At 63.6% G+C, this 57,671-nt stretch carries 44 protein-coding genes and 1 pseudogene; 22 read left to right on the top strand and 23 right to left on the bottom strand.

Annotated features, from left to right (window positions below):
- Positions 1–123 precede the first annotated feature (123 nt).
- From K0F85_RS03635 to K0F85_RS03600, 8 genes and pseudogenes are all read right to left on the bottom strand, one after another.
- Complete coding sequence (locus K0F85_RS03635) at positions 124–1,752, bottom strand: methyl-accepting chemotaxis protein (protein WP_219114604.1); 1,629 nt, start codon at positions 1,750–1,752, stop codon at positions 124–126.
- Between the two features lie 226 nt (positions 1,753–1,978).
- Positions 1,979–3,454, bottom strand: a complete 1,476-nt coding sequence (gene xylB / locus K0F85_RS03630) for a xylulokinase (protein WP_219114603.1) — start codon at positions 3,452–3,454, stop codon at positions 1,979–1,981.
- Positions 3,455–3,491: 37 nt separating this feature from the next.
- Positions 3,492–4,370 (bottom strand): AraC family transcriptional regulator, encoded by an 879-nt coding sequence (locus K0F85_RS03625; protein ID WP_219114602.1) that lies wholly within the window; start codon positions 4,368–4,370, stop codon positions 3,492–3,494.
- 71 nt (positions 4,371–4,441) lie between these two features.
- Positions 4,442–5,542 (bottom strand): annotated as a pseudogene (locus tag K0F85_RS03620) (ABC transporter ATP-binding protein); the annotation flags it as partial.
- 31 nt (positions 5,543–5,573) lie between these two features.
- Positions 5,574–6,608 carry an NAD(P)-dependent alcohol dehydrogenase gene (locus K0F85_RS03615; RefSeq protein WP_219114600.1) on the bottom strand — a complete coding sequence of 345 codons (1,035 nt, stop codon included), beginning with the start codon at positions 6,606–6,608 and terminating at the stop codon, positions 5,574–5,576.
- Between the two features lie 11 nt (positions 6,609–6,619).
- Positions 6,620–7,447: a carbohydrate ABC transporter permease gene (locus tag K0F85_RS03610; protein ID WP_219114599.1), complete on the bottom strand. Its 828-nt coding sequence runs from the start codon at positions 7,445–7,447 to the stop codon at positions 6,620–6,622.
- Positions 7,435–8,325 (bottom strand): carbohydrate ABC transporter permease, encoded by an 891-nt coding sequence (locus K0F85_RS03605; protein ID WP_219114598.1) that lies wholly within the window; start codon positions 8,323–8,325, stop codon positions 7,435–7,437. The genes K0F85_RS03610 and K0F85_RS03605 overlap by 13 nt, the downstream gene beginning before the upstream one ends.
- An 81-nt stretch (positions 8,326–8,406) precedes the next feature.
- On the bottom strand, positions 8,407–9,678 hold the full coding sequence (locus tag K0F85_RS03600; RefSeq protein ID WP_219114597.1) for a sugar ABC transporter substrate-binding protein: 1,272 nt from the start codon (positions 9,676–9,678) through the stop codon (positions 8,407–8,409).
- Positions 9,679–10,331: 653 nt separating this feature from the next.
- Between K0F85_RS03600 and K0F85_RS03595 the strand changes: the two genes are divergently transcribed.
- Complete coding sequence (locus tag K0F85_RS03595) at positions 10,332–11,558, top strand: DNA cytosine methyltransferase (protein ID WP_219114596.1); 1,227 nt, start codon at positions 10,332–10,334, stop codon at positions 11,556–11,558.
- Between the two features lie 100 nt (positions 11,559–11,658).
- On the opposite strand, the gene K0F85_RS03590 is transcribed toward K0F85_RS03595, so the two are convergent.
- Genes K0F85_RS03590 through K0F85_RS03575 form a run of 4 tightly spaced genes read right to left on the bottom strand, consistent with a single transcriptional unit; the run spans position 11,659 to position 14,983 of the window.
- Positions 11,659–12,576, bottom strand: coding sequence for an Eco29kI family restriction endonuclease (locus tag K0F85_RS03590; RefSeq protein ID WP_219114595.1), 918 nt, complete (start codon positions 12,574–12,576; stop codon positions 11,659–11,661).
- A 35-nt stretch (positions 12,577–12,611) separates the two neighbouring features.
- Entirely contained in the window at positions 12,612–13,145 is a 534-nt protein-coding gene (locus tag K0F85_RS03585) for a GNAT family N-acetyltransferase (protein WP_257572505.1), read from the bottom strand.
- An 8-nt stretch (positions 13,146–13,153) separates the two neighbouring features.
- The gene (locus K0F85_RS03580; protein WP_219114593.1) at positions 13,154–13,672 is read right to left on the bottom strand and encodes a GNAT family N-acetyltransferase; all 519 of its coding nucleotides are present in this window, start codon (positions 13,670–13,672) and stop codon (positions 13,154–13,156) included.
- Between the two features lie 36 nt (positions 13,673–13,708).
- The gene (locus K0F85_RS03575) at positions 13,709–14,983 is read right to left on the bottom strand and encodes an amidohydrolase family protein (RefSeq protein ID WP_219114592.1); all 1,275 of its coding nucleotides are present in this window, start codon (positions 14,981–14,983) and stop codon (positions 13,709–13,711) included.
- A gap of 385 nt (positions 14,984–15,368) precedes the next feature.
- On the opposite strand from K0F85_RS03575, the gene K0F85_RS03570 reads away from it, so the two are divergent.
- The 5 genes from K0F85_RS03570 to K0F85_RS03550 all read left to right on the top strand — a co-directional run bounded on the left by K0F85_RS03570 (position 15,369) and on the right by K0F85_RS03550 (position 24,007).
- Positions 15,369–16,208, top strand: a complete 840-nt coding sequence (locus K0F85_RS03570) for a phasin family protein (RefSeq protein WP_219114591.1) — start codon at positions 15,369–15,371, stop codon at positions 16,206–16,208.
- A 165-nt stretch (positions 16,209–16,373) separates the two neighbouring features.
- Positions 16,374–18,125 (top strand): ABC transporter ATP-binding protein, encoded by a 1,752-nt coding sequence (locus K0F85_RS03565; RefSeq protein ID WP_219114590.1) that lies wholly within the window; start codon positions 16,374–16,376, stop codon positions 18,123–18,125.
- Positions 18,115–19,932: an ABC transporter ATP-binding protein gene (locus K0F85_RS03560; protein ID WP_219114589.1), complete on the top strand. Its 1,818-nt coding sequence runs from the start codon at positions 18,115–18,117 to the stop codon at positions 19,930–19,932. Before K0F85_RS03565 ends, K0F85_RS03560 begins: the two co-directional genes overlap by 11 nt.
- A 125-nt stretch (positions 19,933–20,057) precedes the next feature.
- Positions 20,058–21,758, top strand: coding sequence for a methyl-accepting chemotaxis protein (locus K0F85_RS03555; RefSeq protein ID WP_219114588.1), 1,701 nt, complete (start codon positions 20,058–20,060; stop codon positions 21,756–21,758).
- A 170-nt stretch (positions 21,759–21,928) separates the two neighbouring features.
- A complete protein-coding gene (locus K0F85_RS03550) occupies positions 21,929–24,007 on the top strand; it encodes a tetratricopeptide repeat-containing diguanylate cyclase (RefSeq protein WP_257572504.1) in 2,079 nt (692 codons plus the stop codon).
- A gap of 45 nt (positions 24,008–24,052) precedes the next feature.
- On the opposite strand, the gene K0F85_RS03545 is transcribed toward K0F85_RS03550, so the two are convergent.
- Positions 24,053–24,382: a hypothetical protein gene (locus tag K0F85_RS03545; RefSeq protein WP_219114587.1), complete on the bottom strand. Its 330-nt coding sequence runs from the start codon at positions 24,380–24,382 to the stop codon at positions 24,053–24,055.
- Positions 24,383–24,521: 139 nt separating this feature from the next.
- Positions 24,522–25,799 carry a cytochrome c peroxidase gene (locus tag K0F85_RS03540; RefSeq protein WP_374198637.1) on the bottom strand — a complete coding sequence of 426 codons (1,278 nt, stop codon included), beginning with the start codon at positions 25,797–25,799 and terminating at the stop codon, positions 24,522–24,524.
- A 163-nt stretch (positions 25,800–25,962) separates the two neighbouring features.
- Between K0F85_RS03540 and acpA the strand changes: the two genes are divergently transcribed.
- The gene (acpA, locus tag K0F85_RS03535) at positions 25,963–28,083 is read left to right on the top strand and encodes an acid phosphatase (protein ID WP_219114586.1); all 2,121 of its coding nucleotides are present in this window, start codon (positions 25,963–25,965) and stop codon (positions 28,081–28,083) included.
- Positions 28,084–28,149: 66 nt separating this feature from the next.
- On the opposite strand, the gene K0F85_RS03530 is transcribed toward acpA, so the two are convergent.
- Together K0F85_RS03530 and K0F85_RS03525 are read right to left on the bottom strand one after the other, a co-directional pair.
- Positions 28,150–29,085 carry a hypothetical protein gene (locus K0F85_RS03530; protein ID WP_219114585.1) on the bottom strand — a complete coding sequence of 312 codons (936 nt, stop codon included), beginning with the start codon at positions 29,083–29,085 and terminating at the stop codon, positions 28,150–28,152.
- A 238-nt stretch (positions 29,086–29,323) separates the two neighbouring features.
- Positions 29,324–29,743, bottom strand: a complete 420-nt coding sequence (locus K0F85_RS03525; protein WP_219114985.1) for a hypothetical protein — start codon at positions 29,741–29,743, stop codon at positions 29,324–29,326.
- Positions 29,744–30,042: 299 nt separating this feature from the next.
- Between K0F85_RS03525 and K0F85_RS03520 the strand changes: the two genes are divergently transcribed.
- Complete coding sequence (locus K0F85_RS03520) at positions 30,043–31,113, top strand: hypothetical protein (RefSeq protein ID WP_219114984.1); 1,071 nt, start codon at positions 30,043–30,045, stop codon at positions 31,111–31,113.
- On the opposite strand, the gene K0F85_RS03515 is transcribed toward K0F85_RS03520, so the two are convergent.
- On the bottom strand, positions 31,106–32,065 hold the full coding sequence (locus K0F85_RS03515) for a LysR family transcriptional regulator (RefSeq protein WP_257572502.1): 960 nt from the start codon (positions 32,063–32,065) through the stop codon (positions 31,106–31,108). The genes K0F85_RS03520 and K0F85_RS03515 overlap by 8 nt on opposite strands.
- A 109-nt stretch (positions 32,066–32,174) precedes the next feature.
- Here K0F85_RS03515 and K0F85_RS03510 point away from each other — a divergent pair, with 109 nt between their 5' ends.
- The gene (locus K0F85_RS03510) at positions 32,175–33,014 is read left to right on the top strand and encodes a phytanoyl-CoA dioxygenase family protein (protein WP_219114584.1); all 840 of its coding nucleotides are present in this window, start codon (positions 32,175–32,177) and stop codon (positions 33,012–33,014) included.
- Positions 33,014–33,835: a sugar phosphate isomerase/epimerase gene (locus K0F85_RS03505; RefSeq protein WP_219114583.1), complete on the top strand. Its 822-nt coding sequence runs from the start codon at positions 33,014–33,016 to the stop codon at positions 33,833–33,835. Before K0F85_RS03510 ends, K0F85_RS03505 begins: the two co-directional genes overlap by 1 nt.
- A gap of 23 nt (positions 33,836–33,858) precedes the next feature.
- Here the strand turns inward: K0F85_RS03505 and K0F85_RS03500 are convergent, their stop codons facing one another.
- Positions 33,859–34,767, bottom strand: a complete 909-nt coding sequence (locus K0F85_RS03500) for a LysR family transcriptional regulator (protein ID WP_257572501.1) — start codon at positions 34,765–34,767, stop codon at positions 33,859–33,861.
- A 130-nt stretch (positions 34,768–34,897) separates the two neighbouring features.
- Here K0F85_RS03500 and K0F85_RS03495 point away from each other — a divergent pair, with 130 nt between their 5' ends.
- The 12 genes from K0F85_RS03495 (at position 34,898) to K0F85_RS03440 (ending at position 51,499) form a co-directional block, all read left to right on the top strand.
- Positions 34,898–35,764: an aldo/keto reductase family oxidoreductase gene (locus K0F85_RS03495; RefSeq protein WP_219114582.1), complete on the top strand. Its 867-nt coding sequence runs from the start codon at positions 34,898–34,900 to the stop codon at positions 35,762–35,764.
- Positions 35,765–35,820: 56 nt separating this feature from the next.
- Positions 35,821–36,282, top strand: a complete 462-nt coding sequence (locus tag K0F85_RS03490; protein ID WP_219114581.1) for a MarR family winged helix-turn-helix transcriptional regulator — start codon at positions 35,821–35,823, stop codon at positions 36,280–36,282.
- Positions 36,283–36,447: 165 nt separating this feature from the next.
- Positions 36,448–38,823 carry a M1 family metallopeptidase gene (locus tag K0F85_RS03485; protein ID WP_219114580.1) on the top strand — a complete coding sequence of 792 codons (2,376 nt, stop codon included), beginning with the start codon at positions 36,448–36,450 and terminating at the stop codon, positions 38,821–38,823.
- Positions 38,820–39,308 carry a DUF6702 family protein gene (locus tag K0F85_RS03480; protein ID WP_219114579.1) on the top strand — a complete coding sequence of 163 codons (489 nt, stop codon included), beginning with the start codon at positions 38,820–38,822 and terminating at the stop codon, positions 39,306–39,308. Before K0F85_RS03485 ends, K0F85_RS03480 begins: the two co-directional genes overlap by 4 nt.
- 22 nt (positions 39,309–39,330) lie before the next feature.
- Positions 39,331–41,367, top strand: a complete 2,037-nt coding sequence (locus K0F85_RS03475; RefSeq protein ID WP_219114578.1) for a TonB-dependent receptor — start codon at positions 39,331–39,333, stop codon at positions 41,365–41,367.
- A 103-nt stretch (positions 41,368–41,470) separates the two neighbouring features.
- A complete protein-coding gene (locus K0F85_RS03470) occupies positions 41,471–42,205 on the top strand; it encodes a 2OG-Fe dioxygenase family protein (RefSeq protein WP_219114577.1) in 735 nt (244 codons plus the stop codon).
- Positions 42,206–42,347: 142 nt separating this feature from the next.
- On the top strand, positions 42,348–43,709 hold the full coding sequence (locus K0F85_RS03465; RefSeq protein ID WP_219114576.1) for a hybrid sensor histidine kinase/response regulator: 1,362 nt from the start codon (positions 42,348–42,350) through the stop codon (positions 43,707–43,709).
- Between the two features lie 264 nt (positions 43,710–43,973).
- Positions 43,974–44,702, top strand: a complete 729-nt coding sequence (locus K0F85_RS03460) for a CerR family C-terminal domain-containing protein (RefSeq protein WP_219114575.1) — start codon at positions 43,974–43,976, stop codon at positions 44,700–44,702.
- The gene (locus K0F85_RS03455) at positions 44,699–46,114 is read left to right on the top strand and encodes an efflux transporter outer membrane subunit (protein WP_257572500.1); all 1,416 of its coding nucleotides are present in this window, start codon (positions 44,699–44,701) and stop codon (positions 46,112–46,114) included. Before K0F85_RS03460 ends, K0F85_RS03455 begins: the two co-directional genes overlap by 4 nt.
- Before the next feature lie 13 nt (positions 46,115–46,127).
- Positions 46,128–47,270: an efflux RND transporter periplasmic adaptor subunit gene (locus tag K0F85_RS03450; protein ID WP_219114574.1), complete on the top strand. Its 1,143-nt coding sequence runs from the start codon at positions 46,128–46,130 to the stop codon at positions 47,268–47,270.
- Positions 47,271–47,279: 9 nt separating this feature from the next.
- Entirely contained in the window at positions 47,280–50,396 is a 3,117-nt protein-coding gene (locus K0F85_RS03445; protein WP_219114573.1) for an efflux RND transporter permease subunit, read from the top strand.
- A 131-nt stretch (positions 50,397–50,527) separates the two neighbouring features.
- Positions 50,528–51,499 (top strand): hypothetical protein, encoded by a 972-nt coding sequence (locus tag K0F85_RS03440; protein ID WP_219114572.1) that lies wholly within the window; start codon positions 50,528–50,530, stop codon positions 51,497–51,499.
- A 19-nt stretch (positions 51,500–51,518) separates the two neighbouring features.
- Here the strand turns inward: K0F85_RS03440 and K0F85_RS03435 are convergent, their stop codons facing one another.
- The 5 genes from K0F85_RS03435 to K0F85_RS28550 all read right to left on the bottom strand — a co-directional run.
- The gene (locus tag K0F85_RS03435) at positions 51,519–52,259 is read right to left on the bottom strand and encodes a tetratricopeptide repeat protein (RefSeq protein WP_219114571.1); all 741 of its coding nucleotides are present in this window, start codon (positions 52,257–52,259) and stop codon (positions 51,519–51,521) included.
- 108 nt (positions 52,260–52,367) lie between these two features.
- Positions 52,368–53,765, bottom strand: coding sequence for an efflux transporter outer membrane subunit (locus tag K0F85_RS03430; RefSeq protein ID WP_219114570.1), 1,398 nt, complete (start codon positions 53,763–53,765; stop codon positions 52,368–52,370).
- Complete coding sequence (locus K0F85_RS03425) at positions 53,762–54,970, bottom strand: HlyD family secretion protein (protein ID WP_257572499.1); 1,209 nt, start codon at positions 54,968–54,970, stop codon at positions 53,762–53,764. Before K0F85_RS03425 ends, K0F85_RS03430 begins: the two co-directional genes overlap by 4 nt.
- The gene (locus tag K0F85_RS03420) at positions 54,957–56,651 is read right to left on the bottom strand and encodes an MFS transporter (RefSeq protein ID WP_219114569.1); all 1,695 of its coding nucleotides are present in this window, start codon (positions 56,649–56,651) and stop codon (positions 54,957–54,959) included. The genes K0F85_RS03425 and K0F85_RS03420 overlap by 14 nt, the downstream gene beginning before the upstream one ends.
- Before the next feature lie 196 nt (positions 56,652–56,847).
- The coding region (locus tag K0F85_RS28550) for a catalase-related domain-containing protein (RefSeq protein WP_257572498.1) at positions 56,848–57,671 on the bottom strand (824 nt) is incomplete at its 5' end.

The raw sequence follows: 57,671 nt of genomic DNA, 5'->3' as shown, positions 1-57,671 counted from the left end.
AACGCGCGCCATGCGGCCGGGCGCAGATACATGCGGAAAGGAAATAGTATAAGAATTTCGGCGCGATGTTTGCCTGATCGGGCGCCGCTTGACTGGTGTCAAGCGGCGCGTTCCAAGCCTGCTTCAGGCCAGCGACAGCGTCCGCGCCAGCGCGGCCTCTACCGGTACGGCCGCGCCGGGCGCCCCGTGCAGCTTGAAGATGCTGACGGCGTCGGCCAGGCTGGCCGCCTGCTGCTGCAGTGCATCTGCGGCGGCGGCAGCCTGCTCCACCAGGGCCGCGTTCTGCTGCGTCACGCCATCCATCTGGCTGATGGCGATGCTGATCTGCTCGATGCCGTCGCGCTGCTCCACGCTGGCCACGGCAATCTCGCCGATGATGGCGTTGACGCGCTGCACGCTGCTCACCACCTCATCCATCGTGCGCCCTGCCTGGCCGGCCAGCACGCTGCCCTCTTCCACCGTGCGCACGGATTCCCCGATCAGCTGCTTGATTTCCATGGCCGCTGCGGCGGAGCGGTGCGCCAGGCTGCGCACCTCGGTTGCCACGACGGCAAAACCGCGTCCCTGCTCGCCCGCGCGCGCCGCTTCCACGGCCGCATTCAGGGCCAGGATATTCGTCTGGAAGGCGATGCCGTCGATGACGGCGATGATGTCGACGATGCGCTTCGACGATGCATTGATATGGCTCATGGTCTGCACCACCTGCGCCACGGCTGCACCGCCCCGCTGCGCCACGTCGGACGCGCCGCCGGCCAGCTGGCGCGCCTGGTCGGCGTTCTCGTTATTCTGCCGCACGGTGGACGTCAGCTCGATCATCGAGGCGGCCGTTTCTTCCAGCGAGCTGGCCTGCTCTTCCGTGCGCGAAGACAGGTCCATGTTGCCGCTGGCAATTTCACCGGACGCCGTGGCGATGGCGTCCGTGCCGGCGCGCACCCGTCCCACGATGGCGGCCAGATTGCCGCTCATCGCTTTTAAAGCGCGCAGCAGATCGCCGATTTCATCGCGGCTGCTGTCGGCCACCACGGCGCGCAAGTCGCCTGCCGCCACCTGCTGGGCGATGCCGACGGCCGCGCCCAGCGGCACGGTGATGCTGCGGCTCAGCCACCATACGGTGGCGCTGCCGACGACCAGGGTCAGCAGCACGGTGGCCAGCATGGCGATGCTGGCGCTGCGGTGCGCGGCCGCGTCCTGCTCCTTCATCTGCGCCATCAGTCCGTGCGACTGCTTGCCGATGATGGCTACGATGGCGTCGATCTGGCGCGTCGGTTCGCGGTCCATGCCCTTGACCAGCGCATCGACGGTCTGGGCGCTGTCGGCGCGCGCGCCATCATACTTTTGCAGCGCCGCCAGGTAGCTCACGCCCAGTGCATCGTGCGCCCGCAGCGCCTGCTCCACAGGCGCCGGGTCGAGCTTCAGCGCCCCCATCATAGACTGCAGGCATTGCAATTCCTTGCGCGTCTGCGCGCCGCTGGTGACGAAGGCTTCGCGGTAGCGCTGGAAAGCGGCCGCATCGCCGCCGCGCAGCAGGATGTTTTTCCATTCCTGCACCTGAATCTTGAATTCAACCTGCGCGCTGCGCGCCGCATCCACCGCTTCCGTCAGGGCCACGGCGCGTTGCATGGCGTCCGTGCTGCGCGCACTGGCCGCGTCGAGCGCGCTCCAGCCGCGCGCGCCAACGAACACCAGCGCAAGAAAAAAGAAGGCGCCCAACAGACCCAGTCGGACGGAGATTTTCAGATTCGCGAGTTGCATGTATTTCTCCCTGCGGTAAGAACAGGATGGCAACAAAGGCGCCGCCAAAACTATCCAATTCTCACCAAATGGAGAAATCATGCAGCGCGCCCCGTGAAAAACCAAGCAGCACTTTCTATAGCGAAACACTTTCAACATAGAAACAACAAATTACACGAAAAGATTGACTTCCTGGCCATACTGCGGCGCCCGCAGCATGATCAGGCAGGCAATCTTGCCGGTGGCGTCAGCGCGCCGCCGCAGCAGCACCCGCGAACTCTTCGCGCAGCAGCGGATACAAACGCCGATAGCGCGCCAGGCGCTCATCGAGCACGCCGGACGCTTGCGGCGCCACCGTTTCCTGCACGGGCGGGCGGGTACACAGCTGCGCGGGCGGCAAGCCCGTCACCGCCATCTGTGCCAGGCGCGCCGCGCCCAAGGTGCCGCCTGCCACGCCATGGTCGTGGCGCAGCACGTTCAAGCCCGACGCATTCGCGCACAGCTGCGCCCAGAAGCGGCTGCGCGAGCCGCCGCCCACGAACGACGCTTCTTCCAGCCGCGTGCCGGCGCTGCGCAGGGCAGCATTGCCGTCGGCCATGGCAAAGGCCACGCCCTCCATCACGCTGTAGGCCAGTTCCGCGTGACCGTGTTCCGTCGACAGGCCGAAGAACACGCCGCGTGCCGTGGCGTCGTTGTGCGGCGTGCGCTCGCCGCTCAGGTAAGGCAGGAACAGCGGCGCCGTGCGCGCCTCGACACCTTCGGCCAGCGCTACCAATGCGCCGATATCGTGGGACTGCGTCAGCCGCGCCACCCAACTGAGGCTGGACGCGGCGCTGAGGATCACGCTCATCTGGTGCCAGCGCCCGGGCAGGCAATGGCAGAACGCATGCACGCCCTGGCCCGGATTGGGCGCGTAGCCATCGCTGCCGGCGAACAGCACGCCCGAAGTTCCCAGCGATAGCAGGCCGGCACCCGGCTCCACCACGCCCAGGCCCACGGCGGCGGCCGCGTTATCCCCCGCGCCGCCTGCCAGCAGCACCGCATGCGCGATACCCCATTCCTGGCACAGCGCCGGGCGCACCTGCGCGGCCGCGTGGCTGCCTTCAACCAGGCGCGGCATATGCTCGCGTCCCAGCCCCGTGGCGGCCAGCATGCGCTCGGACCAGTCGCGTTTCGCCACGTCCAGCCACAAGGTGCCGGACGCGTCGGACATGTCGGAAACACAGTCGCCCGTCAGGCGCAGCGCCACGTAATCCTTGGGCAGCAAGACCTTGCTAATGGCGCGGAACAGCGACGGCTCGTACTTTTGCAGCCACAGCAGCTTGGGCGCCGTGAAACCGGGCATGGCCAGGTTGCCCGTGATGGCGCGCGACTCTGGCACCAGCGCTTCGAGTTCCACGCATTCGGCAAACGCGCGCGTATCGTTCCACAGGATGGCCGCGCGCAGCACGTGCTGCTGCTTGTCGAGCAGGGTCGCGCCATGCATCTGGCCCGACAAGGCGATGCCGCGCAAGCCGGAAAACGCCACCGGCTGGGCGCTGCGGATGGCCGCGATCACGTCCAGGGTGGCATGCCACCAGTCTTCGGGATTCTGCTCGGACCAGCCGGGATGGGGGCTGGCCACGCGCAGGCTCACGCCGCTGCTGGCGAGGATGGTTTGCGCGTCATCGGTGAGGATGGCCTTGACTTCGGAGGTGCCGATATCGATACCGAGATATGTCACGATAATTCCATGTATGAAAAGTGGTTGAAGCCGACCGTCAGGGGAACGACTCGGGCATGTTCAGGTGCAGGCAGGAGCGGAACTTCGACGGCGACATCTGCTTGTGCGCCAGGAACTGGCGGTTGAAATTGGAGAGATTGTTAAAGCCCGTGCGGTAGCAGATGTCGGTCACCTTCATGTCCGTGTTCATCAGCAGGTCGCAGGCGAGCGCGATGCGTTCCTGGTTGACGTAATGAATGAAGGAGGTGCCCGTGTGCTTGCGGAAGAAGCGCGTGAATTTCAAGGTATTCATTTCCGCCACGTCGGCCACGTCCTGCTCGCAGAAATCGAGGGTGATGTTTTGCTTGATGTAGGCCAGCACCAGGTTGATGGTCGACGACATGTAGCGCCCCGCCTGCGCCAGGTACGTCACGCTGGCCAGCGGGCGCCGCTCGCGGCAGTCACACAGCTCGCCGAACAGCCGCGCGAACAGTTCCACGCGGCGCGGCCCCTGCGCCGTCGTCAGCTCGGCCATCAGCGGCGCCAGGCGCAGGCCCAGCGCATCGGGAAACTGCAAGCCCCTGCCGGCTTCGCCCAGCAGGTTTTTCAGGGGCGCCATCTCCGGGAACAGCAGCGCGCAGCGGTCGATGAAGTCGCTGGAAAATTGCAGCACCAGGTCGCGTGCGGGCAAGCTCACGCCTTCGGCCAGCTCGCTGACCCAGTTGTGCGGCAAATTCGGCCCCGTCAGCACCAGGTTGCCCGGCGCGTAGCTGCCGATATGGTCGCCGACAAAGAACTTCCCTGTCGACGTGGTGATGATGTGCAGCTCGTACTCGGGATGAAAATGCCATTTCGCCACCGCGTGCGGATAGCCGTGCGCCCACGCGCGAAACGATTCGTGTATCGGTTTGTGGATCAGTTCCAGGTCAGGCGTCACGGCAATTCCCTTGCACGGTCTCGGTGCTAGCTATTCTAACCACTTGGCTAGGCACTTGCCGCCAGGGCCAGGCCGCTGTCGGCATCGAACAGGTGCATGTGCTCCTCGTCGAAGGCCAGCGCCAGCGTCTGCCCCACCTGCGCCGCGCTGTTGGCCGCATTCGCCGGCAGCAGGGCCGACAGGCTCAAGGCGCCGCACTGGAAACTGATCAGCGCTTCCGCACCCAGCAGCTCCACCAGGTCGATCACGCACGCCAGGCCGTGGATACCTGCCTGCGGCTCCCGCTGCTCCTGCGGCGTGGCCGCGCGCAAGTGGTTCGGACGCAGGCCGAAGACCACGCGCGCGCCTGCCGGCAAGCCTGTAAAACGGGGCGAAACCAGTGGCCAGCGGTAGCCGGCGCAGGCCAGCAAGGTTTGCCCGTCCGCTTTCTCGATGACGCCATCGATGAAGTTCATGGCCGGCGTGCCGATGAAACCGGCCGCGAACAGGGTGCGCGGATGGTTGTACAGTTCGGCCGGTGTGCCGATCTGCTCGATATGCCCTCCCTTCATCAGCACCACCCGGTCGGCCAGGGTCATCGCCTCGAGCTGGTCGTGCGTCACGTACAGGGTGGTGGTGCGCAGGCGCCGGTGCAAGCGCTTGATGTCGGCGCGCAGCTGCGCGCGCAGCTTGGCGTCCAGGTTCGACAGCGGTTCGTCGAACAGGAACACCTGCGGCGTCTTGATCATGGCGCGCGCGATGGCGGTGCGCTGCTGCTGGCCGCCCGACATGGCGCGCGGCTTGCGCTCAAGCAGGCTGTCCAGACTGAGGATGGCCGCCACTTCGCGCACGCGGCGTTCGATCTCGTCCTGCGGCACCTTCAGGCGGCGCAGGCCAAAGGCGATATTGTCGTACACCGTCATGTGCGGGTACAGCGCATAGTTCTGGAACACCATCGCCACGTTGCGCGCGCGCGGCGGCAAGTCGTTGACGACGGCGCCGCCGATCAGCAGCTCGCCGCCGCTGATGTCTTCCAGTCCCGCGATCATGCGCAGCAGGGTGGACTTGCCGCAGCCCGATGGTCCCAGCAGGACGATGAATTCGCCGTCGTCTATCTCCAGGTCGAACGGCTGCAGCACGGCCGTCTTCTGGTCATAGGTCTTGTGCAGCTGCCTGCAAGCGATATTTGCCATGGTCTTGTCTCCGGTTTTCGTGATGGCCGGCTCAAGCCAGCTCGATCTGAATCTTGACGTCGCGCGGGTGGCCCTGGGCCGCTTCCTCGAACGCCTGCACGCCGTCGGCAAAGCCGAAGGTGCGCGAAATGAAGGGCTTGACGTCGATCTTTCCCGAGGCCAGCAAGGCGATGGCGCGCGGGAAGATGTTCGCATAGCGGAAGACCGATTCGATGCGCACTTCCTTGGCCTGGATGGCGACGATGTCAAAAGGGACGTTCTCGGGCGGCATGCCGACCAGTACCAGGCAGCCGTTAGGGCACAGCAAGTCGATGATGTTGTCGTAGGCGCGCATGCTGCCGCTGGCTTCGAAGACGATGTCGGCGCCCCAGCCATCGGTCAGTTCGCGCACGGTATCAAGCAAATTCGCCTGACGTATATTAACCGTGGTGACGGCCGGATTGGCGGCGAACAGGGCCAGCTTTTCCGGCACCAGGTCGGCCAGGATGACGCGCGAGCAGCCGCCCGCCAGCGCTGCCAGCGCATTCATGGCGCCGATGGTGCCGGCGCCGATCACCACGGCCACGTCGCCCGGCTTGATGGCCGCCTTCTTGGCCGCCTGCAGGCCGATGGCCAGCGGCTCGACGATGGCACCTTCGCCGAAGCTGACATTGTCCGGCAGCTTGAAGGTGAACGAAGCCGGGTGCACCACGTAGGGCGTGAGGCAGCCGTGGATGGGCGGCGTGGCCCAGAAGCGCACGGCCGGGTCCAGGTTGTACAGGCCGCGCATGGTGGCGGGCGAATCGAACTGCGGCACGCCAGGCTCCATGCAGACACGGTCACCCACCTGCAGGTGCGTGACTTCGGCGCCCACTTCAGCCACCACGCCGGAAGCCTCGTGGCCCAGCACCATCGGTGCTTCGACGGCGAAAGAGCCGATCTTGCCGTGTTTGAAATAGTGCACATCGCTGCCGCAGATGCCCACCGTGTGAATCTTGATCTTCACGTCGCGCGGGCCGACGACGAGTGGCATGTCGATATCGCGCAAGGTGATGGAATGCGCTTGTTCCAGTACGAGAGCTTGCATGAGAGTCTTCCTTATTTATGTTTAAGCATGGAGTTGAGCAGGCGTCCCAGGATGCCGACGAAGAGCAGCGGCGGCAGTGCCAGCAGCACGGTGGACGCGTTCACCACGCCCCACGGCACTTCCTGGCCCATCGATGTAAATGCTGACGCCACCACGGGCAGGGTCATGCTTTTCGACGAGGTGAGCGCCAGCGCGATCATCAGTTCATTCCAGACCAGCACGAAGCTGAAGACGATGCCGCCCATCAGGGTCTTCGAGGCTACTGGCAGGGCCACGTGCCAGAACACCTGGTAGGGGCCGTAACCGTCCAGCGCGGCCGCCTCCTCGATCTCCTTCGGGATGCGGGCAAACGCGGGGATCGACAGCCAGATGATGGTCGACAGGGTCACCAGCAGATACGTCACCACCATCGACAGGCGCGAGTCATACAGCCCCAGGTCGATCCAGATCGAAATCAGCGGAATGGCCACCGCCACCGGCGGCAAGAAGCGCAAGGAGAGCAGGAAGAACTGGATATCCTTCTTGGCCGGGATCGGATAGCGGGCGATCGCATACGCGGCCGGCACGCCCAGCACGGCGCCGGCAAGCACGGCCACGCCAACGATGGCCACGCTGTTGCCCAGGCCCGTCAGCACTTCCGGGCTGGCCAGGACCTGCTTGTAATTGGCCAGTGTCGGGCTGAAGAAAAAGCGCGGCACGGGCGTGACGATATCCATCAACTCCTTGAAGGAATTGAGCACGGCCCACAGGATGGGGAACAGCGCCACCAGGACGATCAAGGTGGTGATGGCGGTGGTGGTGACGGCGCCTAGGCCGCGCGTAACAGTTAATTTTCCCATTTGGCGACTCGCTTCCAGAGCAGGGTAAAGATGACGGTCGTGGCCAGCATCATCAGCACGGCCATGCTGGACGCGTACGACACCTTGCCCATCAGGCCGATGCCTTGCGCATACGCGTACATGTCCAGGGTTTCCGTGGAAATGCCGGGGCCGCCCTTGGTCATCACGTAGATCAGGTCGAAAGAGCGCAGCGACTCGACCATCTTGATGAACACCAGGCTCATGATGGGCACCTTCAGCATCGGCAGCGCGATGTAGGCATACACCTGCAGGGTACTGGCGTAATCGAGGCGCGCCGCTTCCAGCGGCTCGCCGGGCAGGGTTTCGAGCAGCTTCAGGATGACGGCGCCAAAGAACAGGCCCCACTGCCAGATGTCGACCAGGGCTACCGCGTACAGGGCGGTGGCGGGATCAGCCAGCAGGGCACTGCCACCCAGTCCCACGCATTCGAGCAGCCAGTTGAGGATGCCCATCAGCGGCGAATACATGAATTTCCAGATGAAGGCGGCCGAGACGCGCGGCAGCAGCACCGGCACGATCAGCAGCAGCGCGAGAAGATCACGCGTACGGCCCTTGATTCTCTCGAACAGGAACACGGCAAGCAGCACGCCGACGATCAGCGAGCCGGCCACGGTGACCACTTCCCAGATGGCCGACACTTGCACGGCATTGAGAAAGCGGCGGTCGCCGAACAGGCGGATAAAATTGGCAAAGCCGACGTACTCGCTGTCGCTGTAGCGCAGCACGCGGTTTTGCAGGGCCAGGTTGATGGCGGCGATGCTGGGCACCAGGCCCAGTATCAGCAGGACCAGCAGCGGCAGCGTGAGGAACACGGCCGGCAGCCAGGTGTGGCGTTTCTTGCGGATGGTATGCGGCATAAGGGAGACTCTCGCAACGGACTTTCAGGCACAGGGGAGCTGGCCGCCCCCCTGGCGGGCGGCGACCAAACGGCATGCGGACTACTTTCTTTTCTGTGCCCGTTGCATCACTTCGGTGGCGTACTCGTTGGCTTCGTCGAGCGCGCCCTGCACGTCGTCGCGCGTGCCCGTAAACACTTCTTCGAGCACCACGCCAAGGTTGTCGCCGATGTCCGGCCACTCGGGGCTGGGCCAGATGGTGACGCGCGAGACGGGCGTGGTGTCCGTCAGGCCCGCCTGGATCTGTGGCTTGACGTGCTTGCGGAAGTACTCGCTGTTGATGGTGCTGCTGCGGTTGTAGTCGCTGAAAACGTTATCCTTCAAGCGCGCCTGCTCCTGCTCCTTGCCTGTTGCCCAGGCGATGAATTTTCCAGCAGCCTGGCGCGTGCATTCATCCTTCGCGCCCGTGGCGGAAATGGCCAGGCCATGGCCGTAGGCGGCCGATGGCAGCGGCGATGGCGGGCGCGCATACCCCACCTTGTCGACCACCGAGGATTTTTTCGGATCTTCCATCCAGTCGGCGAATGGCGTCGACTCGATCATGAACGCCACCTTGCCCGACCTGAAGGCTTCGAGCGCATTGCTCCAGTCGTAGGTGGCGCCACCGGGCGGCGAATACTTGAACAGTTCGCGGTACAGCGTGGTCGCCTTGACGGCCTGCGGCGAATTGAAGGCCGGCACGCCGTCCTTTTCCCACTTGCCACCGGCGGCAAGCATGAACGGCGCCCAGCGCCAGACATTCATGCCGGAACCGCGCTGGCCACGCGCCGCCCAGCCATACACGTTCGGTGGATTATTCAGTTTCTTGACGGCGGCGACCAGTTCATCGAGCGTCTTGGGCACGGCGATGCCGGCCTTTTCCAGCAGGTCGCGGCGGTAGAACAGGAAGTCGCTGCCGCCGATCAGGGGCGCGAAATACGCCACGCCCTTGTACGAGGCGACAGCGCGGCGGCCCTGCAGGAAGTCGTCATAATCGGCCTCCTTGGGCAGGTATTTGAGCAGCGGAACGACCCAGCCGGCCGTGGCGAATTCGGCCACGTTGGCTTCGTCGATGTAATAGATCTGGTAGGAGCCAGCCTTGGTGGAAGCGTCGAGGCGCGCTTTCGAGCGGCGGTCGTTCTCGCCGAAATAGCTGATTTGCACCCTGGTGCCGCTTTTCTTTTCATACTCGGCAAGGGTCTTTTCCATCACAGTCAGGCCCAGGCTTTTTTGCGCCAGCACCTTGAGCACGGGTACCGAGCAGCTTTGCGCCGAGGCGTCGGCAAACCCGGCGGACATGAGGGCACCCCATGCAACAGCAGTCATGATTTTCATAACACGTCTCCATTTTTATAGTCCGGTGGTTTTCCACCGGTAGGTCAACTATAAAAACAAAGACCGCGCATCACCACTACAAAAGGCGCCGCTTTCTAAATACTTTTTTTCAGCCATCCCTCGCCTGCAGGCGGATCGCCAAGAGCCAAGATGTCCTATCTCGTCCGAGGATTCACACTTCAAACAAGATATCCTGCTGCTCAACCCTGTGTTCGAACCAACAACTCTGGCCCAGGATTTTTCCCTTTAACCAGTGCCATCACTATGCTACGCGATGGTTGACCTATAGTGTCAACGATGACGCACCCATGAAACCTTGCGGAATTAGTTCCGTTCCTGGCATTTTCAAGGGTACTTTGAGTAACAACAAATGAGTTCATTGAATACTGTACAAAAACACAGTAGAATGAGACTTGAAGAGAGCTTGGCATTGAGGCATAGGGGGTGCAGATACCTCCTTCGGTTTGTTCCTCTTGTGTCCATTGCTTTATACTGCTGCACTACGTAAATGTATCCACACAGAAGTTGCCATACACACCATCGCATGCAAACGAGATTGGTAGTTGCCACCATGCAGTACTAGCTTACTATCCACCACATCGATTCAATAATGTACCGAAAAAGCAGCGGCGTTTCATCCACCGCAAATGACCATGTATAACACGCCCACCCTCTTAGTCCCGTCAGACACGCTGGTGACAAATGCTCGTACCATTGAGTCAATTGAATTATTCGCAGGGGCGGGAGGACTGGCGCTTGGTTTTTCCAGCAATGATGTTCAGCATCGCGCGGTTGTCGAATGGAACAGCCACGCGTGCAATACCTTGCGCAATAACAAACTGCTGCAAGTGGAACCGATCAGTCATTGGCCTGATGTGATAGAAGGCGACGTACGTGATTTTAAATATACAAATCACAACAATATCGATCTGATCACCGGAGGTCCACCATGCCAACCTTTTTCCATGGGTGGTAAGCACGGTGGCTTTCTCGACGAGAGAGATATGTTCCCGCAAGCGATACGTGCTGTCCGAGAGGCCCGGCCGCGCGCGTTTACCTTCGAAAATGTACAAGGTCTAAAACGGGCGGCATTCGCCGACTACTTCAACTACATCCTGCTGCAACTTGAATTTCCCTCACAAATCGTCAAAACGAAAGAGTTGTGGACAGAACACTTGGTCAGGCTGCAAACATACAAGACCAAGGGGGCGCCGAGCGAATATCATGTGTATCACCGTCTGGTCAATGCAGCCAATTATGGTGTTCCTCAAAAGCGCATGCGTATCTTTTTCGTTGGTTTCAGGGCTGATGTTCACAAACCTTGGGACTTCCCAGCAGAAACACATAGCAGTGATGCGCTGGTGCTGACAAAATGGGCAAACGGAAGCTACTGGGAACGTCACCGCATTGCTTCTAAAAAGCGTCCGCCACGGCCCGAGGGCATAGATAAAAAGATCCAAAAAATATTAGCTGCTGATCACGGCGCAAACATGCTTGCCTGGCAAACCGTCAGAGATGCTATCTCCGATCTTCCCGACCCTGAGATATCCTCTACAAAGGAATTGGAGTTTGTGCAAGCACATCGTTTTCAGCCAGGCGCGAGAGCTTATGCCGGGCATACTGGAAGTCCTGTTGATGAACCAGCAAAGGCACTCAAAGCAGGTGACCATGGCGTCCCTGGAGGTGAAAACATGCTACGCCGCACTGACGGCTCAGTCAGGTATTTTACTGTGAGGGAATCAGCACGCATTCAAACCTTCCCTGACAATTTCATATTTGAAGGTACATGGTCTGAGACCATGCGTCAGCTAGGCAACGCCGTGCCTGTAAAGTTAGCGGCAGTGATGGCGCGCGGTGTATGCGCGCTTCTGCGAGAGTAAAAAAGGACGCCAGCATGGCAGGAAGTGCATGAGATGCCCCCCAAAGCCCCTGCCCCGCCGCCATATTTTGAAGAGTAAATCTGAGTCAAAAATCGCACCGCTATTCTGAAGGGGGCATGACCTCGGTCGCTACCTGTTCGAAAAAAGCACCACCTTTTGCGGGAGTAAAAAACCGCTCTCGGTTCATCTGACGCATATCGGCCATGATTCGCTCAAAAATCTGATGGACATCTGTGTAAGGTGTGTGGATTGACAAGTGACCAGCAATCTGCTCATTGATCAGCTCAATTGATTTCTGGTTCTCAAAAGTTCTATCCGCCCATTCCCGTCCAGGATGCATGGTATCCCAGGGTGACCGTTTATTGACACGCGTATCGGAACTGTCACCATGCTTCCCAAGACCAAAGCAAATCTTTGTCTCAGAGTTCCAGATCGGCTTAAAAAAGTTGATCAAATAATCTTCGGCCGACTTTTGATATCCGCTTTGCACAATCAGAAAACGACATTCAAAATCTTCAATTTTCAGTGTAGTAGTTGCTTTTCGAATACTGCGAGAATGTTCATTGAGTCGCGCCGATAACTTTGTTCCTTGAGTTACAGCATCCTTGGCACCTTGTCGGTCAGGGTCAGCTTTTCCCACGTAGATAGGATGATCCGTATCTTTCAATGGTAAGTAAGGTGAAAAATCACCTCGATAGTAGATCGCATACACCCCGGCACCATAGAATTCAGGGATAGCCGCCAACGAATGCCTTTCCTGCGCAACCATAGTCAAGGCCACTACCCGGCCGGCAGTGTTGGGATCGGAAGGATCGAAAATCGACTCAGGACGCCAAACGGGGTCCAACCTTTCCGTGGTCGTCTTGATCTCAGACACGGCTTTTTCTAGTCCCAAACGGATTTTTTTGACACTTCGTGCATCAGTACCTGCGTCAACATTGGCTATCCGAATGGCTAAATCTTGCAATTCAGCTAGCACAGCTTCGAGTGGTGGAACGACTTTTTTACCTGTGACCATCTACTTCCTTCGTCTATTCAATGTTGACGTTCAAACTACGAAAACTGGCGAAAATCCTTGCGGTAGATATTCGTCTCCTTGCCATCGGGTGGCAGGCGCGAGAAACGCTCGAAGCGCAGGCCCAGCTTGTTGAGCAAATTGATCGACGCCTGGTTCTGCTGCGAAGTGATGCCGTACACGGTAGGCAGGCGCAACACATGCTGCGCATGGCGCATGACGGCGGCAGCCGCCTCGTAGGCATAGCCCTGGCCCCAATAAGCGGGCAGCAGAGCGTAGCCTATGTCGGGACCGGGCAGGCTGGCGCGCAGTATCAGGCCGCAGATGCCCATGGCGATGCCGTCGCTGCGACGTTCGACGATGCAGAAGGCATAACCATGCTGGCGAAACTGCGCCATCGCTCCCGTCTCCAGGGCCGCGCGGGCAGCTACCACGGTGTGCAGATTGCGCTGGCCGATGTTGGCGATCCATGACGGTTCGTTGACCAGCGCCAGGTAGAACGCCGCATCATCGGGCGTGACCGTGCGCAGGCGCAAACGGGGCGTCTCGATGACGCTGATCGACTCTGCCATGGCGCCGCTCATGCCGGCCACTGCATCGGGTCGGTCAGTAGCTGGTACATCACGTAAGCGTCCACATAGCCGAGCTGCGCGTGGCGGTAGGCCAGCGGCAGGGTAGCGACAACGCTGAAACCCAGCTTTTTCCACAAGGTGACGGCGGCCAGGTTGGTACTGACGACAAAGTTGAATTGCATCGCCAGGTAGCCCGCGCGGCGCGCCTCCTCCATGCAGTGCACGCCCATAAGACGGCCCACGCCCACGCCCTGCGCGGCCGGATCGACCATGAACGAGGCATTGGCCACGTGCGATCCAAGGCCCGGCTGGTTCGCCACCAGCTTGTACATGCCCAGCAGGCGCTCGCTGCCCATCACGGCAACAAAGCTTTGCACGCCGGGGCCAAACCAATAGGCGTGGCACTCTTCGCGCGTGGTATCGGCGGGGAAGGTATAGGTGTCGCCAGCGGCCACCAGGACCTGGAAGATGGCCCACATGGCGTCGAAATCGGCTGCGTTGGCCGGACGGATATCAATTTCTTTCAAGACGGTGCTCCCGATAACAAGTGATGGCTGATTGTATCAGCGCGCCAGGCGGAAATTGACTGTCTCGGGCCGGCCCGGCAGTTGCAATCTAGCCCCGGCGCGCGGCGACTCGCTGACGATTTTCCCGCGCCGCAGCACCAGGCGGCGCGCCGCGCGCAGGCGCAGCGCTTCCACCGTCGAGCCGCAATCGAGGATCAGCAAGTCCGCATGACAGCCAGGCGCGATGCCATAGCCGTCCAGGCCCAGGATGCGCGCCGGCGTTTCCGTCACCGCCAGGAAGCACTCGTGCATGGCTTGCTGGCCCGTCATCTGCGCCACGTGCAGTCCCATGTGCGCCACTTCCAGCATGTCGCCAGAACCCAGGCTGTACCACGGGTCCATCACGCAGTCGTGGCCAAAGGCGACGGGAATGCCGGCGGCCAGCATCTCGGGCACGCGCGTCATGCCGCGCCGTTTCGGATACGTGTCGTGGCGCGCCTGCAGGGTGATGTTGATGAGGGGGTTGGCAATGGCCGCCACGCCCGCCTCGCGGATCAGGGGCAATAGCTTGCTCACATAATAATTGTCCATCGAGTGCATGGACGTCAGGTGCGAGCCCGTCACCCTGCCCTGCATGCCAAGGCGCTGGCTGTGGAAGGCCAGGGTTTCGATATGCCGCGACAGCGGGTCGTCCGACTCGTCGCAATGCATGTCCACCATCAGGCCACGCTCGCAGGCGAATTCACACAGCAGCCGCACGGATTCGGCACCGTCGGCCATGGTGCGCTCGAAATGCGGGATGCCGCCCACCACGTCAACGCCCATGGCAATGGCGCGCTTCAGATTGTCGAAGGCGCCGGGACTGCGCAAGATGCCGTCCTGCGGGAACGCCACCAGCTGCAAATCGAGATACGGCGCCACTTGCCGCTTGACGTCGAGCAGCGCTTCGACGGCCAGCAGGCGCGGGTCGCAGATATCCACGTGCGAGCGGATGGCCAGCAAGCCGCGCGCCACGGCCCAGTCGCAATACTGCAGGGCGCGCTCCACCAGGGCGTCCTGCGTCAGCTGCGGCTTCAGTTCGCCCCACAGGGCGATGCCTTCGAGCAAGGTGCCAGAGGCGTTCACGCGCGGCAAGCCGTAGCTGAGCGTGGCGTCCATGTGGAAGTGTGCGTCGACAAACGGCGGCGTGACGAGGTCGCCGGCGGCATCGATCTCTTGCGCGCCCTGCACGGGCAAGGCGGGGCCGACGGCCGCGATGCGGCCGCCCTCGATGGCGATATCGATGCTGCGGCGCCCGTCGGGCAGGCTGGCATTGCGGATGACTAAGTCCATACGGACACTCCTTCGCTTGATTACGGTGTCTGGTGCTTCCATTTGATTGTCATTTTACTCACCCAATCCCGCGATGCTGCAGTGCACGAATGGAGCTACTCGCAAAAGCATAGCCATAGATTCGTTGACAACACCTTGCGCGGGCGCAAACTTCCTGCAAATGCTGCCGGGCGCATGAATAGGCCAAGCATACGCCGTATGGGCAGAATAAAATAACTTTCAACTAACTCGAATCACCGCTAGAATATTCATATTGCGTTGCATCATAATCAGACTCTGATCAGTTACTCAGCACGCTAGCCACTTTACAAAACGCGGCCAACTCTGGTTTTCGGGATTTTGCAGAGCGTTTTGCCAGCATTTTAATCCGTACAAAGGAGTAAATATGTTTCCGCTTCCAGAACACATTTCCAGCGCCGCCAAATCGCAACTGGAAAACCAGCTGCAAATCTTCAGCACCCTGACCAGCAAAGTCTTTGAAAGCGCCGAGAAAATCATCGCCCTGAACCTGAACGCAGGCAAGGCCGCCATCTCGCAGACAGCAGAGACGGCGCAGCACCTGCTGGTAACGCAGGACCCACGCGACTTCTTCAGCTACAGTAGCAGCCAGGCGCAGCCGAACATCGAGAGCGTGCTGGCGTACAGCCGCCAGTTGTTCGGCATCGCCTCGAGCACCCAGGCTGAATTGCTGGCCTCGGCCAAGGCCCGCCTCGATGCGGCCGCCCCTGTCGTCGCAACTGCCCCGGCCTCTGCCAAGCCAGCGCTGGCCGTGCCCGTACCTGTTGCTGCGCCTGCGCCTGCCGCGGCACCAGTAGCGGCACCTGCACCTGTTGCCGCCAAACCTGCCGAAGTGGCCCAGCCCGCCGCTGTTGCTGCGCCAGCAGCCAAGCCGGCGGCAGCGCCTGCCAAGGTGGCCGAAAAGGTCGCCGACAAGCCCGCCGTGAAAACGGTCGAAGCCAAGCCGGCGGCCAAGCCAGCACCGGCGCCCGCCGCTGCGCCAGCGAAAGCGGCCGCGCCAGCCCCCGCAAAGCCGGACGCGAAACCGTTTCCTTCAAGCAAACCGGTCGCCAAGCCGGCCAGCGTTGCCGGCAAGACCGTGGCCAAGGTCGCCGTGCAGCACACGCCTGCGCCAGCCGCCAAGCCGGCATCCAAGGTCGCGCACAAGGGCACGCCATCGAAACAGCTCGACATGCTGGGCGGCGGCAAAGGCAGCGGCCGCAAGTAAGACCCGCGCACGGCACTGAAGCAGCAATACAACGGGCTACGGCCCGTTTTTTGCGTGCCCGTCCACAGCGCGCTTTTCCGCCTTGTTGTATCCTACGCGTACTTTCCGTCCGCGTGCCCGTCCTTCCGCCCCGCGACACCCCATTACTCAAAACAAAAGGTAACCATGAGTTTATCGAGGCTCATCGCCGGCTTCGTGCGTCAGCATAGTCCGGCGTATGTCGCCGCCGCCGTCATGCTGACGGGGGTGGCGACACTGACCGTCTGGATCCCGCGCCGCGTGGGCGCCATCATCGACGCACTGGCCGCGCACCGCATGACGGCGGCCGAACTGTGGCTTGAGCTGCTGACCCTGCTCGCCGTCGGCGTCGTCATCTATTTCCTGCGCGTGGGCTGGCGCATCACCCTGTTCAAGGCCGCCTACCAGCTGGGCGTGATGTTGCGCACGCGCTTCTACACGCGCATGTCGCAACAGGGCGCGGCGTTTTACCAGAACCAGCGCACGGGCGACTTGATGGCGCTGGCGACGAACGACATCGACGCCATCGAAATGGCCGCCGGCGAAGCCATGCTGGCCGGCTTCGACGGCACCTTGACCTTGCTGATGGTGCTGGGCATCATGCTGCTGGGCGTGGACTGGCGCCTGGCCTGCATCGCCCTCTTGCCCTTCCCGCTGATGGGACTGGCCTTCTGGCGCATTTCCAGCCATATCCATACGGCGTCCACGGATTCGCTGACACGCTTTTCCGCACTGAACGACCATGTGCAGGAATCGCTGTCGGGCGTACGCACCTTGCGCGCGCTGGGACTGGAAGAGCGCAGCAGCAAGCAGTTCTCCACGCTGGCCGGCCACGCGGCCAACGCCAGCCTGACGGCGCAGCGCTGGGAAGCGGCCTATGAACCGGCCGTCGGCCTGACCCTGACGGCCGCCACGGCGCTGACCCTGGGCCTGGGCGGCTACCTCGTATGGCAAGACCAGCTGACCATAGGCGCGCTGACGAGCTTTTCCATGTACCTGGGCCAGCTGATCTGGCCCATGTTCGCCGCCGGTTGGGTGCTCTCCCTGATCGAACGGGGCCGCGCCGCCTGGCAGCGCTTGCAGCCGATGCTCGATGCGCCGCTGGCCATCGACGACCATGGCAGCATCGCCACGCTCACACCCGGCGCCCTGCAATTGCAGGACGTCGGCTTCGCCTACGCGGGCCAGACGACGCCGGCCCTGTCCGGCATCTCGCTGCGTTTGCTGCCGGGCCAGACCCTGGGCCTCGTCGGCCCCACGGGCAGCGGCAAATCGACCCTGCTGCGCGTGCTGCTGCGCCAGGTCACGCCGCAGTCGGGCACGGCCAGCTGGAATGGCCAGCCGCTCGACGCCTACACCCTGCATGCGCTGCGCGCGGCCATCAGCTGGGTGCCGCAGGAATCATTCCTGTTCTCCGCCACCATCGCCGACAATATCGCCCTGGCCCGACCCGGCGCCACGCGCGAGGAAGTGGAACGGGCGGCGCAGCTGGCCGATATCCATGCCGATATTTTGCAGTTCCCCGACGGCTATGCCACCCACGTGGGCGAAAAAGGTATCACCCTGTCCGGCGGCCAGCGCCAGCGCGTGGCGATTGCCCGCGCCCTGCTGGCCGACAATGGCTTGCTGCTGCTCGACGATGCGCTGTCCGCCGTCGACACGGGCACGGAAACACGCATCCTGCAGCACCTGGAAGAACTGCGCGCGCGCCGCCCCGAGCGCAGCGCCATCATCGCCAGCCACCGCCTGAGCGCCGTCGTCAACGCGGACCTGATCCTGGTGCTGCGCGATGGCCACGTCACGGAAACGGGCAACCACGATGCGCTGATGCAGCGCGACGGCTGGTATGCCAGCCAATGGCGCTATCAACAACTGGAGGCCAGCCTGAATGCCATCTAAAACCGACCAAGCGCACGGCGCCACGCAATCCGTGCGCCGCCAGGCAGCGCAAGCCATCGGCCTGCTGCGCCGCGCCGCCGCACCCGACCTGCGCCATTTATACTGGGCCACGTTCTGGCTGATCCTCGCCGCGGGCCTGGAAGTGACAGGCCCGATCCTGGGCAAGGCCCTGATCGACCAGCATCTGTTGCCGCGCAACCTGGACTGGACGCGCATGTCCATGCTGCTGGGCGGCTGCCTGCTGACGGGCTGGATCGCTTCCGGGCTGCGCTACCTGCAACTGGTGCGCCTGTCCGGCCTGGCCATGCGCTCCGTGCAGCGCCTGCGCGAAACCGTCTACCAGCACGTGCTGCGCCTGCCCATGGCTTTCTTCGACCGCGCCATCACGGGCCAATTGGTCAGCCGCGTCACGAATGACACGGAGGCGGTGAAATCGCTGTACGTGCAGGTGCTGTTCGTCATCCTCGACAGCTCCATCGTGTTGGTTGGCACCATGGCCGCCATGGCCTTCCTCGACTGGCGCTTGATGCTGATCGTGCTGGCCCTGCTGCCGGCCGTGCTGCTCATCGTCTTCCTGTACCAGCGCCGGAGCGCGCCTGCCGTCACGCGCGCGCGCGCCCTGCGCAGCGAAATCAACGGGCAGATCGCCGAATCCATCGGCGGCATGAGCGTGCTGCAGGCGAATAACGCGGAAAAACGCTTCGGCGCGCGCTTCACGGGCATCAACCAGGACCACTATACGGCGCGCATGCAGGAATTGCGCGCCAACGCCTGGCTGCTGCGCCCCGCGCTCGACATGCTCAATATCGTGCTGCTGGCCGTCGTCATCTTCAGCTTCGGCCGGCGCGAAATGGGCGCCGTGGAAGTGGGCGTGCTGTACGCCTTCATCAGCTACATCGCGCGCGTGATCGAGCCGCTGATCCAGATCACCATGCAGTTCAGCCAGTTGCAGCAGTCGGTGGTGGCCACGGCCCGCGTCTCGGCCTTGCTGGACGAAGCGCAGGCACTGGAACACGCACAGGGAAGGGAAACAAGGGCAACACCGGCCCTGCGACAGGCGAAAGCAGACATCGACGTGCCTGCCGTGGACATCGCGCACCTGACGTTCGCCTACGTGGAAAACCAGCCGGTGCTGCACGACTTGTCGCTGAGCATACCGCAGGGCGCTTTTTTTGGCATCGTCGGCCACACGGGCAGCGGCAAGTCGACCCTGCTCTCCTTGCTGCTGCGCTTTTACCCGGTCACGCAGGGCAGCATCGCCATCAATGGCGTCGCCCTCGACAGCATCGACAACGAGCACTTCCGCGCCGACGTGGGCCTGGTGCCACAAGACCCCTTCCTGCTGGCTGCCTCGGCGCGCGAAAACATCGACATGGGCCGCGGCTACACGCAGCAGCAGATCGAGACGGCAGCGCGCGCCGCGCACGCGCACGACTTCATCGCGGCGCTGGAACACGGCTACGACACGCCGCTGGGCGAAGGCGGCTCGCGCCTGTCATCAGGGCAGAAGCAGCTGATCGCGATTGCCCGCGCGCTGGCCGGCCAGCCGCGCATCTTGCTGCTGGACGAAGCGACGTCGCGCATCGATAGCCAGACGGAGCAGATCGTGCAACTGGCCCTCAACGAGTTGCGCGGCAAGGTGACCATTATCGCCATCGCGCACCGCCTGTCGACCATCCGCGAGGCCGAGCGGATCATCGTGCTCAACCACGGCCGCATCACGGAAGCGGGGCCGCACGAGGAACTGATGCAGATCGAGGGCGGTTTGTACCAGCGCCTGTACCTGCTGCAGCAATTGGCGGTGTAAGCCTGGCGGCGCCGTTGCGCGCCGCCGCTTTTTTTCCGCAAGGCATCAAAAATGTCGACCGGACGGGGTATATTCATCTGGCGGGCAAGGCCGACGGCCGCAACCACACCTCCAGGGGAAACGCCATGCGCAGCAAACTCTCGATCAAGAACATCTTTGCCGCCATCTTCCTGCTCAGCCTGGCGCTCTCCATCGTCAGCCTGTTGGCCCTGTTTCGTGTCGCCACCAAACAGGCGGAAGCGAACCAGGTTACTGAAACGCGCTTCCAATCCTACCTGCTGGCCGATGAACTACGGCAAAGCTCGGACGACCTGACCCGGTTGGCCCGCACCTACGTCGTCACAGGCGATGCCAAATATGAACAGCAATACCTGGACATCCTCGACATCCGCAACGGCAAGAAACCGCGCCCGGCGCATTATGAGCGCATCTACTGGGACTTCGTGGCGGCGGGCATGCCCGTGCCGGCGTCGACCGGGCCCAGCGTGCCGCTGGCCGAACTGATGCACAAAGCCGGCTTCAGCGAGCAGGAATTCGCCAAACTGCAAGAGGCCCAGGCCAATTCCGACGGTCTGGTGAAGACCGAGTTGATCGCCATGAACGCCGTCAAGGGCTTGTTCGACGACGGCAACGGCAACTTTACCAAACAGGGGCCACCTGACCCGGAAATGGCCCGCAGGATCATGCACGATGCCGAATACCACCGCAACAAGGGCAAGATCATGCAACCGGTGAATGAATTCCTCACGCTGCTAGACCAGCGCACGAGCGCGGCCGTGCAGACAGCGACGGGCAGCACCATGGCGGCCTATTCCGTCACCGTCGGCGTGCTGCTGGTGTCCGTCATGGTCTCGCTGCTGTGCCTGTTTCTGGTATACCGCCACATCAAGCGCAGCCTGGATCAAGCGATTGCCACGGCGCAATTGATTGCCGGCGGCGACCTGAGCATCGATGCCGTCATCGAAAGAGCCGACGAGATCGGCGTGCTGTTGCTGGCGATGAACACCATCAACGCCAACCTGACGGGGCTGATCGGCGACATCCGCACCAGCACGGGCGAGATGTCGGTGGCCACCCATGAAATCGCGCTGGGCAACGCAGACCTGTCGGCGCGCACCGAGGCACAAGCCAGTTCACTCGAAGAAACGGCCAGCTCGATGGAGACGCTGACGGCAACGGTGCGGCAAAACGCCAGCAACGCAGGTGAAGCGAACCAACTGGCCGCCACCGCCTCGTCCGTCGCCGTGCAGGGCGGCGCCGTCGTCGCCCAGGTGGTCAGCACGATGGGCGCCATCAAGGAAAGTTCGAGCCAGATCGCCGACATCATCGGCGTCATCGATGGCATCGCCTTCCAGACCAATATTCTGGCCCTGAACGCAGCCGTCGAAGCTGCGCGGGCTGGCGAACAGGGCCGCGGCTTCGCCGTCGTCGCCAGCGAGGTGCGCAACCTGGCCCACCGCAGCGCGGCGGCGGCCAAGGAGATCAAGACCCTGATCGGCGCTTCGGTAGAGCGGGTGGACGCAGGCAGCAAGCTGGTCGACGAGGCCGGCCGCACGATGGCGCTGGTGGTGGACTCGATTCAGAAGGTGGCCGCCATCATGGGCGAGATCACCAGTGCCAGCCACGAACAGAGTGCCGGCATCACCGAGGTCAACCAGGCCGTCACGCAGATGGACAACATCACGCAACAAAATGCGGCCCTGGTGGAGCAGGCGGCCGCCGCCGCCGAGAGCCTGCAAGAGCAGGCCCAGGCCTTGATCACGGCTGTCGCCATTTTCCGCCTGAAGGGCGGCCCGCCAACCCGAACCGCCGTCGCCCTGCGTTGAGAAGCGGTCAGCGCCGAAGTGTGCAATTTCTCAGAAATCTGCGCGTGCCATGATATTTCTTGATTGCAACAGAATATAATCTATTCCAGACAATAGCGCATTGCGGGAGCGGGACGTTGGCAGGCAGACAGACACGGGCATCATGGCGAAAGGCGCATTGGCTGCTGGTATTGGCTTGCCTGCTGCCGCCCGCCGCACACGCCCAGCTCAGCAAGCTCGAGCAGTTTCTTGCCGCCGTGAGCGACGATGGCCGCTTCGTGCCCGCGCGCGCCCTGGAGCGCCTGCAAGAGGTGGAAACGCAGGCGCGCAGCGCTCCCTTGCCGGTGCGTGCGGAATTCCTTACTCAGTTGAGCAACGCCCGCATGCGCCTGGGGCAAAACGATATCGCCATGCAACTGGCCGAAGAGCTGATCGCCGACGCCCGCCTGAACAAGAGCGACGTGGCGCTGGCGAAAGGCATGCTCAACAAGGCCTACATCACGTTTGCCAGGAACGAAGGCCGCGCCTCGCACCTGCTGGCCTTTGAAGCGGAACGCATCGCCAACCGCACGCAAGACTTGCCCGTGCGCGTGCAGGCCACCATCAGCGCGGGCCAGTCGTGGGCCGAGGAAGGCAATTTCCCGTTCGCGCTGGCCAAGCTGCAGGCGGCCGTCGACCTGGCGCGCCAGAGCAAATCCCCCTCCAGCCTTGCCGCCGCCCTGAATGCCCTCACCCTGCTGTACACGCAGATGCGCGAATACGACAAGGGCTTCGAGGTGCTCGACGAATTGCTGGCAGTATCAAACACCCTGGCATCGCCGGGCCGCATGGCGCAGGCGAAGAATACGGAATACGGGCTGGCACTCGACGCGCAGCAGCCGCAGCGGGGCCAGCGTGCCCTGCTGGCGGCCCTGGACCTGGAACGCCAGCTCGGTGCGCGCGGCATGGTCGCCGTCACCCTCGTCAATCTGTCGGACAGCTACCTGAAGCAAGGCGATTATGCGCGCGCGCTGCGCTTTGCGCATGAAGCCATCTCGGCGGGGCGCCAGGTCAACAATGAACAGGTGGAGGCGACGGCGCGCCTGAATATCGGCCAGGCGCTGATCGGCCAGGGACGCTTGCAGGAAGGCAAGCAAAGCGTGGCCACGGGCCTGGCCTACTACGAACGCACTGCCAACCAGCCGGACATGCAGGCCGTGCTGCTGGAATACGGCATGGCGCTGGAAAAGGCCGGCGACATGCGCGGCGCCATCGCGGCGTATCACCGCGAGCGGGGCATTTCCAACCAGCTGTTCGAGAAGCAACGGCAAAAAACCGTGTATGAATTGCAAGAAAAATATGCGGCGGAAAAGAAGCAGCGCCAGATCGAGCTGCTCAGCCGCGAGAATCAGCTCAAGAGTACAGAGATCGACAACCGCCGTCTGCAGCAGCGCGTCTGGTGGCTGCTGGCGCTGGTGCTGGCCATGGCATTCACCATCGTCGGCTTGCTATACCGCAAGGTGCGCCACGCGAACGTGCAGCTGAAAGTGAAGAACCAGGAACTCAAGCGCCAGAGCTCGCGCGACCCGCTGACGGCGCTGTACAACCGCCGCCATTTCCAGGAATTCATGCGCAACCATGCGGGCCAGCCGCTGCAGGCCTACGGCGGCGCCGATGTCGTGGGCGCGCTATTCCTGCTCGACGTCGACCATTTCAAGCATATCAACGACGCTTACGGCCATGCGGCGGGCGACCTGGTGCTGACGACGATCGCCGAAACCTTGCATGACGTGTTGCGCGAAACGGACATGATCGTGCGCTGGGGTGGCGAGGAATTCCTCGCCTTCCTGCCCGCCGTCGCGCGCGACGGACTCGACGATATCGCGCGGCGCATCCTCAACGGCATGGCGGCGCAGCTCATCCATTACCAGGGACAGGCCATCCAGGTGCACGTGTCCGTGGGCTTTGCGCCCTATCCGCTGGCGCCGCTGGGACGACCGCTCACGTGGGAACGCAGCGTCAACCTGATCGATATGGCGCTCTACCTGGCCAAGGCGCACGGGCGCAACCGGGCGTACGGCTTGCGCGGTTTTCAGCAGGTGGAAAGAACGACCCTGGAAGCGGTGGAGCAAGACCTGGAACGCGCGTGGCGCGACGGCTTTGTCGATTTGAGCGTGGTGCTGGGAGGAATGGACGCGATGAACAGGACGGGCACAGAAACGGCGGGAACGGGTACGCCAGAGCCAGGCGGCCACGCCAGCGGTGGCGTGGCCGCCGCCGCCATCACCTGAGGGCAACTGCGGCAAGCGGGCCGGCGTTGGCCGGCGCTGGCGCAATTACTTGTGCGCGGCGTCCTGCATCTTTTCGCCGGCTTTTTCCACTTTCTTGCCGACGGCATCAGCCGCTTCGCTCATTTTCTTGTCGGCGTCAGCGGCGACCTGATCCATCTTGGCACCCGTATCGGCAGCAGCCTGGCTCATAGCGTCGTCGGCCTTGTTCGCGGCGGCCTTGATGTCGGCTTCAGCCTTGGCGGCGGCGGCATCGATCTTCTGGCCCGCTTGTTCCGCAGGACCGGCGGCAACATCATCTTTCTTCTGGCAGGCAGCCAGTGCCACGACCATCATCCCGGCGGCGCACACGGTCATCCAATTTTTGCTTACTTTCATGATATTCCCTTTCATTGTTATCAAAAGACACAGAGCAGTTCGCAATATACACCGGCCTAAAATTTTCTAGCGTGCGCTAACGCACATAAAAAACAGGCTTTTGTGGCGTAGTTGTAAGCAATGGTATCTTGCTATTTTTTCAGCCATGTTTGCCCTGCGCGGGATGGGGCGCCTGATCGCCATCGGTCAAGGTGTGCAGGAAGGCGATCACGTCGGCGATCTCCCTCTCGTTCAGTGCGGGCGACTGGCCCGGCTGGCGGTCAAACGGCGCTGCCACATTCACGTTCGCTTCCAGGCCGGGCGGCAGGTCGTCGTATTTGCGCACCTTGCCGTTTTTATCTGTCGGATACCATTTTTGCGGCGCCGTATCGCGCTGCACGTAAAAACGCAGCACCTGCTCCAGGCTGGTAAAACTGCCATTGTGAAAAAACACCTTGCGCAGGGCGACGTTGCGCAGGGATGGCGTCTTGAAACTGCCGCAGTATTCCTGATGCTCCATCAAGTCGGTACGGTCCGGGCCGCACAATCCCAGATCGAAGAACCCCGGGTCCGCATTGACAGGCAGCCTGGCATTGCGCGGCACGCCGATATTGATCAAGCCGTAGTCCGTGAACTGCGGGAAGGCGCCGCCGGCAGTCACCTGACTGAGATGGCAGGATGCGCAATTACCCTTGCGTTCATCGTTGAACAGGGCCAGGCCGCGCGCTTCCTGCGGGCTCAGGACGGCCTGCTTGCGCAGGACGGCGTCGTACTTGCTCGTGTACGGATAGAAATCGGACGGGCTTTCCTGGAACACTTCCAGCGACATCAGCGCCCAGCGCAGCGCCTGCTCAGGCTGCGCGAAAATATCCGCGCCATACGTCTGGCGAAACTGCGCCGCCAGGGGGCTGGCGCGTAATTTGGCGACGACGGCGGCGGCATCGCGGTTGCCCATCTCGCGTTGTGACAACAACGGCGCCAGGGCCTGCTCATGGCCGGACTGGGCGCGGCCATCCCAGTTGCGCCCGCCCGTAGGACCGGCGTCCGCGCTGTCGTCGCCATCGTCGTCATGGAAATGTTCGGTGAATGCGGGCGCCGTCTGCAGGTAGCGCAGCGAAGGCGCGGCGCGCGTGCCCGCATCGTTCAATTCCGGGCCGCCCAGCTGCACCGCCAGCCCGTTCGGCGGCCCGTACGCATGTTCGGGACTGTGGCAGCTGGCGCACGACATCTTGCCCGATACGGACAGGCCCGGCTCAAAGAACATGGCGCGCCCCATGGCCGTCATTGCCGCCACAGAAGGCGGGCGTTTCAAGGTGGGCGCGTAGGCCCCGGCCAGGTAGGCGGGCGCAGGGGCGGCCTGAACTTCTTTTGGTGGCGCCGGCTGGCAGGCGGACAGCCAGCACACTGCGAGCAGCAGGGAGAGCTTGGTTTTCATCATGGGCTGGCAGCGTAACAACGGCATGTGACAACTGCGTGACAAACCCCTGCGAAACGTCATGTATCAATTCCGTACATTACGTCATGTAACAGGCGCTGACATGTCACGCAGCTGACATATTGTCTGCCTAGCATGCGACGTTTTCCACCCAGAAGGCATGACCATGAAACCGCACGCTCGCCCCGTCTTACGTCCCCTACCAATCTTGCTGTCGCTGGGCCTGGCCGCCTGCGGCAGCAACTATGCCATCACGCCCGGCACCACGGGCCAGGTCATCGGCAACTACTATGAAAACGCCCAGGTGTGCCTGGAAAGCAGCACAGCCAAGCTGACCTGCGACAGCGCTTCAAGCCCCGTGCGCACGGCCGCCGACGGCAGCTACACGCTCGATGGCCAGGGCGCCGTGCTGGTGAGCATCGGCACGGATGCCATCCGCCATGAAGCCATCGGCGACGCGGGCAGCAAGGTCACGCAAAAACTGCTGCTGCGCGCCCCCGCAGGGCACAGCACTTTCGTCAGCGCCCTGTCGACGGAACTGGCGCAAGTCATGGACGGCAATGGCGGCGACTTTACGTCCGCCAGCAGCAAGCTGGCCGCGCGCCTCGGCGTGTCGGAAGCGGGCCTGGCGTCCGACTTCAACAAGGCCAGCGGCGACGAGCTGGCGAAACTCAAGGCAGAAAATGCCAGCGTCACGGCCCTGATCGCCAGCGCCAGCGCGCAGGCGGCGCCCGCCGACGCCCTTGCCGCCCTGAATAGCGCCCTGGCGTTGAACAATATCCAGACCATCGTCGTCATCTATGCGGAAAACCGCGGCTTCGACAATCTGTACGGCTTGTTCCCGGGCGCCAACGGCGTGCCAGGCGTCAATCCCACGTCGACGTCTGCCTACGTGCCGCAAAAAGACGTCGACGGCAGCACCCTGCCCGTGCTGCCACCCACCTGGGGCGGCATGACGGCGGCCGGCCAGAGCACCGTCATCACCCAGGCACAATCGGCCAACCTGCCAAACAAACCGTTCCAGATCGATGACGCCAGCAGCCCACTGTACCTGCCGCAATCCGTCATTACGCGCGACCTGGTGCACCGCTTCTACAACAACCAGATGCAGATCAACGGCGGCGCCAACGACAAGTTCGCCGCGTATTCCGATGCGGGCGGCCTGTCCATGGGCTATTACGACGGCAGCAAGATGCAGTTGTGGGATATCGCCAAGCAATATGCGCTGGCCGACAATCTGTTCATCGGCGCCTTCGGCGGCTCCTTCCTCACGCACCAGTACCTGATCTGCGCCTGCGCGCCCACCTATCCGAACGCGGACACCTCGGTGGCCAAGGGTTCTATCGCCAAGATCGACGTCGATGCCAAGGGCAATTTCCTGCGCCTGACGCCGTCCGCCACAGCGCCGACCACGGTCTTGAACGGCGCGCCCGCCTATGCCAATGACGGTGCGCTGACGCCGGCCGACAGCACGGGCATGTTCTACGCCGTCAATACCATGCAGCCGGCGTTCCAGCCCAGCAGCAACGCGCCGGCTCCGGGCGACAGCAGCAAGCTGTATGCGGACACGGGCAAGGCCACCACCCTGCCACCGCAAACGCAGACGAATATCGGCGACCTGCTTTCAAGCAAGAACATCGACTGGGCCTGGTATGCGGGTGCCTGGAAGGATACGACGGCCCTGGCAACGGCCAGCGCACGCGCCGGCAGCTTCCCGAATCCGCCCAACTTCCAGTTCCATCACCAGCCGTTCAATTACTTTGCCAACATGGACCCGGTGAAGGCGCCCGCCTACCGCGCCGCCCACCTGCGCGACTTCGACAGCCAGTTCCTCAGCGACGCGAGCGCCGGCAAGCTGCCGCCCGTGACCTTCTACAAGCCGCAGGGCAACCTGAACCAGCATGCGGGCTACGCCAGCGTAGCCGACGGCGATGCACATATCGCCAGCGTCATCGCCCAGTTGAAAAAGAGTCCGCAATGGAAGAACATGCTGGTCATCGTCACCTACGATGAAAACGGCGGCTTTTATGACCACGCCGCGCCGCCGAAGGGCGACCGCTGGGGCCCGGGCACGCGCGTGCCCGCCATCCTCGTCTCGCCGTACGTGAAAAAGGGCTTGGTTGATCATACGCAATACGATTCTGCATCCATCCTGCGCGCCATCACGCACCGCTTTGCGCTACCCGTGCTCGATGGCTTGAGCACGCGCGACAAGGCGCTGGTGGCCAACGGCGGCAAACCCATGGGTGACTTCAGCGCGGCGCTGGCGCTGCTGCCGCAAGAGTAAGCGTCACTTCTGACGCCAAGGCGGCGCCCGCCGGCCTGGCCGCAGCGGGCGTTGTAGCGGGTGGCGCTACTGGCCCGAGACCGGAACTGCATCGAGCAGCGAGCGCTCGAGCAGTTGCGACAGCGATGCGCGCAGCGCCTGCGCGCGCGCCGCCAGTTCGGGCCGCTTGTAACGCTCGGCGGCGATCAAGCTGCTTTCCAGGCAAACCCGGTCGCCCCTGGCCAGGCAAGCGTCGGCCAGGTCGAGCCGGGCGCTGGCCAGCGCCACTTTCACCCTGGCATCGAGTTCCAGTGTGTCCGGATCGTCGCCCCAGCGCTTCACGTAGACGGCCAGCCGCGTGGCGGCCAGCTCTGGCTGGCCCGCATCGATGGCCTGGTTGACGCTGCCTTGCAGCGCCAGCCACGCCTGTGCCCGCTGTTGTTGCCTGTCGCAAGTAGCGGCAGACTTGGTGATGTTCGCCTGCAAGCGTTTAATGTGCGCGGCGGGGGCCTTGGCGCTTTTCAGCACGGCCAGCGCACTGCGCGCCCCGTCCAGGTCGCACTGCGCCGCCAGCGCAGTGGCAGCCTCGACCTGTTCTGCCACGCTGGCCGGCTTGTCGGCGGGCTTGTTGAAGAACCAGATACCAGTCAGCACCACGGCCGCCGCGATCCACGTGCGCAAGCGCACGGGCGGGCGCGGCGGCGGCACCGAGCCCCTGGCGGCCGGTTTCGCTGGCGGCGCCTTGGCCGCTGCGGCAGGCGCTGGCGGGACGGGTTTGGGTGCGGGAATAGGCGAAGGTGCGGACTGCGGCACGGGCTGCGGCGCGCGCTGCGAAGCAGGAATGGGCGGAGCGACGGGCACCGGTGGTGGCATGCGCGGCAGCGGGGGCGGCGCCACTGCTTTCTCCAGAACAGGCGCTTGCGCCACCTGACGCGCGCCGCAAAACGGACAATACACCACGCGCAGCGGCAAGGTCAGGCCGCAAGCGGCGTTAAGGCAAACGTCATTCACTGTTTCAAGCACATTCCAACCTTTTCCTGGAGTCATTCCACTGCGTTCTGCCGCAATATTACCTTACACAGGCGCGGCAACGGCGCACTGGCGCCGTGTTCCACGGCCTCGATGCCGACCAAAAAAAGCGCTGTCTCCGCTCAGCCGGGGGCAGAGCGAATATTATCGTGGTATCAGGGGAGTCGCCGAAAACGGCAGGGCAACGATTCAGGGGCAGGCAACAACGCCATAGGCGTTTTATCAGCGGCTCTTACACCTTGACGGCATCAACTTTCGCGATCAACGTGCGCGGAATGATATCCATTGCAGGGCAAGTTTCCATCGCGTCCGAATACGCGAGCCAGCGCTGCAGGCTTTCCATGCGGCGAATGGTGATGCCCTTGCCATTGATGTAGCCGATCTGCTCGAAATTGGCGGGGCTGGTGGTCAGTTTCGACACGGTGGGCGCATTGTCGACCAGGCGGTCGTAGGCCTTGCGCGCCTTGTGCTCCCACTTCGCCAGCACGGGGTCGTCGAAGCGGTTGCTTTCAAAATACACGGTGATGGTGCGGTCGTGGTTGGCAAAACCGACGATGGCCGCCCCCTTGCGTATGGTCAACAAGACATCTTCCTTGACGCCCGTGACGGGAACGAACACGGCAGCGCGCCCATCCGTATCCGGCCGCTCCATGGGAATATCTTGTCCGATTATGCTCATCACATCACACTCTTAGTCATTGCCTGTAGGCTTGTTATCCCAGCATCACTGGAAACGTGCCCTGCGCATGCATGCGTTTGCCGCTGCGAAGAGCCACTCCCTGGCTGTTTATCAAATAATACATTGCCGGAAAGCACTACACAAGATAATCAGGGGCGCGGCAGCCACAGGTCCTCCGCCGGAGGGGGGGAATGGTGTGCCCTGCGGCAATCACCTTGAGCGGCAATCACCTTATAATGCTGCGATTACTTCACGTCCCCACCTTTCGCACCATGACGCTTCCCGAGAATGACACCAGCCGGCTCGATGCCATCAGCGCCGCCGCCACCGAAGTGGCCGCGCAAAACGTGGCCGACCTGCTGGCCATGGCCATCTGCCACCGCCCGGACGAACCGGCCCTGATCGTTTGCGACAAGCGCAGCTGGCTCAATGTCGTGCTGACGGAAGCGTATCGCCAGGCCTTGCCGGACGCCACCTTCATCGATTTCGACGACGTCACGCCCGACGCCGTGCTGGCCGCGTTTGCCGAACTGCCGGCCGGCAGCCTCGTCGTACTGATCCAGTCGACCAGCTTCCGCCTGGAAGCGTTCCGCATCCGCATCGAACTGTTCAAGCGGGGCCTGAAAGTGATCGAGCATGTGCACCTGTCGCGCATGCCCGGCGTGCAGGGGCTGCATTACATCGCTTCGCTGGCCTACGACCCGGCCTACTATCGCGGCGTGGGCCATGCGCTGAAGGCCCGCATCGACGTCGCCCGCCACGGCATGGTCGACAGCGGCGGCGAGCAATTGGTCTTTGCTTCGCCGTTCGAATCGGCCAAGCTGAATATCGGCGACTACAGCGGCATGAACAATATCGGCGGCCAGTTCCCTCTGGGCGAAGTATTTACGGAAGCGCAGGACCTGGAAGCGGTGAACGGGCGCGTGCGCATCTTCGTTTTCGGCGACACGCACTTCATGGTCAACCGCCCCGACACGCCGATCACCCTGATCATCGAAAAGGGCCGCGTGACGGGCACCGAGCACGCCACGCCTGAATTTTTGGCCATGCTGGAGATCATCCGCGCGCATGAGGGCGAAGTGTGGGTGCGCGAACTGGGCTTCGGCATGAACCGCGCCTTTTCGCGCGAGCAGCTGGTCAACGACATCGGCACGTATGAACGCATGTGCGGCATCCATCTGTCGCTGGGCGCCAAGCATGGCGTCTACACCAAACCACAATTCAAGCGCAAGGATGCGCGCTACCACGTCGATATTTTCGCCGTCACCGAAGCCGTCTACCTCGACGACGAACGCGTGTACGCGGATGGCGCATGGACGCTGGAAGCCGTCGCTTTCAACTGAAAAAACCTGCCGCTGCCAGCTCGCGGTCCCATGGCGGCACGGGCTGGTATTCGGCCACCAGGAAATCGATCAGCGCGCGCACCTTGGGCGACGGCTGGCGGCTGGCCGGATACAGGGCGCTCAAGTGATTCAGCGGTAGCTCCCAGTCGGACAGCACGGGCACCAGGCTGCCATCGAGCAGATTGCGCCAGGCAAGGAAGGTGGTGCTGTAGACGATGCCGAGTCCCCGCTGCGCCGCCTGGTGCAGCACCAGGCCGTTATTCGCCGTGAAGCCCGCCTGCACGCGCACGCTCACCTCCTCGCGCTGCTCCCCTGCTCCACGCTGGAAATGCCAGTTCGTGCCATCGGTCAGGTGGCTGAAATGCAGGCACTGATGCTGCAGCAAGTCTTGCGGCGTCTGCGGCACGCCCCACTGCGCCAGATAGGCGGGACTGGCGCACAGCACGGCGCGGCACGGCGCCAGCGGGCGCATGGCCAGCGCGCTGCTGTCCGGGATGCCGCCCACACGGATGGTCAAATCAAAGCCGTGGCGTATCGGGTCGAGCAAGGCATCGTCGACAAACAACTCGGCCAGCACCTGCGGGTGCCGTAAACTGAAACGGGCGACGGCATCGGCCAGCCACGCGCTGCCAAAACTCGATGGCGCCTGGATGCGTAGCGGCCCCGCGAGCTCCGCCCCGGCCCCCGCCTGCGCCACGTGCGCCACCATGCGCGCCGCTTCCTGCGCCTGGCTGACGGTGGCCATGCACGGCGCCAGGTAGGCGCGGCCCGCATCCGTCAAACTCACTTCGCGCGTGGAGCGGTGCAGCAGGCGCGCATGCAGGCGTTCTTCCAGCTGCATGATGGTCTTGCTGACCATGGCCCGCGTCAGGCCCAGGCGCTGTCCGGCCAGCGTAAAGCTGCGCTGGCGCGCCACTTCGACAAAAATTTCCATCGCTTTGAGTTGATCCATGTCAAAGATTGTCTTCTTTTTGGCGACAATCTGTCAACCATTGCTCGATTGTTTGCCTCCCACGTCCAACCTACAATGGCGTTTTCCATTGACCTCCGGAGCCGCCGCCATGCTAACTATCGAACAACAGAAACAATACCAACGCGACGGCTACATCATCCTGCCCGATTTCAAGGGTGCGGACGAGATCGCCGCCTTGCGCGCGCGCGCCGAGCAGATTGTCAACGAATTCGATCCCAGCATCAGCCAGTCCATCTTCACCACGCGCGACCAGGCAAAAAATACCAACGATTATTTTCTGGCCTCCGACAACACCATCCGCTGCTTCTTCGAGGAAGAAGCCTTCGGCGCGGATGGTCAGTTAAAGCAGGCAAAATCGCTGTCGATCAACAAGATCGGCCACGCCATGCATGACCTGGACCCCGTCTTCCGCGCTTTTTCGGCCGATCCGAAACTGGCCGAAGTGGCGCGCGACCTAGGCCTGGCGGACGCGCAGGTCTGGCAATCGATGTACATTTTCAAGCAGCCCGGCATCGGCGGCGAAGTGCGCTGGCACCAGGACGCCACGTATTTCGAGACCACGCCGATCAGCGTGACCACTTTCTGGTTCGCGCTGGAAGACGCGACCCTGGAAAACGGCTGCCTGTGGGCGGAACCGGGCGGCCACCGCGGCCCACTGCGTGAACGCTTCATCCGCAACGGCGACGCCGTGCGCGTGGAAAAACTCGATGCCATGCCCTGGCCCGACGATAGCACGGCCGTGCCACTGGAAGTCAAGGCGGGCGCCCTGGTCTGCTTCCATGGCTTGCTGCCGCATTACAGCGCGCCGAACCGTTCGCCCGTCTCGCGCCACGCCTACACCTTGCACGCCACCGACGGCCAGACCGACTATGCAGCGCACAACTGGATACAGCGCGATGCCGCGTTCCCCGTGCGGGGCTTCGTCTGATGCGTATCGAAATCTACGCCGCCCACTGGGGTAATAACGAGCTGCCGCCCGAGGTCTTCATCGACAGGGTAGCGGCGGCCGGCTTCGATGGCATCGAGATGTCGCTGCCGCTGGACGCCGCCCTGCGCGAGGAATGGACGGACCGCATCGCCAAGGCGGGGCTACAGTTGATCGGCGCGCAATGGGAAACCGTCTTCCACAGCGACTTCGACCTGCACCGCGCGGCCCTGGCCGAACTGCTGGACAACGCCTGCCTGGCGCGCCCCGTGCTGGTCAACACGCACACGGGCAAGGATTACTACAGCCAGGCGCAAAACGCGCAACTGATCGACCTGGCCGCCGCCATCTCGGAAAAGCACGGCGTGCCCATCGTGCATGAAATCCACCGCAGCCGCTTCAGCGGCCATCCGATGCTGCTGCTGCCCTACCTGGCGCAGTATCCGGCGCTGCCCTTGACGGCCGACCTGTCGCACTGGTGCTGCGCCTGCGAATCCCTGCTCGAAGACCAGCCGCAAACCCTGGCGCAGGTACTGCCGCTGGTGCGCCACGTGCATGCGCGCGTGGGTCACGCGCAGGGGCCGCAGGTGGCCGACTTCCGCGCACCGGAAGCGAAGGCAGCGCTCGACGCCCACCTGGCGTGGTGGGATGCCATCGTTGCGCTGCGCCGCGCGGCAGGCGCCGAGCGCCTGACGTTCACGCCGGAATTCGGCCCCGCACCTTACCTGCAGACGCTGCCCTGGACGCAGCAGCCCGTGAGCGACGCGTGGGAACAGAACGTCGCCATGCTGCAGTTGCTGCGTCAACGCTATGCGGCGGCTTGAGGAAGCTGCGGAAGCTACGGAAGCTACGCAAAATTGGCTTGCACGAAGTCGATGAAGGCGCGCAGCGGCGCGGGCAGGTGGCGCCGGCCTGCATAGTACAAAAACGGGCCGGGAAAGGGCATCGCCCAGTCTTCCAGCACGGGCTGCAGCTGGCCCGCATCGACATACGGCTGCAGCCACTCTTCAAACAGATAGACCAGTCCATGGCCGGCGATGGCCATGCTGACCGCGAAGTCGGCCGCCGTCGGCGTGACGATCACGGGGCCGTCCGGCTCGACGCTCACTTTCTGCCCATCCCGCTCGAACTCCCACGCTGGAATCGCGCCACTGAGGAATTTTCCCAGCAGGCAGGCGTGCTGCAGCAAGTCGCGCGGATGCACGGGCACGCCGCGCTGCGCCAGGTAGGACGGCGCGCCAGCCACCGCGAAGCGCTGCGTGCGCGGGCCGATCGGGATGGCGATCATGTCCTGCTCCAGCCTTTCGCCATAGCGGATGCCGGCGTCGCAGCCGCTGGCGACGACATCGACAAAATTATTATCGACCACCAGTTCGACGCTGATCTGCGGATAGGCACACAGGAACTGGTCGACCATGGGCTGCAAAAAGAAGCGTGCCGCGTTGACCGGCACGTTCAGACGCAAAGTGCCGCGCGGGCTGTCGCGCAAGTCGTTCAGCACATCGAGCGCGCTACTCACTTCATCCAATGCCGGGAGCAAACGGCTCAGTAGCAACGCGCCGGCAGCCGTCGGCGTGACGCTGCGCGTGGTGCGTTCCAGCAGGCGAATGCCCAATTGCTGCTCCAGCCGCCGCAGCGCCTCGCTCATGGCGGATGCGGACTGGCCGCTGGCGCGCGCGGCCTGGCGAAAACCCCGGTGCCTGGCCACCAGGGCAAAGGCGGAAAGGTCGGCCATGGAAGGGCTGGCTGAATGCATGAGGAGAGCTTTCATGGCGTACGATTGTGCATAATTAAGGACAGCCTGTGCTGTATTGACCCGATTATCATACAGCGCAAGCGCCGCTACCATGGTTGCTCCAGTCCCCGACCACCACACAGGAGCTCCCATGACCAGCTATTCTCCCACCCGGCATCAATTCACGCCCGCCCATTGCGACATCGTTTTCAACCGCGTCGGCTACGGCGCCATGCAACTGGCTGGCCCGCACGTCTGGGGCCCGCCGAAGGACCGCGCCGCTGCCGTCGCCGTGCTGCGCGAAGCCATCGAACTGGGCCTCAACCATATCGACACCTCGGACTTTTACGGCCCGCATGTCACCAACCAGATCATCCGCGAAGCGCTGCATCCGTATCGCGACGGCTTGAGCATCGTCACCAAGGTCGGCTTCGTGCGCGGCGCCGACCAGTCCTGGCTGCCGGCCGCATCGCCACAGCAACTGCGCGACGCCGTGCACGACAACCTGCGCAACCTGGGCCTGGACGTGCTCGATGTGGTGAACCTGCGCGCGCCGGGCATGGCCGGCCCCGACGGCTCGTCACTTGCCGAGCCGCTGGCCACATTGGTGCAGCTGCAACGGGAAGGCCTGGTGCGCCATATCGGCCTGTCCAATGTCGATGCCGGCCAGGTGGCAGAGGCACAGCGGCTCAGCCCCATCGTCTGCGTGCAGAACCACTACAACCTGGCGCACCGCGCGGACGATGCGCTGATCGACACGCTGGCCGCGCAAGGCATCGCCTATGTTCCCTTCTTCCCCCTGGGTGGCTTTTCTCCGCTGCAGTCCGATACCCTGAACCAGGTGGCGGACGCCATGCAAGCGACGCCGATGCAAGTGGCGCTGGCCTGGCTGCTGCAGCGCGCGCCCAATATGCTGGTCATTCCCGGCACCTCGTCGGTGGCGCATCTGCGCGAAAACATCGCGGCCGGCGCGCTCGGGCTCGACTCGCAGGCGCTGGCGGCATTGAACACCATGTAAGGCGCCAGACAGTGAGGTCGCTTGCAACTAAGTAGCGCACTATATATACTGTGACCATGGATACCACCACCGCCCCCAACCCCTTGCACCAGGTGCCGCGCCTGGATGGCCAGCTGTGCTTTGCGCTGTACTCGACCTCGCTTGCCATGAACAAGCTGTACCGCAAGCTGCTGCGCAAACTCGGCCTGACCTATTCGCAGTATCTGGTGATGATGGTGCTATGGGAGCGCGATGGCCTGACGGTGTCGGAAGTGGGCGAGCGCCTGTTCCTCGACTCGGCCACCCTGACGCCCTTGCTCAAGCGCATGGAGCAATCGGGCCTGTTGACGCGCACGCGCGCCGCCAGCGACGAGCGCCAGGTCATCATTTCCCTCACGCAACAGGGCGACCAGCTGCGCCATGACGCCGCCCTGCTGCCCGAGGCCATCCTGGCGGCCAGCCACTGCAGCGTGGAGCAGGTTGTGGACATGAAACAACAGCTGAACCGCTTGCGCGACAGTCTGATGAAAAGTGAGTAAAAGCGCCGCTTTTCCGAGCAAAATCAGGTAAAGCATCTCCCTGACAGCGGCAGGCAAAAGCTGGCGCAAAGTGCGCCTTTCTTTATTACAAATCGATACAAGGCTGGGCCCACCCTGCGTATAGAATAGTTGCCACTATTTCCTTACAACAACATCAGGGTGACCATGCGCATACCTTTCGGCTCCGTAGCCTCGTTGGCTTTGTGCTTTACCGTGTCGGCCTTCGCCGCCGAACCATTCGACGACAAGTTCCGCCAGCTTGAAGAGGTGCTGCCCACCCCGAACACCTATCGCACCGCGTCAGGCGCGCCGGGCCACGCCTACTGGCAGCAGCGCGCCGACTACACCATCCACGCCACCCTGGACGAGGCCAAACGCGAGATCGCCGGCAGCGGCAGCATCACCTACCATAACCAGTCGCCCGACACGCTCGGCTACCTGTGGCTGCAACTGGACCAGAATATCTACCAACCCGGTTCCGACGCACGTCGCATGACCACGGCGCCCTCGCGCCAGGCGTGGGCCAAAACGACCGGCGACGAGACCATGAAGTTCGAAGGCCTGCGCGGCATCCTGGCGCGCGGCGACTTCCAGGGCGGCTTCCATATCCGCCGCTTGACAGGCGCGGACGGCCAGCCCCTGAAATACGTTATCAACCGCACCATGATGCGCATCGACTTGCCGCAGCCCTTGAAACCGGGCCAGGATTTCGTCTTCCAGATCGACTGGGATTACCGCATCAATGAACAGAAGGTGCTGGGCGGACGCGCCGGCTATGAAGTCTTCGACGACAAGAACGCCCTGTTCGAAGTGGCGCAGTGGTTCCCGCGCATGGCAGCCTATTACGATGCGGCCGGCTGGCAGCACAAGCAATTCCTCGGCTCGGGCGAATTCACCCTGGAATTTGGCGACTACGACGTGCAGCTGACGGTTCCTGCCGACCATGTCGTCGCCGCCACGGGCGCACTGCAAAACCCGCAGGAGGTGCTGTCGGCCACGCAGCGCGAGCGCCTGGACAAGGCCCGCAGCAGCGACAAGCCCGTCATCATCGTCACGCAAAAAGAGGCGGAAGCGGCCGAAAAAACCGTCAGCCGCGCACAAAAGACCTGGCACTTCAAGGCGACCAACGTGCGCGACTTTGCCTGGGCATCGAGCCGCAAGTTCATCTGGGATGCGCAGGGCTACAAAAAGGGCGGCAGCGATGTAATGGCCATGTCCTACTATCCGAAAGAAGGCAATCCGCTGTGGGAAAAGTACAGCACGCAAGCCATCGTGCACACGATCGAACAGTACAACAAGTACAGCATAGCCTACCCGTACCCGACGGCCATCTCCGTCAACGGCCCCGTGGGCGGCATGGAGTACCCGATGATCTCGTTCAACGGCCCCCGGCCGGTGAAAGACAAAAAGACGGGCGAGCTGACCTACTCCAAGCGCACCAAGTATGGCTTGATCGGTGTGATCATCCACGAGGTGGGCCACAACTACTACCCGATGATCATCAACTCGGACGAGCGCCAATGGACGTGGATGGACGAAGGCCTCAACACCTTCGTGCAATACCTGGCGCAGCAGGCATGGGAAGAGAACTACCCGGCCTCGCGCGGCGAGCCGCGCGAGATCGTCGACTACATGCGTAGCCGCGACCAGGTGCCCATCATGACCAATTCCGAGTCACTACTGCAGTTCGGCAACAACGCTTACGCCAAGCCGGCGGCGGGCCTGAATATCCTGCGCGAGACCATCCTCGGGCGCGAGCTGTTCGACTACGCCTTCAAGGAATACGCGCAGCGCTGGAAATTCAAGCGCCCCACGCCGGCCGACTTTTTCCGCACCATGGAAGACGCTTCCGGCACGGACCTGGACTGGTTCTGGCGCGGCTGGTTTTATACCACCGATCCGGTCGACATCAGCATCGATGGCATCAGCGAATACGGCGTGAGTTCAAAAAATCCCGAAACGGAAAAAGCCTGGAAGAAGGCGCAGAAGGACGCCCAGCCGGAATCGGTGACGAGCCGCGCCAACAAGGGCATGCCGCGCCGCGTCGACGCGCATCCGGAGCTGAAGGATTTCTACAACCAGCACGACGATTTCACCGTCACCAACAAGGACCGCAACAGCTATGCCGAAGCGCTGGCCGCTCTGGAACCGTGGGAAAAGGACTTGCTGAAACAGGGCAAACACCTGTACCTGGTCGACCTGTCGAACCTGGGCGGCATGGTCATGCCCCTGATTCTCGAGATCGAACTGAAAAGCGGCAAGAAGTACGTCGAGCGCGTGCCGGCCGAAGTGTGGCGCTACTCGCCGAGGAAAATCACCAAAGTCGTCATCACGGATGAACCGATGGTGGGCCTGGTGCAGGACCCGTATTGGGAAACGGCCGATATCGACACCAGCAACAACGCCTGGCCAAGAAAAATCACGCCATCGCGCCTGGAACTGTTCAAGAGCGAAAAATCGCCCAAGGATAACCTGATGCGCGATTTTCAAACGCCGTTGAAAGGCAAGAACGGCGGCTCGGCCAAGGGCGACGAGGCATGAAGCGCTGGCGCACGTTCGCGGCAAGCCTGCTGGCCAGCGCCTGCATGGCGGCCCACGCCCACAATTTTCACATGGGCATCGCCGACATCAGCTATAACGCGGCCAGCGGCAGCACGGAAGTGGTGCACACCTACACGGGCCACGACGTGGAATCGCTGCTGACGAATCTGTACCAGCGCCAGTTCGACCTGGGCCAGGAAGACAGCGAAGCGGCCCTGCGCCGCTATGTCGAAAAACAGTTTTACCTCGTGGCGCCGGACGGCAAGCGCCTGCGCCTGAACTGGGTCGGCATGAAGGTCAATGCCGACAACGTGGTGATCTTCCAGGAGATCGAACGCACGCGCCTGGCCCCCGCCACGCGCATCCACAATCAGTTGCTGATCGACTTCCTGCCCAGCCAGCGCAATACCCTCAACGTGCAGGACAGCGGCTCCATCCAGACGCTGATTTTCGACCGCCAGAACACGGAATTGCCGATCCGCTAAGCCCGGACACCCCCCTCCCCCCATGACACCACGCTCTCTTCCGCTCCTACTCGCCATCCTGTTTTCACCTGCCGCCGCCCACGCCGACGACATCTTCCAGCGCGTGCTGGTCGACGGTTCGCGCCTGAACCAGCTGGGCGTGGCCGATTCGGCCAACGCGGGCAGCGTCACGCAACAGCAGCTCGACGCGCGCACCAGCTACCGGCCCGGCGAATTGCTGGAAGCCGTGCCGGGGCTGATTGTCAGCCAGCATAGCGGCGAAGGCAAGGCCAACCAGTTCTATCTGCGCGGCTTCAACCTCGATCACGGCACGGACTTGCGCACCACCGTCGACGAGATGCCCGTCAACCAGCGCAGCCATGGCCACGGACAGGGCTGGACGGACCTCAACTTCCTGATCCCCGAACTGGCCATGCGCCTCGATTACAAAAAGGGGCCGTATACGGCGGCGCAAGGTGATTTTTCCTCGGCCGGCACGGCCTCCGTCGTCTATGCGAACCGCCTGACCCAGGGCATCGCCAGCGTGGGCATCGGGCAAAACGGCTTTCGCCGCGCCCTGCTGGCCGACACACTCGATGCAGGCGACGGCAGTCTGCTGTACGCGCTCGAAGCGCAGCATAGCGATGGCCCGTTCACGCAGCCGGACCGCTACCGCAAGCTCAATGGCGTGTTGCGCTACAGTGCAGGCTATGCCAACAACGGCTTCAACGTCACGGCCATGGCGTACGACGCCAGCTGGCATGCCACCGACCAGATTCCGCTGCGCGCCGTGCAGGATGGCACGCTGGGCCGCTTCGACGCCATCGATGCCAGCGACGGCGGCAAGGCGCAGCGCTACAGCCTGTCGGCCGCCTGGCGCCAGACGACGGACGACGTGTCGTCCAAGGTCAGCGCGTATGTGATCGCCAATCGCCTGGCCCTGTTCTCGAATTTTACGTATGCGATGGACGACCCAGATAACGGCGACCAGTTCGCCCAGCCCGACCGGCGCGTGACATCCGGCCTGGATGCCAGCCACACCTGGCACCGCCACACGGACAGGGGCGGCAGCGACACCACCGTCGGCCTGCAACTACAGAACGACAATATCCACAATGGCCTGTACAACACGCGGCAACGGCAGATCGTATCGAGCACGCGGCAAGACCATCTCGTCGAAACCAGCATCGGCGTGTATGCCGAAAACAGCACGCGCTGGTCGCAATCGCTGCGCAGCGTGGCCGGCCTGCGCGCGGACGCCTACCGCTTCGACGTGCGCAGCGACCGCGCCGCCAATTCGGGCACGGCCAGCGACCATTTGTTCAGCCCCAGCCTGAGCGTAATCGCCGGACCGTGGCGCGAGACGGAAGCGTATGTCAACATAGGCAATGGTTTTCACAGCAACGACGCGCGCGGCACGACGATCACGGTCGACCCGAAGACGGGTGCAGCGGCCGCCAAGGTCACGCCCCTGGTACGCTCGCGTGGACTGGAACTGGGCTTGCGCAGCGCCGCCATCACCGGTCTGCAAACGTCGCTGTCGCTGTACCGCCTGGACTTCGATTCCGAGCTGCTGTTCATCGGCGACGCCGGCGCCACCGAGGCGGGCCGCCCCAGCCGCCGCTATGGCATCGAGTTTTCCAGCTACTACAAGGCCGCCCGCTGGCTGTCGCTGGACCTGGACCTGGCATATGCGCGGGCCCGCTCGCGCGGCAGCGAGCCGGCGGGCGACTTCATCCCCGGCGCCATCGAAGGCGTGGCCCAGCTGGCCCTGACGGTGACGCCGCGCGGGCCGTGGTCGGGCTCTTTGCGCCTGCGCTACTTCGGCCCGCGCCCTCTGATTGAAGACAACAGCGTGCGCTCCGCCGCCAGCGTGGGCTTGAACGGGCGCATCGCCTACCAGTTCGACAAGACCTTGCGCCTGGAAGTCGAAGGCTACAACCTGGCCAACCGGCGTGATTCGGCCATCGATTACTACTATGCCTCGCGCCTGCCCGGCGAGGCGCAGCCGGTAGACGATATCCACTTCCATCCGGTGGAATCGCGCTCGCTGCGCATGACCCTGGTAAAGAATTTTTAACGCAACAGGAATAATTCTTATCGTACTGCACAGTAAACGTCACGAAGTCGTAGAATGCCAGGCTGGATAAACTGAGACAGGCCGCGTTGCGGCCCGCACCGCCATGAGCAATTCCGCACCGATCTTTACCGACCCGTCCCACCTCAAGGACGCCTTGCGCGATGACGGCTATGCCGTCTTGCGCCCGCAGGATGTGGCCGCGCTGGCCGGCTGCCCGCTGGCCGCGCTGCGCGCGCTGGAACCGAGCTGGGATACCCTGGCGCTGGACAATTACCTGAAGGATGGCGGCCGCTATCGCCGCCGGCGCCACTCGTGCTTCGTGCAGGATGGCGAGCGCCTGACGCAGACGGCGCACCGTCCGCACTGGCAGCCGGTGGAGTACAACGCCCTGCACGGCGGCATGCACCGCCTGTTCGAACCGGTCGAAGCGGCGATCGTCGCCCAGGCGGCCTGGCAACAACTGATCCGCGCGCTGGGCGACGTCTGCTCGCAGGTCAAGGGCCGCCAGCCCTGGTTCATCGAAGCGCACCAGTTCCGCATCGATACGACCGATGGCATCGGCCGCCCTACGCCGGAAGGCGCGCACCGCGACGGCGTCGATTTCGTCGCCGTGCTGCTGATCGGGCGCGCACAGATCAAAGGCGGCGAGACGCGCATCTTCGAAGCGGACGGCCCCAACGGCAAGCGCTTTACCCTGACCGAGCCATGGTCGCTGCTGCTGCTCGACGACGCCGCCGTCATCCATGAATCGACGCCGATCCAGCCCCTGGGCGATCATGGCCACCGCGACACCCTCGTGCTGACCTATCGCGCAGGCCAGTTCCAGGGCGAGAATTAACCGTTGGCCACAGCATTCCCTGTGGCCAAAATAGTTACTTGGAAGTTACTTTTGCAGACCTAAATCCGATATAGTCACAGGATGTCGATATTGCGCGCTCACCGCGCCCAGCATCACCACACTGAAATCCTAGGAGAGGTCTGTGGACTCCAACAACCAAATCAAGCCTGACGAAATCGAGATCCTGATCGTCGAGGACAGTCCGACCCAGGCGGAGCGCTTGCGCCGCCTGATCCAGTCGCTGCACTACAACGCGCGCGTGGCGGCGAACGGCCAACTGGCCCTGGCCGCCATCCGCGAGCGCAAGCCGCACCTGGTGCTGTCCGATATCGTCATGCCTGAAATGAATGGCTACGACCTATGCCGCGCCATCAAGTCCGATCCGACCCTGCGCGACATTCCCGTGATCCTCGTCACCTCGCTCAACGACCCGAAGGACATCATCCGCGGCATAGAGTGCGGCGCCGACAATTTCATCCGCAAGCCCTACGCGGAAGACTATCTGCTCAACCGCATCAGCCACATGCTGATGAACCAGAAGCTGCGCAAGAACCAGAACGTTGAAATCGGCATCGCCCTGTACCTGGGCGACCAGAAGCATTTCATCAATGCGGAGCGCCAGCAAATCCTCGATTTGCTCATTTCCACGTATGAACAGGCGGTGCAGGTCAACGGCGAACTGCAGGCGCGCGAACGCCAGGTGATCGAGCTGAACATGCGCCTGGCGCACCATGCGGCCGAACTGGAAACCATCAACCGCGAAATCGCCCTGAAAAACCTGGAACTGGCCGAGGCGAGCCGCATGAAGTCGGCCTTCATCGCCAATATGTCGCATGAACTGCGCACGCCGCTCAATGCCATCATCGGCTTCACGGGCGCGCTGCTGATGAAACTGCCCGGCCCCCTGACGTCCGACCAGGACAAGCAGCTCAACACCATCCGCGCCAGCGCGCGCCATCTGCTCTCGCTGATCAACGACATCCTCGACGTGGCCAAGATCGAGGCGGGCAAGCTGACCCTGTCGATCGAACCCGTGCACTGCCAGGAACTGATGACGGAAGTGGCAGACACCCTGCGCCCCCTGGCCCAGCAAAAAGGCCTGGCGCTGGAAATGGCGCTGGGAGAAGCGGGCCAGCCGCCCGCCATCATCGACACGGACCGCCGCGCGCTGACGCAAATCCTCATCAACCTGCTCAACAACGCCATCAAGTTCACGGAACAGGGCACGGTGCGCATCAGCCTGGCCCAGCGCGAGGAAGACGGCGTGCTGGTGACGGAAATGAGCATCGCCGACAGCGGCGCCGGCATCAAGGAAGAAGACCAGGCCAAGCTGTTCCAGGCTTTCTCGCAACTCGATTCCACTTCTACGCGCCACGTGGAAGGCGCGGGACTGGGCTTGTACCTGTGCCAGAACCTGGCCAACGCCATCGGCGGTGCCCTGTTCTTCAATAGCGACTACGGTTCCGGCAGCACCTTTACGCTGGCCCTGCGCAGCAAGGCCTGAGCGTCTGTGCGCCGCAGCATAAAATATGGATTTTTTGCCATCTCAAACGGACCAATACCGTATTTCTACGGTATTGCACTGCACCATTTTCAGCGCTATAGTAGATCTGTCTCCTCCAATTCGTTCTCCGAACATTGGATTTAGCCCGCGATTACAACCGCGGGCTTTTTTTTGCCTGCGTTTTTCATTTTCTTCATCATTCCTTAACTAAATCAAACGATTTAGTTATATCAATCGTTTGAGATATGTGATTAAATCTCCGGCATGATTGAAAAAAACACTAGCCCAACATCCCATGCCGACGACGGACGCAAGCCCCGTTCCGATGGAGAACAGTCGCGCGAGCGGCTGCTGCATAGCGCCATCCGCCTGTTTGCCGAGCAAGGCTACGCCAAGACGTCCACGCGCGAACTGGCGCAGGCGGCCGGCACGAACGCGGCCGCCATCAGCTACTATTTTGGCGACAAGGCGGGCCTGTACCGCGCCGCCTTCTCCCATCAATTATCTAATCCACAAGACAATATCGCCCTGTACGAGCAGCCCCACTTCACCCTGCGCCAAAGCCTGGAAGGCTTTTATGCGCAATTGCTCGCCCCAATGCAGCAGGGCGAGATCGCGCGCGACTGCATGCGCCTGTGGTGCCGCGAAATGCTCGAACCCACGGGCCTGTGGGCGCGCGAGGTCGACCAGAACATCCGTGCCGAACACGAGGCGCTCGCGCGCGTGCTGGCGCGCCACTTGGGCGCACCCGACAACAGCGACGACATGCACCGCCTGGCGTTTTCCATCGCTTCGCTGGCCCTGCAGCACATGGTCGGCGCCGAGGTGCTGCAAACCTTGCGTCCGCAATTGCTGGAATCGCCGCACGCCATCGACACCTGGCTGGCGCGCATGACCGACTACGCGCTGGCCATGGCCGACGTGGAGCGCCGGCGCCTGGCCATTCCTCCCTCTACCCCCACCACTCAACGACAAGCAGAAGGACCAGCATGACGACTATTCTATGCACCGTTCAACGCGTCCTGGCCGCCAGCATCCTGCTGGCGCTGGGCGGTTGCGCCCTGCAGGGGCCGCCCGCAGCGGTGGCAGCCAGCGCGCCCGCGCAGTGGCAGGCGCCGCTGCCGCATAACGGCAAGCTGACAGACCTGGCCAGCTGGTGGCAGGACCAGGGCGACAGCCTGCTGGTGGAATTGATCACCGATGCGCAGCAGGTCAGCCCGACCATCGCCGCCGCTGGCACGCGCATCATGCAGGCGCGCGCGGACAGCATCGCCAGCGGCGCCGCGTTGACGCCCGCGCTCGATGCGACGGGCAGCGTGGTGCGTACCAGCCAGCAGTCGGCCCAGCCCAGCGGCACCACCTCGCAGGCAGCGTTGCAAGCGTCGTGGGAAATCGATGTGTTTGGGGCCAGGCGCGCCACGCGCGATGCGACGCAGGAGCGCTACGACAGCGCGCGCGCTGGCTGGCATGAGGCGCGCGTCTCGGTCGCTGCCGAAGTGGCAAACCAGTACTACGCCTTGCGCACCTGCCAGCAATTGCTGGCAGTGTCCGATCAGGATGCCGTCTCGCGCCGCGACTCGGCACGCCTGACGGAACTGAGCGCCGGCGCCGGCTTCCAGCCACCCGCCAACGCGGCGCTGGCCCGCGCCAGCGCCGCCGAAAGCGCCAGCCGCACCATCGAACAGCGCGCCGCCTGCGATGTGAATGTCAAGGCACTGGTGGCCCTGTCGGCCATGCCGGAAACGTCGCTGCGCCAGAAGCTCGCAGCCAGCCCTTTTGTTGCGCCCTCGCCCGTGGCGATTGCGCAACTGCCGGCGCAAACCCTGGCCCAGCGTCCCGACATCTACAGCGCCGAACGCGAAGTGGCGGCCGCCAGCTTCGAAGTGCGCGGCGCGCAGGCGCAGCGCTATCCGCGTCTGAGCCTGGCCGGCTCCATCGGCAAGGGCAATATCCGCGCTGGCGGCACCAGCATCACGGCCAGCACCTGGAGCATCGGCCCGCTGGCCGTCAGCCTGCCCATCTTCGACGGCGGCACCCGCCGCGCCCAGGTCGATGCCGCCACGGCGCGCTACGCCGAAGCCGTGGTGAAATACCGCGCCGGCGTGCGCCAGGCCGTGCGCGAAGTGGAAGAGGCGCTGGTCAAGCTGGCCAGCACGGAAGAGCGCAGCGGCCATGCCAAAACGGCCATGGAAGGCTACCGCGTGTCGTTTGTCGCCACCGAAGAACGCTACAAGAATGGCCTGGCCAGCCTGCTCGAACTGGAAGACGCGCGCCGCACGCGCCTGGCCGCCGAAAACACCGTGGTCAACCTGGAGCGCGAACGCAGCGCCGCCTGGGTGGCGCTGTACCGCGCCGCCGGCGGCGGCTGGAACAGCAGCAGCGCCATCGCCAACAACGCACCTTGACGGATACGACAACATGAAAAGACTGACCTTGAAACCGATGGCGCTCTCCCTGGCCACCCTCCTTGTGGTACTGGGCGCCGGCGTTACCCTGTACGCCCCCTCCTCCACGGCGGCCGACGACGCCAAAGACAAGAACGCGGCACAAAAACCCGCCCTCACCGTCACCACTGCCAAGCCGAAAACGGCCAGCTTGCCCATCAAGCTGAAGGCCAACGGCAACGTGGCCGCCTGGCAGGAAGCCGTCATCGGCAGCGAATCAAACGGCTTGCGTCTGACGGACGTGCGCGTCAATGTCGGCGACGTCGTGCGCGCCGGCCAGGTGCTGGCCGTCTTCTCGAACGACACGGTGAACGCCGACGTGGCGCAGGCGAAAGCGGCCGTGCTGGAAGCGCAAGCAAATGCGCTTGAGGCGGCCGCCAACGCGCAGCGCGCCCGCTCGCTGCAAAGCACGGGCGCCATCAGCGCGCAGCAGATCAGCCAATACCTGACGGCAGAACAGACGGCCAACGCGCGCATCGCGTCCGCCAAGGCACAGCTGGCGTCGCAGCAGCTGCGCCTCAAATACACGCAGGTGCTGGCGCCCGACAGCGGCATCATCTCTTCGCGCTTGGCCACCGTCGGCTCCGTCGTGGGTGCCGGCACGGAACTGTTCCGCATGATCCGCCAGGGCCGCCTGGAGTGGCGCGCCGAAGTGACGGCCACCGAGCTGCTGAATTTGAAACCGGGCACATTGGCGCAGGTCAAGGCGGCCAACGGCAGCGTTTTGACGGGCAAGGTGCGCATGATCGCCCCCACGGTCGACCCGCAGACGCGTTACGCCCTCGTGTACGTGGATCTGCCGGCCAGCACAGGCAACAATGCGCCGTTCAAGGCCGGCATGTACGCCAGCGGCGAATTCGAACTGGGCACCTCGGGCGCGCTGACGGTGCCGCAGCAGGCGATTGCCGTGCGCGACGGCTTCAGCTACGTCTTCCGCCTGAATGCCGACCAGCGGGTCAGCCAGATCAAGGTGCAGGCCGGGCGGCGCCTGAGCGACCGCATCGAGATTGTCGCCGGCATCACGGCCGACACCACCATCGTCGTCAGTGGCGCGGGCTTCCTCAATGACGGCGACCTGGTGCGTAATGTTGCAACCCCGGTCGCGCCAAAAAAATAGGAAGCGAACATGAATTTTTCCTCCCTCTCGATCAAGAATCCGATCCCGGCCATCATGCTGTTCGCGCTGCTGACCCTGGCCGGTCTACTGGCCTATAAAGCCAATCCGGTGCAGGATTTTCCGGACATCGAACTGCCCATCGTCACCGTCAGCGCAGCACTGCCCGGCGCCGCGCCGGCCCAGCTGGAAACGGAAGTGGCGCGCAAGATCGAAGATTCCGTGGCCACCCTGCAAGGCGTGAAAAACATCTACACCAAGGTGCTCGATGGCGTCGTCACGGTGACCGTCGAATTCATCCTGGAAAAGCAGATCGCCGAAGCCGTCAACGATGTGCGCGACGCCGTCGCGCGGGTCAAGGCCGACATGCCGGCCGAGCTGCGCGACCCCACCGTCACCAAGGCGTCCACGGCAGGCAGGGTGGTGCTGACCTTTATCGCCACGGCGAAACCGGGCGTGGACAATCCGCTCGACGCGCCCGACCTGTCCTGGTTCGTCGACAATACAGTGGCCAAGCGCCTGCTGACCGTTCCCGGCGTAGGCGCCGTCACCCGCGTGGGCGGCGTCTACCGCGAGATCCAGGTGGAACTTGACGAGGCGCGCATGGCGGCGCTGAAGGTCTCGGCCCTCGACGTCTCGCGCCAGCTGCGCCTGGTGCAGCGCGAAGCGCCCGGTGGCAGGGGCGACATCAGCGGCGCAGAACAGTCGGTGCGCACCATCGCCACCGTCAAGACGGCCGATGAATTGTCGCGCGTGGAAGTGCCGCTGCCGGACGGACGCCATGTGCGCCTGGACCAGGTGGCAACCGTGCGCGACACGATCGCCGAACCGCGTGCGCTGGCCGAGCAGGATGGCAAGACCGTCGTCGCCTTTGAAGTGTTCCGCACCAAGGGCGCCAGCGAAGTGGCCGTCGCCAGGGGCGCGCGCGACGCCATCGCCGACCTGCAAAAGGAAAATCCCAACGTGGTGCTGCAGCAGTCGATCGACAATGCCTTCCCCGTCGAGGAAAACTTCGACGGCTCGATGGAACTGCTGTACGAAGGCGCGCTGCTGGCCGTGCTGGTGGTGTGGTGGTTCCTGCGCGACTGGCGCGCCACCCTGGTGGCCGCTGCCGCCCTGCCGCTGTCCGTGATGCCGGCTTTCCTCGGCATCTACTGGTTCGGCTACACGCTCAATACCGTCACACTGCTGTCGCTGGCCCTGGTCGTCGGCGTGCTGGTCGATGACGCCATCGTGGAAATCGAAAACATCGAACGCCATCTGCGCATGGGCAAGTCGCCCATGCAGGCGGCCATGGAAGCGGCCGACGAAATCGGCATGGCGGTCATCGCCACCACCTTCGCACTGGTGGCCGTGTTCCTGCCGACGGCCTTCATGAGCGGCATTCCCGGCCTGTTCTTCAAGCAGTTCGGCTGGACGGCCGTGCTGGCCGTGCTGGCCTCGCTGGTCGTGGCGCGACTGCTCACGCCGATGATGGCGGCCTATATATTGAAACCGCTGCCGCACAAGGAAGAACAGGATGGCTGGCTGATGACGCGCTACCTGACGGTCATGCGCTGGTGCCTGAAGCATCGCGGCATCACGGCCATCGCTGCGGCACTGTTCTTTGTCGGCGCCATCGCGCTCGTGCCGCTGCTGCCGACGGGCTTCGTGCCGGCCGCCGACCGCGCGCAGACGCAGATCAACCTGGAACTGCCGCCCGGCTCCACTTTGGACGAAACACAGGCAGTGGCAGCCATGGCGCGCGACGCGGCCATGCGCACGCCGGGCGTCAAGGGCGTCTTCAGTTCGATTGGCGGCGGCTCCAGCGGCGATGCCTTCGCCCCCGGCGCGGCGGCCGAGGCGCGCCGCGCCGTGCTGACCCTGACCACCGTGCACCGCACCGAGCGCAAGGAATCGATGGCGCAGCTGGAAACGCAGCTGCGCCACAAGCTCGATACGATCCCCGGCGCCCGCTTCACGGTGGGGCCGCCCGACACTGGCGTCAAGATGCAGCTGGTGCTGCGCTCGGAAGACCCGGTGGCGCTGATGGCATCGGCGCAAAAGGTCGAGCGTGAGCTGCGCGGCCTGAAAGGCATCGGCAACGTCAATTCCAGCGCCTCGCTGGTGCGCCCGGAAATCATCGTGCGCCCTGATTTCGCCAAGGCGGCCGACCTGGGCGTGACGGCGGCAGCCATCGGCGAAACGGTACGCGTGGCCACGGCCGGCGACTATGACACGGACCTCACCAAAATGAACCTGCCCGAGCGGCAGGTGCCGATCCGCGTCAAGCTGCCCAACAGCGTGCGCGCCGACCTGGCCGCCATCGAACGCCTGACGGTGCCCGGCAAGAATGGCCCCGTGCGCCTGGCGACTGTGGCCAGCGTGACGATGGAAAGCGGCCCGGCGCAGATCGACCGTTTGAACCGCAGCCGCAACGTCACCCTCGACGTGGAACTCGGTTCGCGCACGCTCGGGGAATTGAACGAGGAGGCGCGCGCGCTGCCATCGATGAAGAATTTGCCGCCGTCCGTGAAGATCGCCGAACTGGGCGACGCGCAGGAGATGGCCTCGCTGTTCGCCAGCTTCGGCCTGGCCATGCTGATCGGCGTGCTGTGCATCTACTGCGTGCTGGTGCTGCTGTTCAAGGACTTCATGCAACCGGTGACGATCCTGGCGGCGCTGCCGCTGTCGATCGGCGGCGCTTTCGTGGCCCTCCTGATCACGGGCAGCGCCCTGTCGATGCCGTCGATGATCGGCCTGATCATGCTGATGGGGATCGTCACCAAGAACTCGATCCTGCTGGTCGACTATGCGATCCTGGCGCGCCAGGCCGGCATGAACCGCTTCGATGCGCTGGTCGACGCCTGCCACAAGCGCAGCCGCCCCATCCTGATGACGACGATCGCCATGGGCGCCGGCATGATGCCGCTGGCGCTGGGCTGGGGCGCCGACCCCAGCTTCCGCTCGCCGATGGCCATTACCGTCATCGGCGGCCTGATCACGTCGACTCTACTCAGCCTGTTGGTGGTGCCGGCGGTGTTTACCTACATCGACGACCTGGAGCACCTGCTCAAGCGCGGCGTGGCCAGACTGCGCCGCCAGAAAGCGCCGCTGCGACGCGATGACAAGGTGGCGCTGGAAAAATAGGCGCCGCCATCGTTTGCAAAATCGCCCCCTGCGGGCAAGGAAGCGAAGGACCGGCCAGCAGGCCGCGCTCCCTCGCTTCCATCTATCTGGCATACTGCGCCCATTCTCCATGAACGCAATCTGCCCTGCCTATGAATTACCGCACCCCGCTCGTCCTGCTACTGGTCTCCGCACTGCTCGGCGCCTGTTCGGACAAGACCGCCCCCGCCAGCACCGACCTGGCAGCTGACGTGGCAGCCGATGTCCCCACCGTCGCTGACGAGACGGCACCGGCCGAACACGTGCCGCCGCCGGCGGCGACCGCGCCCAGGACGGAAGCGATGAACACGCCGCAGGCGCGCGAGCTCGAAGCGGGCCTGATGCGCGCCGTCTTCGGCAAGGACTACCGCAGCGACAGCGACGATGCACTGGCCGACCTGTCCGATCCCGATAATCACGTCGACAAGCTCAGTTACGTGGTCAGTGCCGTCAGCCACAAGCTGCTGCCCGATGGCCGCGCCATCCTGGTGGCGAATGCGGAAACGGCCAACACGGAAGGCACGGCCGAATCGGCACATGCCTCGTCGGGGCTGTTGAACGTCTTTTTCCTGGCGCCCAAGGGCCAGCCGGAATCGGGCCAGTGGCAAGTCGTGAAACGGCTGGAAAACATTGCCGCCCTGGGATCCTCGGGGCAGCTCGGCGAAGTGCACTGGGTCATGCTGGGCGCGAACAAGCCGGGACTGGCGATCCGCCATGGCTATACAGGCCAGGGTTACACCATCACGCAACTGGCCCTGTTTGACATCGGCGACGGCAAAGTGACCGCGCTCGATGGCGGCATCGACCTGTACTCGGACAATATGGGCGCCTGCACGCCAGACATGGACGAGTGCTGGATGGTCGAAGGCAAGTGGCGCTTCGCGCCAGCGCGCAATGGCGGCGCCTACGATGACTTGCTGATCGATTTCAAGGGTGCCTCCGAGAAGATCAAGCCCGGCGTCACGGTCAAGCCGGACGAAGACCCACCCCGCATCGCCACGCCCCTGAACGGCCACGCGCGCTATGGCTTCGATGGCAAAGGTTACAAATTAGTCGAGGGCAAGAATACGGTGCCGGGCGTCTGAGCGTGGCACCGTCATGCCGCTACCTGCGCGCCGCCTCCAGGCGCGCCAGCAGCGGCGCATACATGGCACGCGTATGGCTGCTCCAGCGGGCCATGGCGTTGTCGATATCGAGCAGCAGGCGTTCCGACAGGACCTTGTCACCCTGCTGCAGGGCCCAGATCGCGCACTCGGCGCGGCACTCGAAGCTGTTGTAGCGCGTCAGCGCATCGTCGAATTCCGCCTTCGCTTCCGCCTGGCGCCCGCTTTGCGCCAGCGCGCGCGCCGTCAGCAGGGACACCATCTCGGGACGGAAATGAATGTCTCGGCGGCGGATGAATTCCAGGTGCGTCAGTGCTTCGGCGCCCCGTTCGCATTCCAGGTAGGCGCGTGCCGCGCCCAGGCGAATTTCCAGGTCAGATGAAAATGCTCCCTGCAGGCAGGCTTCATACGTCGATGCCGCTTCCTGCGCATCACCCGCTTCGAGCAGCGCACTGGCCAGGCGCATCTGGTTTTGCGCCGTCGGCGTGTACTCGAAGGCAGCCTTCGCCTCGCGCAATTCGCGGTTCGGATCGAGCACCTGCACGGCCACTGACGCGACCTTGCGCGCGCCTTGCGGCAGGCGCGAATTGGGCAGGTAGATGGCGAAGAAATACACCACGCTGCCCAGCAGCGGGAACATGAATAAAATGAGCAGCCAGTACAGCTGCTGCCCGTTGCGCACCACGTGAATCGCAAAAAATACCGCGATCAGAATGTGGATGCCTATGCCAAAAATCGTCATGCTGCGACCTCGTAAGTTCGTGATGGCAGCGGCTGGCACCATGCCGCCGCTTTCCCAGGCCAGAATATTACACCGGCCGCAGAAAACGGCCGCACCGTGCATGCGCGCCTATTGCGTCTTGGCCAACCAACCGCCGCCCATGGCCCGGTACAGGTCGACCGATGCGACGAGGATGCGCGTCTTCAGCTGCAGCAGTCCCACGTCGGCGCTGTACAGGGTGCGCTGGGCATCGAGTTCTTCCAGGTATGAGGCGTAGCCATTGCGGTAGCGGTTGTGCGCGATGCGCAAGGTGTCCGCCGCCGTGGCGCGGCGCGCATCGTTTTCCACTGCTTGCTGCCGCAGACGGTAGATGGCGCCCAGGCTGTTCTCCGTCTCCGCGAAGGCATTGCGCACCACGTTTTCATAGGTGTACGCGAGCTGGTCACGCTGCGCGCCGGCCGTATCCGTCTGCGCCTGCACGCGGCCGCCGTCGAACAGGGGACCGGCCGCCAGCGCCGTCAGGCGCCACAGGGCTGTCGGCGCATGCAGGAAATCGGTGAGTGTCGTGGCTTGTCCGCCGCCCACGGCCGTCAGCTTGAACGAAGGCAGCAACTGGTCGCGCGTGGCGGCCAGGCTGGCGTTGGCGGCCGCCAGATTATGTTCTGCGCGCGCGATATCGGGCCGCCGGCGCAGCAATTCGGACGGCAGGCCGGCCGGCACGCCAGGCGCCACCAGCTCGGCCAGCGGCAAGCCGCGCGCGATGGCGCCGGGATTGCCGCCGACGAGGACGGCCAGCGCGTTTTCCTGCTCGAATATCTGCCGCTGCAGCTGCGGCACCTGCTCGGCCGCCGCATGGTATTCCGATTGCGCCTGCAGCCATTCCAGGCGCGAGCTGTAGCCAACCTCGAACTGCTTGCGCGCCAGCTCGCGCGACTGTTCGCGCAGCTGCAGGGTCGATTGCGTCAGCGCCAGCTGCGCATCGAGTCCCCGCAGGTTCAAATAGGCCGTGGCCACGCTGGCGGCGATCGACAGGGCCGCCGCATCGAGGCTGGCCTGTTCGGCGCGGTAACTCTCGTCCGCCGCATCGTTCAGACTGGCCAGCCGGCCCCACACATCGATTTCATAACTGGCCTGCAGTTCCGCCTGGAAAACATTCGTCACATACGGCTTGCCGTTGTAGGCCAGGGTGCGCGTGCGCGTGGGTGAACCGTCGAACGCCAGGTTAGGCGCGCGGTTCGCATCGGCCTGCGCCAGGCGCGCGCGGTATTCCTGCACGCGAGCGCGCGCCACGCGCAAGTCACCATTGCGCGCCAGCGCTTCTCCCACCAGGTCGCTCAGGACGGGGTCGCCAAACGCCTGCCACCACAGCTGCTCCACATGCGCGCCAGTTGCGGACAGCGCGCCGCCCCCGCCCTGCGCCCGCCAGCCGGATGGCAGTTGCAGGGCCGACGCAGGTTGTGGCGGCGCCTTGGCAGCGCAGCCGGCCAGCACCAGCACGGCGGCCATCAAGCATGCGCGGCGCGTCATGGCTTGGCCTTCGCGGGCGCCTTCTTCGGCGGCGGCGCCGGGTTCTCCGCCGAGTCATTCAGTACGGCCGAGGTGTCGACACTGACCACCACTGACATGCCAGGCACGAGGCGGCGCGCATTCGCCTGCCCCGCATCGATGCGGATGCGCACGGGAATACGCTGGGCAATTTTGAGGTAGTTGCCCGTCGCATTATCGGCCGGCAGCACGGAAAACTCGGAACCGGTGGCCGGCGAGATGCGCTCGACCTGGCCCGTCAGCACGGCGCCGTCGAGCGCATCGACGTGGAAGGTGACGCTCTGCCCTTCCTGCACGCCGTTCATTTGCGTTTCCTTGAAATTGGCGATGAGCCACATCTGTCGCGGCACCAGTGCCATCAATTGCGCACCGGAGTTCACGTACGCGCCCTGGCGCACCGTCACCTGGCCCAATTGGCCATCGGACGGCGCCACGATGCGCGTGTTATCGAGGTCGATCCTGGCCGCCTTGACGGCCGCCTGCGCGTTGGCCACGGCCGCTTCCAGGGCCTGCTTGTTGAGCACCACGCTATGCACGCTTTGCTGGGCGATGTCGAGATTGGCCCTGGCTTGCGCCAGCGCAGCCGCCATCTGCGCCTGCGTGGCGCGCGACTGGTCATGTTCGCGCTGCGACAGGGAACCATCAGCCACCAGTTGTTCCACGCGATGCAGGTCGGCGCTGGCCTTGCGCGCCTGCGCTTCCGCGTTGGCCAGCGCCGCTTCGCTGACGGAAATACCCGATTGCGCGCTGGCCTTTTGCTGCGCCCAGTTCGACAGCGCCGCCTGTTGCGCCGCCAGCTGTGCCTGCGCCTGCTCGTAGCGCTGCTGGTAGATGCGGTCGTCGATGCGCACCAGAAGCTGGCCCTCCTTCACATCCATGAAATCCTGCACCGTCACTTCCACCACATAGCCCGACAGCTGCGTACCGATGATGGTCACCTGTCCCCGCACGGTGGCGTTTTCCGTCGTCACGACGGGACTGGTGAACGGCGGCAAACGCCACGCATACAGCACGATCAGCACACCCACCAGGGCCACGGCGGCAAAGGCCAGCGCGGACAGCCACTGGTGACGCCGGTCCGGCTGCGGCGGCGTGCTGCTCGCCGCAGGCGCTGGCGCAGGTGGCGCTGCAGGCGCGGAGGTCGGTGCAGGTGTCGGTGCTGGCGGCGTGGTGTTATTTTCTGTCATTGCTCGGTTCCGAATTGGTAATGGGGACGATGGCCATCGCCGTCTGTGCATCGCTCACGGGGCCGACCAGGCGACGCGCGCCGGTGGTGATGCGGGTCCAGGACTGACTGACCAGCATCCAGATCAAGGTAGCGATGGCGACGCCGGCGATCAGCAAAAAAACGTCGTTGTAGGCCAGTACATTGGCTTCGCGCGTGGCGATGGCGCCCAGGCGCGCCACGCCCTGGGCGCTGCGCAAGGTGGGGTCCATCAGCACGCCGCCGTAGCTTGCAGCACCCGACTGCACGCGCGCGGCCACCTGCGGGTCGAGCATGGTCAGGTGCTCGACCAGGTAGCTGGAATGGTATTTTTCGCGCGCCGTCTGGATGGTGCCGACGATGGCCGCCCCGAGCAAGCCGCCCAGGTTCTGCGTCATGGTAAACATCACGGAAAAACTCACCAGGTTACGCGGCTCGGCGATCACGGCGCCCATGCCGGCCACCATGGTGGGGCCGAGGAAATAGGTACCGCCAAAGGCCAGCAGGAATTGGCTGACATACATGTTGACAGGGCGCGTCTGGCTGGTGGCGTGCGCGTCGATCAGGGCGCCGGCAGCAATCAGCAGCAGCGCGAACATCAGCGAACGGTGGAGGGTCGCAGGATTGATCGTCAGCGCGCTGACCACCAGGCCCGCCACGCTGCCCACGAGTACCACGATGAACAGGTTCTGCATCTGGTCCGTGTTCAAGCCCAGCGCCTGCAGGAAGCCGACCGCCCCCGTCGATTCGGACAGCACGATGCGAAACAGCAGCACGGATAAAAACAGCTTGGCGATCTTGCCCGTGGTGAGCCAGCGCGTATTGAGCAGGGGACGCGCGCGGTTATGCTCGATGGCCAGCGCGGCGGCGATCAGCACGATGGCGCACGCCAGGCACACACCCACCCACTCGGACTCCACCCACCACGCCGTGCGCCCCTGTGCCAGCACGGCGCACAGCAGGGCCACGCCGGGCGCGAAGAGGATGAAGGTGAGGAAATCGAGCGGCTCGAACGTCTGCAAGCGGTCGCCGGGCGGCAGTTTCAGGGCCAGCACGCAACCCAGCGCCAGCAAGGCCAGTCCCAGTTCGAACAGGTACAGGCCATGCCATTCGCCGATCTGCAGCAGTTCCGAAGTAAAGATGCGCGCCAGCGGCAAGGCCAGCTGGGCAAAGCCCAGGCCAAACACCACACCTTTCAGCCGGTGCCGCGCGGGAAACGCCTGCAAGGTGTAGTACAGCCCCAGCACGCCCAGCGCGCCACCCACCATTCCATGCGCGGCGCGCACGGCGATCGCCGAGGGCAAGGTATTGGCATACAAGTGGGCGAACGTCACCAGCGCATACAGCACCAGGAACGCTTCGGTAAACAGGCGCAGGCCGAATTGCTGGCGGAACTTCACCAGCAGCAGATTCATGGACACGATGGTCATCACGTAGGCGGCCGGCAGCCACTGCATCTGGTAGGCATAAGCGCCCAGTGAACCTTGCAGGTTCAGCAAATTGGCCGTCACCAGGCCATTGCCGAAGCCGCCCGTCAGCGCGACGAGCAGACCGACGATGAAATACGCGACACGCTTGGGCGTCGAATGTTCGGGCATCGATGGCGACCCGGGCAAGGTCGGGCGTTCGCCCGGCCCCCAGGTGCGAGGTGTGTACTTGTCCATGCAGTAATCGCGATCCGGTTTGCTGAAGCCGTTCTTTGCTGCTGTTATAGAAATAGTTGCAAATGAACAGTTCTAGTCAGCAGCATATCACCGCAGGACGTTTTTATTGTTTACATTGCTGCATGGCGTTGCGCACGCAGGGCAAACAGGGTATCGACGGGGCCGGAGTATCCGGCCCCTGCGCTGATGCAAGCGCTTACACGCGCGGTGGGTCCGTTTCACGCGCAAACGACCGGTGCGCGGCCAGCGCCTCTTTAAAGGCCAGCACGGCTTTCACCACGTCGCCGGAAGGCGCGACGATGATGGCGGGGTCCGGCTTGCCATCGGGCAGGGTCGTCGGCACGCCAGCCTTGTCCAGCAAGCCTTTGCCGGTGCCGACGGCCAGCATCGGCTTGCCGTGGCGGTGTTGCAGTCGCAGGAAATCGAGCGCGTTGGCGTCGCCGCCCAGCTGCTGTACGGCGCCCTGGCCGTCCGGCACCACGACGGCGTCGAACAGCACGGACGGTCCCGCCTCGAACGAAATTTCCACGTCGAGCGGCGCGCCGCCGCTGGTGTCGGCTTTCCCCAGGTCGCTGCCCACCAGGCGCGGCACCGCGCCGTCGGCCAGCAGCGCGGCATAGATGCTGCGCACCTGTGCGCCATCGTTGCCCGGCCCCACCAGTATGGCGACGTGCAAGGTATGGATGCCCGTCTGGCCGGGGCGGAAAAAGAGCGACAGGGCCGGCGACGGCCGATAGCTGGGCACGGACAGCGACGGGTTGAGAGGCATAGCGGGCGGCAGCGCCAGGCCCAGTGCATCGGCCAAGCGCTGCGCCAGGGTGTCGTCGACATTGCGCAGCATGGCGACGATGCGCTGGCGAATCGCCACCGTCTGCACCTTGCTCAGTTCAAAGCGGAACGCCTGCACGATATGGTCTTGTTCGACCGGCGTCTGGCTGATCCAGAACAGGCGCGCCTGGCCATAGTGCTCGGCGAATTTCTCGGGCTTGCCGCGCACCTTGTCGCCTTCGCTCGCGGCGG

The sequence above is a fragment of the Janthinobacterium sp. UMAB-56 genome (assembly GCF_900095265.1).
Taxonomy (GTDB): Bacteria; Pseudomonadota; Gammaproteobacteria; order Burkholderiales; family Burkholderiaceae_D; genus Janthinobacterium.
This window is presented reverse-complemented; position numbering and strand designations above follow the sequence as displayed.

Excerpts from the sequence above, each read along its gene's own strand:
- K0F85_RS03635 (WP_219114604.1), bottom strand. The coding sequence starts at position 1,752 with ATGCAACTCGCGAATCTGAAAATCTCCGTCCGACTGGGTCTGTTGGGC.
- K0F85_RS03615 (WP_219114600.1), bottom strand. The coding sequence starts at position 6,608 with ATGCAAGCTCTCGTACTGGAACAAGCGCATTCCATCACCTTGCGCGAT.
- K0F85_RS03610 (WP_219114599.1), bottom strand. The coding sequence starts at position 7,447 with ATGGGAAAATTAACTGTTACGCGCGGCCTAGGCGCCGTCACCACCACC.
- K0F85_RS03605 (WP_219114598.1), bottom strand. The coding sequence starts at position 8,325 with ATGCCGCATACCATCCGCAAGAAACGCCACACCTGGCTGCCGGCCGTG.
- K0F85_RS03600 (WP_219114597.1), bottom strand. The coding sequence starts at position 9,678 with ATGAAAATCATGACTGCTGTTGCATGGGGTGCCCTCATGTCCGCCGGG.
- K0F85_RS03595 (WP_219114596.1), top strand. The coding sequence starts at position 10,332 with ATGTATAACACGCCCACCCTCTTAGTCCCGTCAGACACGCTGGTGACA.
- K0F85_RS03590 (WP_219114595.1), bottom strand. The coding sequence starts at position 12,576 with ATGGTCACAGGTAAAAAAGTCGTTCCACCACTCGAAGCTGTGCTAGCT.
- K0F85_RS03585 (WP_257572505.1), bottom strand. The coding sequence starts at position 13,145 with ATGGCAGAGTCGATCAGCGTCATCGAGACGCCCCGTTTGCGCCTGCGC.
- K0F85_RS03575 (WP_219114592.1), bottom strand. The coding sequence starts at position 14,983 with ATGGACTTAGTCATCCGCAATGCCAGCCTGCCCGACGGGCGCCGCAGC.
- K0F85_RS03570 (WP_219114591.1), top strand. The coding sequence starts at position 15,369 with ATGTTTCCGCTTCCAGAACACATTTCCAGCGCCGCCAAATCGCAACTG.
- K0F85_RS03565 (WP_219114590.1), top strand. The coding sequence starts at position 16,374 with ATGAGTTTATCGAGGCTCATCGCCGGCTTCGTGCGTCAGCATAGTCCG.
- K0F85_RS03560 (WP_219114589.1), top strand. The coding sequence starts at position 18,115 with ATGCCATCTAAAACCGACCAAGCGCACGGCGCCACGCAATCCGTGCGC.
- K0F85_RS03555 (WP_219114588.1), top strand. The coding sequence starts at position 20,058 with ATGCGCAGCAAACTCTCGATCAAGAACATCTTTGCCGCCATCTTCCTG.
- K0F85_RS03545 (WP_219114587.1), bottom strand. The coding sequence starts at position 24,382 with ATGAAAGTAAGCAAAAATTGGATGACCGTGTGCGCCGCCGGGATGATG.
- K0F85_RS03540 (WP_374198637.1), bottom strand. The coding sequence starts at position 25,799 with ATGATGAAAACCAAGCTCTCCCTGCTGCTCGCAGTGTGCTGGCTGTCC.
- acpA (WP_219114586.1), top strand. The coding sequence starts at position 25,963 with ATGAAACCGCACGCTCGCCCCGTCTTACGTCCCCTACCAATCTTGCTG.
- K0F85_RS03525 (WP_219114985.1), bottom strand. The coding sequence starts at position 29,743 with ATGGAGCGGCCGGATACGGATGGGCGCGCTGCCGTGTTCGTTCCCGTC.
- K0F85_RS03520 (WP_219114984.1), top strand. The coding sequence starts at position 30,043 with ATGACGCTTCCCGAGAATGACACCAGCCGGCTCGATGCCATCAGCGCC.
- K0F85_RS03515 (WP_257572502.1), bottom strand. The coding sequence starts at position 32,065 with ATGGATCAACTCAAAGCGATGGAAATTTTTGTCGAAGTGGCGCGCCAG.
- K0F85_RS03510 (WP_219114584.1), top strand. The coding sequence starts at position 32,175 with ATGCTAACTATCGAACAACAGAAACAATACCAACGCGACGGCTACATC.
- K0F85_RS03505 (WP_219114583.1), top strand. The coding sequence starts at position 33,014 with ATGCGTATCGAAATCTACGCCGCCCACTGGGGTAATAACGAGCTGCCG.
- K0F85_RS03500 (WP_257572501.1), bottom strand. The coding sequence starts at position 34,767 with ATGCATTCAGCCAGCCCTTCCATGGCCGACCTTTCCGCCTTTGCCCTG.
- K0F85_RS03495 (WP_219114582.1), top strand. The coding sequence starts at position 34,898 with ATGACCAGCTATTCTCCCACCCGGCATCAATTCACGCCCGCCCATTGC.
- K0F85_RS03490 (WP_219114581.1), top strand. The coding sequence starts at position 35,821 with ATGGATACCACCACCGCCCCCAACCCCTTGCACCAGGTGCCGCGCCTG.
- K0F85_RS03485 (WP_219114580.1), top strand. The coding sequence starts at position 36,448 with ATGCGCATACCTTTCGGCTCCGTAGCCTCGTTGGCTTTGTGCTTTACC.
- K0F85_RS03480 (WP_219114579.1), top strand. The coding sequence starts at position 38,820 with ATGAAGCGCTGGCGCACGTTCGCGGCAAGCCTGCTGGCCAGCGCCTGC.
- K0F85_RS03475 (WP_219114578.1), top strand. The coding sequence starts at position 39,331 with ATGACACCACGCTCTCTTCCGCTCCTACTCGCCATCCTGTTTTCACCT.
- K0F85_RS03470 (WP_219114577.1), top strand. The coding sequence starts at position 41,471 with ATGAGCAATTCCGCACCGATCTTTACCGACCCGTCCCACCTCAAGGAC.
- K0F85_RS03460 (WP_219114575.1), top strand. The coding sequence starts at position 43,974 with ATGATTGAAAAAAACACTAGCCCAACATCCCATGCCGACGACGGACGC.
- K0F85_RS03455 (WP_257572500.1), top strand. The coding sequence starts at position 44,699 with ATGACGACTATTCTATGCACCGTTCAACGCGTCCTGGCCGCCAGCATC.
- K0F85_RS03450 (WP_219114574.1), top strand. The coding sequence starts at position 46,128 with ATGAAAAGACTGACCTTGAAACCGATGGCGCTCTCCCTGGCCACCCTC.
- K0F85_RS03445 (WP_219114573.1), top strand. The coding sequence starts at position 47,280 with ATGAATTTTTCCTCCCTCTCGATCAAGAATCCGATCCCGGCCATCATG.
- K0F85_RS03440 (WP_219114572.1), top strand. The coding sequence starts at position 50,528 with ATGAATTACCGCACCCCGCTCGTCCTGCTACTGGTCTCCGCACTGCTC.
- K0F85_RS03435 (WP_219114571.1), bottom strand. The coding sequence starts at position 52,259 with ATGACGATTTTTGGCATAGGCATCCACATTCTGATCGCGGTATTTTTT.
- K0F85_RS03430 (WP_219114570.1), bottom strand. The coding sequence starts at position 53,765 with ATGACGCGCCGCGCATGCTTGATGGCCGCCGTGCTGGTGCTGGCCGGC.
- K0F85_RS03425 (WP_257572499.1), bottom strand. The coding sequence starts at position 54,970 with ATGACAGAAAATAACACCACGCCGCCAGCACCGACACCTGCACCGACC.
- K0F85_RS03420 (WP_219114569.1), bottom strand. The coding sequence starts at position 56,651 with ATGGACAAGTACACACCTCGCACCTGGGGGCCGGGCGAACGCCCGACC.